The sequence below is a fragment of the Streptomyces sp. NPDC001848 genome (genome assembly GCF_042891915.1).
In the GTDB taxonomy this organism is placed as follows: domain Bacteria; phylum Actinomycetota; class Actinomycetes; order Streptomycetales; family Streptomycetaceae; genus Streptomyces.
Genome location: NZ_JBIATP010000001.1, coordinates 112,473 through 167,335, shown reverse-complemented (window position 1 = coordinate 167,335; position 54,863 = coordinate 112,473). Strand labels below are relative to the sequence as shown.

General features: G+C 72.1%; 55 protein-coding genes and 3 pseudogenes (1 of these 58 only partly in view). 34 read left to right on the top strand and 24 right to left on the bottom strand.

The features are described 5' to 3' along the window. From ACFYZJ_RS00855 to ACFYZJ_RS00825, 7 genes and pseudogenes are all read right to left on the bottom strand, one after another. The coding region (locus tag ACFYZJ_RS00855) for a sigma-70 family RNA polymerase sigma factor (protein ID WP_388561419.1) at positions 1-969 on the bottom strand (969 nt) is incomplete at its 3' end. Between the two features lie 53 nt (positions 970-1,022). Beyond that, positions 1,023-2,060, bottom strand: coding sequence for a lytic transglycosylase domain-containing protein (locus ACFYZJ_RS00850; protein ID WP_388561417.1), 1,038 nt, complete (start codon positions 2,058-2,060; stop codon positions 1,023-1,025). A 172-nt stretch (positions 2,061-2,232) separates the two neighbouring features. Beyond that, entirely contained in the window at positions 2,233-2,715 is a 483-nt protein-coding gene (locus ACFYZJ_RS00845; protein ID WP_388561415.1) for a sodium:calcium antiporter, read from the bottom strand. Between the two features lie 115 nt (positions 2,716-2,830). Next, positions 2,831-3,373: pseudogene (gene pqqC / locus ACFYZJ_RS00840) on the bottom strand (pyrroloquinoline-quinone synthase PqqC); the annotation flags it as partial. A gap of 32 nt (positions 3,374-3,405) precedes the next feature. Then, positions 3,406-3,699: a hypothetical protein gene (locus ACFYZJ_RS00835; RefSeq protein WP_388561413.1), complete on the bottom strand. Its 294-nt coding sequence runs from the start codon at positions 3,697-3,699 to the stop codon at positions 3,406-3,408. A gap of 178 nt (positions 3,700-3,877) precedes the next feature. Then, positions 3,878-4,171: pseudogene (locus ACFYZJ_RS00830) on the bottom strand (PQQ-dependent dehydrogenase, methanol/ethanol family); the annotation flags it as partial. A gap of 174 nt (positions 4,172-4,345) precedes the next feature. Then, positions 4,346-4,729, bottom strand: a complete 384-nt coding sequence (locus ACFYZJ_RS00825) for an MSMEG_3727 family PQQ-associated protein (protein ID WP_388561411.1) — start codon at positions 4,727-4,729, stop codon at positions 4,346-4,348. 331 nt (positions 4,730-5,060) lie between these two features. Between ACFYZJ_RS00825 and ACFYZJ_RS00820 the strand changes: the two genes are divergently transcribed. The 8 genes from ACFYZJ_RS00820 to ACFYZJ_RS00785 all read left to right on the top strand — a co-directional run bounded on the left by ACFYZJ_RS00820 (position 5,061) and on the right by ACFYZJ_RS00785 (position 13,696). Then, the gene (locus tag ACFYZJ_RS00820) at positions 5,061-8,018 is read left to right on the top strand and encodes a SpoIIE family protein phosphatase (protein WP_388561409.1); all 2,958 of its coding nucleotides are present in this window, start codon (positions 5,061-5,063) and stop codon (positions 8,016-8,018) included. Positions 8,019-8,135: 117 nt separating this feature from the next. Next, positions 8,136-8,384, top strand: coding sequence for a hypothetical protein (locus ACFYZJ_RS00815; RefSeq protein WP_388561407.1), 249 nt, complete (start codon positions 8,136-8,138; stop codon positions 8,382-8,384). Then, positions 8,381-8,749 carry a helix-turn-helix domain-containing protein gene (locus ACFYZJ_RS00810; RefSeq protein ID WP_388561405.1) on the top strand — a complete coding sequence of 123 codons (369 nt, stop codon included), beginning with the start codon at positions 8,381-8,383 and terminating at the stop codon, positions 8,747-8,749. Before ACFYZJ_RS00815 ends, ACFYZJ_RS00810 begins: the two co-directional genes overlap by 4 nt. A gap of 74 nt (positions 8,750-8,823) precedes the next feature. Further along, positions 8,824-9,342, top strand: a complete 519-nt coding sequence (uraD, locus tag ACFYZJ_RS00805; RefSeq protein ID WP_388561403.1) for a 2-oxo-4-hydroxy-4-carboxy-5-ureidoimidazoline decarboxylase — start codon at positions 8,824-8,826, stop codon at positions 9,340-9,342. Further along, positions 9,339-9,764: a hydroxyisourate hydrolase gene (gene uraH / locus ACFYZJ_RS00800; RefSeq protein ID WP_388561401.1), complete on the top strand. Its 426-nt coding sequence runs from the start codon at positions 9,339-9,341 to the stop codon at positions 9,762-9,764. Before uraD ends, uraH begins: the two co-directional genes overlap by 4 nt. Positions 9,765-9,771: 7 nt before the next feature. After that, positions 9,772-10,686: a factor-independent urate hydroxylase gene (gene pucL / locus ACFYZJ_RS00795; RefSeq protein ID WP_388561399.1), complete on the top strand. Its 915-nt coding sequence runs from the start codon at positions 9,772-9,774 to the stop codon at positions 10,684-10,686. A gap of 20 nt (positions 10,687-10,706) precedes the next feature. Further along, the gene (locus tag ACFYZJ_RS00790; protein WP_388561397.1) at positions 10,707-12,083 is read left to right on the top strand and encodes an 8-oxoguanine deaminase; all 1,377 of its coding nucleotides are present in this window, start codon (positions 10,707-10,709) and stop codon (positions 12,081-12,083) included. Positions 12,084-12,331: 248 nt separating this feature from the next. Beyond that, positions 12,332-13,696 carry a nucleobase:cation symporter-2 family protein gene (locus ACFYZJ_RS00785; RefSeq protein ID WP_388561395.1) on the top strand — a complete coding sequence of 455 codons (1,365 nt, stop codon included), beginning with the start codon at positions 12,332-12,334 and terminating at the stop codon, positions 13,694-13,696. 118 nt (positions 13,697-13,814) lie between these two features. Here the strand turns inward: ACFYZJ_RS00785 and ACFYZJ_RS00780 are convergent, their stop codons facing one another. Further along, the gene (locus tag ACFYZJ_RS00780) at positions 13,815-14,249 is read right to left on the bottom strand and encodes an acyl-CoA thioesterase (protein WP_388561393.1); all 435 of its coding nucleotides are present in this window, start codon (positions 14,247-14,249) and stop codon (positions 13,815-13,817) included. Positions 14,250-14,422: 173 nt separating this feature from the next. On the opposite strand from ACFYZJ_RS00780, the gene ACFYZJ_RS00775 reads away from it, so the two are divergent. Continuing rightward, positions 14,423-14,995, top strand: coding sequence for a hypothetical protein (locus ACFYZJ_RS00775; protein ID WP_388561391.1), 573 nt, complete (start codon positions 14,423-14,425; stop codon positions 14,993-14,995). A gap of 18 nt (positions 14,996-15,013) precedes the next feature. Here the strand turns inward: ACFYZJ_RS00775 and ACFYZJ_RS00770 are convergent, their stop codons facing one another. The 3 genes from ACFYZJ_RS00770 to ACFYZJ_RS00760 are packed head-to-tail and all read right to left on the bottom strand — an operon-like array spanning position 15,014 to position 17,519. Next, positions 15,014-15,643 (bottom strand): hypothetical protein, encoded by a 630-nt coding sequence (locus ACFYZJ_RS00770; protein WP_388561389.1) that lies wholly within the window; start codon positions 15,641-15,643, stop codon positions 15,014-15,016. A 32-nt stretch (positions 15,644-15,675) separates the two neighbouring features. After that, positions 15,676-16,329 (bottom strand): histidine phosphatase family protein, encoded by a 654-nt coding sequence (locus tag ACFYZJ_RS00765; RefSeq protein WP_388561387.1) that lies wholly within the window; start codon positions 16,327-16,329, stop codon positions 15,676-15,678. A gap of 35 nt (positions 16,330-16,364) precedes the next feature. Next, entirely contained in the window at positions 16,365-17,519 is a 1,155-nt protein-coding gene (locus tag ACFYZJ_RS00760) for a serine hydrolase domain-containing protein (RefSeq protein ID WP_388561385.1), read from the bottom strand. A 304-nt stretch (positions 17,520-17,823) separates the two neighbouring features. Here ACFYZJ_RS00760 and ACFYZJ_RS00755 point away from each other — a divergent pair, with 304 nt between their 5' ends. Beyond that, positions 17,824-18,918 carry an alpha/beta hydrolase gene (locus ACFYZJ_RS00755; RefSeq protein WP_388561383.1) on the top strand — a complete coding sequence of 365 codons (1,095 nt, stop codon included), beginning with the start codon at positions 17,824-17,826 and terminating at the stop codon, positions 18,916-18,918. A 120-nt stretch (positions 18,919-19,038) separates the two neighbouring features. On the opposite strand, the gene ACFYZJ_RS00750 is transcribed toward ACFYZJ_RS00755, so the two are convergent. Continuing rightward, complete coding sequence (locus ACFYZJ_RS00750; RefSeq protein WP_388561381.1) at positions 19,039-20,247, bottom strand: pyridoxal phosphate-dependent aminotransferase; 1,209 nt, start codon at positions 20,245-20,247, stop codon at positions 19,039-19,041. A gap of 86 nt (positions 20,248-20,333) precedes the next feature. Between ACFYZJ_RS00750 and ACFYZJ_RS00745 the strand changes: the two genes are divergently transcribed. Beyond that, positions 20,334-20,960, top strand: coding sequence for a winged helix-turn-helix transcriptional regulator (locus ACFYZJ_RS00745; protein WP_388561379.1), 627 nt, complete (start codon positions 20,334-20,336; stop codon positions 20,958-20,960). Positions 20,961-21,020: 60 nt separating this feature from the next. Here the strand turns inward: ACFYZJ_RS00745 and ACFYZJ_RS00740 are convergent, their stop codons facing one another. The 3 genes from ACFYZJ_RS00740 to ACFYZJ_RS00730 all read right to left on the bottom strand — a co-directional run bounded on the left by ACFYZJ_RS00740 (position 21,021) and on the right by ACFYZJ_RS00730 (position 24,789). Beyond that, entirely contained in the window at positions 21,021-21,824 is an 804-nt protein-coding gene (locus ACFYZJ_RS00740; RefSeq protein ID WP_388561377.1) for a hypothetical protein, read from the bottom strand. Beyond that, a complete protein-coding gene (locus tag ACFYZJ_RS00735; RefSeq protein ID WP_388561375.1) occupies positions 21,824-23,089 on the bottom strand; it encodes a VWA domain-containing protein in 1,266 nt (421 codons plus the stop codon). The genes ACFYZJ_RS00740 and ACFYZJ_RS00735 overlap by 1 nt, the downstream gene beginning before the upstream one ends. Positions 23,090-23,226: 137 nt before the next feature. Beyond that, on the bottom strand, positions 23,227-24,789 hold the full coding sequence (locus tag ACFYZJ_RS00730) for an IucA/IucC family protein (protein WP_388561373.1): 1,563 nt from the start codon (positions 24,787-24,789) through the stop codon (positions 23,227-23,229). A gap of 29 nt (positions 24,790-24,818) precedes the next feature. Between ACFYZJ_RS00730 and ACFYZJ_RS00725 the strand changes: the two genes are divergently transcribed. From ACFYZJ_RS00725 to ACFYZJ_RS00715, 3 genes and pseudogenes are all read left to right on the top strand, one after another. Further along, on the top strand, positions 24,819-26,318 hold the full coding sequence (locus ACFYZJ_RS00725) for an IucA/IucC family protein (RefSeq protein ID WP_388561371.1): 1,500 nt from the start codon (positions 24,819-24,821) through the stop codon (positions 26,316-26,318). A gap of 60 nt (positions 26,319-26,378) precedes the next feature. Next, positions 26,379-26,678: pseudogene (locus ACFYZJ_RS00720) on the top strand (superoxide dismutase); the annotation flags it as partial. Beyond that, positions 26,670-26,840: a sigma factor-like helix-turn-helix DNA-binding protein gene (locus ACFYZJ_RS00715; protein ID WP_388562186.1), complete on the top strand. Its 171-nt coding sequence runs from the start codon at positions 26,670-26,672 to the stop codon at positions 26,838-26,840. The pseudogene ACFYZJ_RS00720 and the gene ACFYZJ_RS00715, both read left to right, overlap by 9 nt. A gap of 99 nt (positions 26,841-26,939) precedes the next feature. Here the strand turns inward: ACFYZJ_RS00715 and ACFYZJ_RS00710 are convergent, their stop codons facing one another. Further along, positions 26,940-27,872: a ketopantoate reductase family protein gene (locus ACFYZJ_RS00710; protein ID WP_388561369.1), complete on the bottom strand. Its 933-nt coding sequence runs from the start codon at positions 27,870-27,872 to the stop codon at positions 26,940-26,942. Positions 27,873-27,991: 119 nt separating this feature from the next. Here ACFYZJ_RS00710 and ACFYZJ_RS00705 point away from each other — a divergent pair, with 119 nt between their 5' ends. From ACFYZJ_RS00705 to ACFYZJ_RS00685, 5 genes are all read left to right on the top strand, one after another. After that, positions 27,992-28,627: a CGNR zinc finger domain-containing protein gene (locus ACFYZJ_RS00705; protein WP_388561367.1), complete on the top strand. Its 636-nt coding sequence runs from the start codon at positions 27,992-27,994 to the stop codon at positions 28,625-28,627. Between the two features lie 113 nt (positions 28,628-28,740). Continuing rightward, on the top strand, positions 28,741-29,220 hold the full coding sequence (locus ACFYZJ_RS00700) for a MarR family winged helix-turn-helix transcriptional regulator (RefSeq protein ID WP_388561365.1): 480 nt from the start codon (positions 28,741-28,743) through the stop codon (positions 29,218-29,220). A 16-nt stretch (positions 29,221-29,236) separates the two neighbouring features. Next, the gene (locus ACFYZJ_RS00695; RefSeq protein ID WP_388561363.1) at positions 29,237-29,692 is read left to right on the top strand and encodes a MarR family transcriptional regulator; all 456 of its coding nucleotides are present in this window, start codon (positions 29,237-29,239) and stop codon (positions 29,690-29,692) included. 265 nt (positions 29,693-29,957) lie between these two features. Continuing rightward, entirely contained in the window at positions 29,958-30,872 is a 915-nt protein-coding gene (locus ACFYZJ_RS00690; protein WP_388561361.1) for a HipA family kinase, read from the top strand. Continuing rightward, positions 30,869-31,147 carry a SelT/SelW/SelH family protein gene (locus ACFYZJ_RS00685; protein ID WP_388561359.1) on the top strand — a complete coding sequence of 93 codons (279 nt, stop codon included), beginning with the start codon at positions 30,869-30,871 and terminating at the stop codon, positions 31,145-31,147. Before ACFYZJ_RS00690 ends, ACFYZJ_RS00685 begins: the two co-directional genes overlap by 4 nt. Position 31,148: 1 nt before the next feature. On the opposite strand, the gene aceB is transcribed toward ACFYZJ_RS00685, so the two are convergent. Next, entirely contained in the window at positions 31,149-32,771 is a 1,623-nt protein-coding gene (gene aceB, locus ACFYZJ_RS00680) for a malate synthase A (RefSeq protein ID WP_388561357.1), read from the bottom strand. Between the two features lie 204 nt (positions 32,772-32,975). After that, on the bottom strand, positions 32,976-33,575 hold the full coding sequence (locus ACFYZJ_RS00675) for an NTP transferase domain-containing protein (protein WP_388561355.1): 600 nt from the start codon (positions 33,573-33,575) through the stop codon (positions 32,976-32,978). 175 nt (positions 33,576-33,750) lie between these two features. Between ACFYZJ_RS00675 and ACFYZJ_RS00670 the strand changes: the two genes are divergently transcribed. Next, the gene (locus ACFYZJ_RS00670; protein WP_388561353.1) at positions 33,751-34,068 is read left to right on the top strand and encodes a DUF5955 family protein; all 318 of its coding nucleotides are present in this window, start codon (positions 33,751-33,753) and stop codon (positions 34,066-34,068) included. A gap of 9 nt (positions 34,069-34,077) precedes the next feature. Here the strand turns inward: ACFYZJ_RS00670 and ACFYZJ_RS00665 are convergent, their stop codons facing one another. After that, positions 34,078-34,872: an IclR family transcriptional regulator gene (locus ACFYZJ_RS00665; protein WP_388561351.1), complete on the bottom strand. Its 795-nt coding sequence runs from the start codon at positions 34,870-34,872 to the stop codon at positions 34,078-34,080. Between the two features lie 232 nt (positions 34,873-35,104). Here ACFYZJ_RS00665 and allB point away from each other — a divergent pair, with 232 nt between their 5' ends. The 4 genes from allB to ACFYZJ_RS00645 all read left to right on the top strand — a co-directional run bounded on the left by allB (position 35,105) and on the right by ACFYZJ_RS00645 (position 39,097). Continuing rightward, complete coding sequence (gene allB / locus ACFYZJ_RS00660) at positions 35,105-36,442, top strand: allantoinase AllB (RefSeq protein ID WP_388561349.1); 1,338 nt, start codon at positions 35,105-35,107, stop codon at positions 36,440-36,442. A gap of 55 nt (positions 36,443-36,497) precedes the next feature. Next, positions 36,498-37,628, top strand: a complete 1,131-nt coding sequence (gene alc / locus ACFYZJ_RS00655) for an allantoicase (RefSeq protein ID WP_388561347.1) — start codon at positions 36,498-36,500, stop codon at positions 37,626-37,628. 88 nt (positions 37,629-37,716) lie between these two features. Continuing rightward, positions 37,717-38,535 (top strand): AIM24 family protein, encoded by an 819-nt coding sequence (locus ACFYZJ_RS00650; RefSeq protein WP_388561345.1) that lies wholly within the window; start codon positions 37,717-37,719, stop codon positions 38,533-38,535. A 166-nt stretch (positions 38,536-38,701) separates the two neighbouring features. Then, positions 38,702-39,097, top strand: coding sequence for a ribonuclease domain-containing protein (locus ACFYZJ_RS00645; RefSeq protein ID WP_388561343.1), 396 nt, complete (start codon positions 38,702-38,704; stop codon positions 39,095-39,097). A gap of 221 nt (positions 39,098-39,318) precedes the next feature. Here the strand turns inward: ACFYZJ_RS00645 and ACFYZJ_RS00640 are convergent, their stop codons facing one another. Continuing rightward, positions 39,319-40,329: a Gfo/Idh/MocA family oxidoreductase gene (locus tag ACFYZJ_RS00640; protein WP_388561341.1), complete on the bottom strand. Its 1,011-nt coding sequence runs from the start codon at positions 40,327-40,329 to the stop codon at positions 39,319-39,321. Positions 40,330-40,445: 116 nt separating this feature from the next. Here ACFYZJ_RS00640 and ACFYZJ_RS00635 point away from each other — a divergent pair, with 116 nt between their 5' ends. The 10 genes from ACFYZJ_RS00635 (at position 40,446) to ACFYZJ_RS00590 (ending at position 51,718) form a co-directional block, all read left to right on the top strand. Then, positions 40,446-41,195 carry a GntR family transcriptional regulator gene (locus ACFYZJ_RS00635; protein WP_388562185.1) on the top strand — a complete coding sequence of 250 codons (750 nt, stop codon included), beginning with the start codon at positions 40,446-40,448 and terminating at the stop codon, positions 41,193-41,195. 167 nt (positions 41,196-41,362) lie between these two features. Continuing rightward, a complete protein-coding gene (locus ACFYZJ_RS00630) occupies positions 41,363-42,364 on the top strand; it encodes a sugar ABC transporter substrate-binding protein (protein ID WP_388561339.1) in 1,002 nt (333 codons plus the stop codon). Continuing rightward, complete coding sequence (locus ACFYZJ_RS00625; RefSeq protein ID WP_388561337.1) at positions 42,361-43,440, top strand: ABC transporter permease; 1,080 nt, start codon at positions 42,361-42,363, stop codon at positions 43,438-43,440. Before ACFYZJ_RS00630 ends, ACFYZJ_RS00625 begins: the two co-directional genes overlap by 4 nt. Then, a complete protein-coding gene (locus tag ACFYZJ_RS00620; RefSeq protein ID WP_388561335.1) occupies positions 43,437-44,234 on the top strand; it encodes an ATP-binding cassette domain-containing protein in 798 nt (265 codons plus the stop codon). Before ACFYZJ_RS00625 ends, ACFYZJ_RS00620 begins: the two co-directional genes overlap by 4 nt. A gap of 131 nt (positions 44,235-44,365) precedes the next feature. Beyond that, positions 44,366-45,511, top strand: a complete 1,146-nt coding sequence (locus tag ACFYZJ_RS00615) for an ROK family glucokinase (RefSeq protein ID WP_388561333.1) — start codon at positions 44,366-44,368, stop codon at positions 45,509-45,511. Beyond that, complete coding sequence (locus ACFYZJ_RS00610) at positions 45,508-46,095, top strand: sugar kinase (protein ID WP_388561331.1); 588 nt, start codon at positions 45,508-45,510, stop codon at positions 46,093-46,095. Before ACFYZJ_RS00615 ends, ACFYZJ_RS00610 begins: the two co-directional genes overlap by 4 nt. A gap of 109 nt (positions 46,096-46,204) precedes the next feature. Continuing rightward, positions 46,205-49,027: a DEAD/DEAH box helicase gene (locus ACFYZJ_RS00605; protein WP_388561329.1), complete on the top strand. Its 2,823-nt coding sequence runs from the start codon at positions 46,205-46,207 to the stop codon at positions 49,025-49,027. Next, a complete protein-coding gene (locus ACFYZJ_RS00600; RefSeq protein ID WP_388561327.1) occupies positions 49,024-50,964 on the top strand; it encodes an SWIM zinc finger family protein in 1,941 nt (646 codons plus the stop codon). The genes ACFYZJ_RS00605 and ACFYZJ_RS00600 overlap by 4 nt, the downstream gene beginning before the upstream one ends. A 167-nt stretch (positions 50,965-51,131) precedes the next feature. Next, positions 51,132-51,308 carry a hypothetical protein gene (locus tag ACFYZJ_RS00595; RefSeq protein WP_388561325.1) on the top strand — a complete coding sequence of 59 codons (177 nt, stop codon included), beginning with the start codon at positions 51,132-51,134 and terminating at the stop codon, positions 51,306-51,308. 110 nt (positions 51,309-51,418) lie between these two features. Then, positions 51,419-51,718: a DUF3147 family protein gene (locus ACFYZJ_RS00590; RefSeq protein WP_388562183.1), complete on the top strand. Its 300-nt coding sequence runs from the start codon at positions 51,419-51,421 to the stop codon at positions 51,716-51,718. 46 nt (positions 51,719-51,764) lie between these two features. Here ACFYZJ_RS00590 and ACFYZJ_RS00585 read toward each other — a convergent pair whose 3' ends face one another. From ACFYZJ_RS00585 to ACFYZJ_RS00570, 4 genes are all read right to left on the bottom strand, one after another. Continuing rightward, positions 51,765-52,415, bottom strand: a complete 651-nt coding sequence (locus ACFYZJ_RS00585; protein WP_388561323.1) for a KUP/HAK/KT family potassium transporter — start codon at positions 52,413-52,415, stop codon at positions 51,765-51,767. After that, the gene (locus tag ACFYZJ_RS00580) at positions 52,301-52,630 is read right to left on the bottom strand and encodes a KUP/HAK/KT family potassium transporter (RefSeq protein WP_388561321.1); all 330 of its coding nucleotides are present in this window, start codon (positions 52,628-52,630) and stop codon (positions 52,301-52,303) included. Before ACFYZJ_RS00580 ends, ACFYZJ_RS00585 begins: the two co-directional genes overlap by 115 nt. Positions 52,631-52,813: 183 nt before the next feature. Further along, positions 52,814-53,332, bottom strand: coding sequence for a hypothetical protein (locus ACFYZJ_RS00575; RefSeq protein WP_388561319.1), 519 nt, complete (start codon positions 53,330-53,332; stop codon positions 52,814-52,816). Positions 53,333-53,446: 114 nt separating this feature from the next. Further along, a protein-coding gene (locus ACFYZJ_RS00570) for an amino acid transporter (RefSeq protein ID WP_388561317.1) crosses the window boundary here: on the bottom strand, positions 53,447-54,863 show its 3' portion. The gene runs 542 nt beyond the window's last position; 1,417 of the gene's 1,959 nt are visible here — the last part of the coding sequence; the start codon falls outside the window, past its right edge; the stop codon is at positions 53,447-53,449.

Here is a 54,863-nt window from a genome sequence, read left to right as displayed (position 1 = left end):
GGACGGGACCGGCAGGTTCGGCACGGTGGGTACCGCGCTCACGCCGGGGACGCCGGGCGCCGACAACCCCGGAAGTGGGGCCGAGGAGACCTCCGGCAGGGACGGCACGGCCAGGGGCAGCGGTGAGTCGGTGCCCGGTGTGCGGGTCTCCCGGCCGGCCGGTGTCCGCGTCGTGTGCGAGGCCGTGCGCGTCCGCGGCGTACCGAACCGGTCCGTGCTGTCGGTGCCGCCCGGGCGGAGCGCCTCGGCGCTCTGCGACACCGCCGGCCGCGGGACCGGCGCTTCCGTGGCACCCTCGCCCCCGCCCAGCGTCCGCGGCAGCACGAACCCCGCCACCACCAGCGTCGCCGCCGTCGAGGTGACCGCCACCGCCTGCGCCTTGCCGACCCCGCGCGGCCGCCCGCGCCCGAGCAGGAACAGCACGATCCCGAGCGTTCCGGCCAGCGAGGCGCGCAGCGTCCGCCGGGCCCGGGCCAGCAGCGACTCGACGGTCCGGTAGCTCAGGCCCATCCGCACGGCCACCTGACCCACGTCCAGGTCCTCCGACTTCAGCCGCAGGGCCTCCGCCTGGCGGGCCGGCAGCTCCCCGCTGCGCACCGCCAGCCACCGCGCCTCGGCCCGGTCGCACACCGCCTCGTCGACGGGCACCGGGCCCGGCGTGAGGAGCGTGGGACTGGTGTGCACCTCGGCCTCCCGGTTGACCTGCCGGTACCGGTCCACGCACAGCCGCATGGTCACCGTGGTCAGCCAGGCGCCGAGGCGCTCGTCGTCGAGGTCCGGTCGCTCCGCGGCACGCAGCATCGCCTCGTGCACCGCGTCCTCGGCGTCCTCAAGGCTCATCGACCGGCGCCGGGCCACCTTCAACAGGTGCTCCCGATGGCTCCACATGCGCTTCCAGCGGTCGTCGTGGGCCGCCTGTGTCTCCGCGTCCCTGGCCGCCCCTGTCTCAGCAGGCATGTCCGTCGCCATGAGGGCCCCTTCGCGCTCACCCGCCGGTCCTGTGCACCCGGCGGGTGGCGACATTACCGCCCAGTATCCGCGGTTGGGGAGGGGGCGGAGCCCATCGTGTCCGCACCGTTGCTGGTCAGCGGGCCCCCACTGGGCAGCACCCCCGGGCCGGGCAGCCCGATGCTCGGGGTGGGTACGGGCAGCGGCGGCGCGTCCGTCCGCTGCGGGGCGCCTGCCGTGCGGGACGGGGACGGGGTGGGGGAGGGCCCGGAGCCCGGGGCCGACGGGGTCGGGGACGGCGCCGCGCCCGGGCGGTGGTCCGACGGCTTCGGCGAGGGATGCGCCGCGCCGCCCTTCCGGGACGGTTTCGGTCCCTGCGGCACGGCGCCGCCGGGCAGGTCCGGCACCACGCGGTGCCCCTGCAGGAAGTACGCGTACCACGCTCTGACCGTCCGCAGATACTCCTGCGAGTCGTTGTAGCCCAGGATCGCCCGGTCCAGTTGCGCGGGATCCGACAGGTCCCGGCCGCCCGCGCACAGGTAGCGGCCCGCGGCGAGCGCCGCGTCGAAGACGTTGTTCGGGTCGTTCCGTCCGTCACCGTTGCCGTCCGCGCCCCAGCGGGCCCAGGTGGACGGGATGAACTGCATCGGCCCGACCGCGCGGTCGTACACCGGGTCCCCGTCGTAGGCGCCCCCGTCGGTGTCCCGTACGACGGCGTAGGGGCCGCCGGTCAGCCGCGGTCCGAGGATCGGTGTCACCGTCGTGCCGTCCGCCCGCACCCGGCCGCCCCACGCCTGCCCCGACTCCACCTGCCCGATCGCGGCCAGCAGCTGCCAGCGCAGATGGCATCCGGGCGCCGTGCGCGCCAGCTCCGCCTCGGCGTGCCGGTAGGCGGCGAACACCGTCGCGGGCAGTGCTCCGCCCGACGCCCCGCCCGCCACCGACCGGCCACCCCGGTCCGGCTTCCCGGTGCGCAGCGGTGGCAGCTGGGTGCGGTAGGGGGTGTCGCCGGACACGCTCGGCCCGTGCTCGACCGGGACGTCCGGCCGCGCGGGCTCGGAGGCCCGTGCCACCGGCGCGCCCGGCGCCTGCGAAGCGGTGAGCGCCGCCATGGCCGCCGCAGCGACCGCCGTCCCCCTGACCCCCCTGAACGCGCTTCCGAACGCATGCCTGAACACTCGCCCTGCCACAGAGCACTCCCCTCCCGGTACGGATCCCTTCCTCTGCTCTACGCGGCAGGGAGGTGCGTCCGTCGCGGGAGGCGGGTTCGGCACCCGGCACCCGTCAGGATGTGTCGGCAGGAATCATCCCGAACCCGGTGAAACTCACGATCCAGTACACGACGTACAGCGCGAGCAGCACGAAACCGTGCCGGCGTCTTAGCCGCCCGGTGGAGACGGCGTACGCCCCGAAGCCGTTCACCACCAGCAGCGCGGGCAGGTGCCAGGTCAGCACGCTGCGGTCGATGACCACGCTGCCCGCCAGCAGCACGATGCCCAGCTTGCCCGTGACCGAGAAGACGACGCTTCCGATGACGTTGCCGATCCCGATCTCCGGTGCCCCCTTCCGGGCCGGTTCCACGGTCAGGAAGGGGTCCTCGACCGCCAGCACCACCGTCACGATGGTCGCGCCGAAGACGGTTCCCTGAAGCCCGTACGTCCCCAGGATGCCCTTGGTGCCGATGCCGGTGACCGCGGAGCCGACGACGAGGCCGGCCAGGGCGAGCACGGCGAGGCCGAGCCCCCTCCAGCCCGACCGTTCGCGCACCTGGGCGAGCAACCCCTCGCCCGGCCGTGCTCCCGTACCGGTCCGCCGCGCCGCGATCGCGCAGGCGTCCGCCTCGCTCGGGGCCGGTGTGACGCCCGCAGTACGCCGTCACCACCTCCAGGGCGTGCTCGGCGTCGCGGGGGGCCTGGGTGAGGCGGGAGCGGAAGTAGGCGAGCCCCGTGCGGTCGATCCACGGATAGTGGCGTTCGAACGCGGCGAGCCGTTCGGCCATCAGGTCCGGCGCGAACAGCTCGGTCGGCGAGGACGCCACCGCCTCGGTCCACGGCCGGGTACGGGCGAAGGTGACGTAGACGTCGACGGCGAACCGCACCCCGGGGACGACGTGCCGCTCGTCCAGCAACTCCTGCCGGCTCAGGCCCAGCGCCTCGCCCAGCCGCAGCCAGGCCTCGATACCGCCTACTGCGTCCGCGGTGCCGTCCTGGTCGAGGATGCGCAGGATCCACCGGCGGCGCACGTCGCGATGGGGGCAGTTGGCGAGGATCGCGGCGTCCTTGCGGGGCAGGTTCTCCTGGTAGTAGAAGCGGTTGGCCGCCCACACCTGGAGCTGCCCGCGGGTCAGCGCGCCCTCGTTCATCGCCGGGTGGAAGGGGTGCCGGTCGAGGTAGCGGCGGGACTGCCCGCGCAGCGCCGCCACGAATTCGTCGGTTTCCGTCGCCGTCGCCATGGCCCTCAGATCCACAGGTCGAGCCCGTCCACGGCGACCTCCACGCCGTGTCGCTCGACGGCGCGCCGCTCGGGCGAGTCCTCGAGCAGGACGGGGTTGGTGTTGTTCAGATGGGTGTAGATCGTGCGCTCGACGGGGAGCGGGGACAGCTGCTGGAGGCTGCCGCCGGGGCCGGCGATGGGCAGGTGGCCCATCTGGCGCGCGGTCCGGCGCCCCCTGCCGAGGCGGATCACCTCGTCGTCGTCCCAGCAGGTGCCGTCGACCAACAGACAGGCGCAGCCCGCGAGCCGGTCGCGCACCTCCGGGGTGAGGCTCCTGCAGGCACGGCAGGTACACCAGCACCCGGCCGCTGCGCTCGTCGGTCAGGCGGTAGCCGACGACCCGCCCCTGCCCGGCCCCGTCGTCGGTGCCGAAGCGTGCCCGCTTGGTGGGGATCGCGTGCTTGTACTGCCACAGTTGCCGCCCCGTCCGGGCGTCGACGGCCCAGACCCAACCGTCCCAGCCGGAGAGGTACATGACCCCGTCCACGACGATGGGGGCGGCTTCGAAGGCGTAGGTCGACTGGCCCGCGTGGAAACCGGACGAGCCGAACTGGAACACCCAGGCGGGAGTGAGGCGCTGGACGTTCTCGGTGTTGATCTGGTCCAGCGGACTGTACCGCTGCCCGTCGTAGGCACCGTAGTAGGTGAGCCAGTTCTGCGGCTCGGAACGCGCCCGGAGAATGCGTTCGTACCTCACGTCCTGTGCCACCGGCGGCGCGGTGCCGACCATGGTGCTCAATGCGGCGAAATTGACGGCAGGTGGCGCGTCAATGTACTCCACCATGGGGTCCTCCTTGCCGGCCCGGCGGTCACCGGACGGCCTTTTTCAACGGCGGTTTCTATGGCCGTGGCTGTTCCGGACGGTCGAGGCGGGCGGCCTGCGGAACATCCCCCATGACGGCGATCACTCCGACGAGACCGCGCCCCTCGTCTTGCCGACGTTGGAACCGAACCAGTAATAGCCGGGTCCGTCCAGGTTGAGCACGGTCTTCCCCCGTGAGTACACCGGAAGCCACATCCATTTGCTGTCGCCGTTGCTCGGCAGGAGCGCGCGGTGTGTGTTCGTGTCGTCGTTGTGGAGTTCGATCTCCAGGTCGCCCCCATGGGGCATGACGACGATGGACGGCTCCCATATCACCTCGTCGGGCGGAATGCGCACTTGGGCATGGAGCCGGCCGTCGGGGCCCTCCTCGGCCCGCCCGAGGCCTCCGTGCGCGAGGAGCCGACCCAGTGTCGCCTTGTTCTGCCCGTACAGCTCCGGCAGTTCCTGCTCGGCTCTGGTCGTCATCGGCCCGGCCTCCTGTTTGTGTCGGATTCGAGCACCACGTTCGGGTAACCGGCGGTGCAATGGCGCAAAACGCGCACAGCATATTTCGCGAAAATTCCGGCAGTTATTGCGAATTCCCGCTCGGGGGCGCACCACATGCACGGTGAATTCCGGGTCGGGTGGCGCCGCCACGGGTGCCTGTCGCCCGTCCGGACGGTTGATCATGTTCTCCCGGGAGTGGGCCTCCCACCCGGCGTCGGCCCCGATATCTCCTTGCGCATCGCCCTTGCCGCTCATGCTTTTGATGTTGTGATTCGCGGCATAATGGGGCTACGGTGAAGGGCTGGGAGGGATGCCCTCCGTGAGGGAAGTGAGCGCGGTGTCCGTCGCCTGGGACGACATCGGCGGTCTCGTCGATGCCCATGAGCGTTTTCTGGCCGGCGCACGAGTCGACGCAGACGTCCGTGTCTCGGTGCTCGAATCCTGGAAGCGATGCAGGTCCGATGGTGTGCAGCCGCACCGCCTCCTGGTGCCCTACACCGCCGCCCCGGCGCTGGACGAGCGGCTGCTGCGCGCGGCGGACCCCGTCCTGAAGGAACTGACCGCGTCACTCGCCAATGTGAGCATGGCGATCGCGTTCTGCGACGCGCGGGCCCACATGGTTCAGCGGCACGGCGGCGACCGAAAGCTGCGCGAGCGTCTCGACGCGGTGAACTTCGCCCCCGGTTTCGACGCCTCGGAGCGGGCCGCGGGCACCAACGGCGTCGGCACCGCGCTGGCCGGTCGCAGCCCGATCTACGTCGTCGGCCGTGAGCACTTCGCCGACTGCCTGCAGCCGTTCGCCTGCGCAGGGTCGCCCATCCGCGACCCGCTCAGCGGGCGGATCGAGGCCGTCCTCGACCTCACCTGCCTGCGCGAGGACGGCGACCCCGCCATGCTGCGGCTGGTGCGGCAGGCCGCCCGCGACATCGAGGGCCGGCTGCTGGAACAGGCCACCGAGCGGGAGCGGGCGCTGCTCGCCGCGTACCGGCGAGCCTGCCGGGAAACGGACGGCGCCCCCGACTGGCCGCGGCAGCCCCAGCACGTGGGCGACGGGCTCGGCTCCGCAGGCGACTCCCTCACCCCTGTCGACCTGGCCGTGCTGCGGGAGAAGGCGGAGGAACTGATCGCCTCGCCGCAGCGCACCCTCGACGAAGTGGCCCTGTCCGGCGGGCGCGTCGCCACGCTGCTGCGCCGCCAGGTCAGGGGAGCGGCCGGTGAGACCGGCGTGGTCGTGGAGGCCCGTGTCGCCGGGGGCCCGCACCTGCGCCATGTGGAACTCGCTCCACCGGCGGAGTCGCTGGCGCCGCTGCAGGCCGCCGTGCCCACGCTCATCGCCCCGCCGGCACCGTCGATCACCCCGTCGGCACCGCCCCGCGCGCCCGTGGAACCGGACGGAACCCCGCCGGTCGTCCTGCGCGCGGTCGCACCGCCGCCCCCGGCCCCCGCCACCGCGCCGCCGACGCCATCCGAGGCCGCCACCCAGCCCTGCACCCCGCCGGAGGCGAACGGGGACGACGGCGGTATGGGCGCCGAGGGCTGGCTGCTCCTCGTCGGTGAGCCCGGCGTCGGCCGACTGGCGGTCCTGGCCCGCAAGCGCCTGGAGCTGCTGCACGACGCCAGCGTGCGCATCGGCACCACCCTGGACGTCACCCGCACCGCGGAGGAGCTGGCGGAGGTGACCGTCCCCCGCTTCGCCGACCTGGTGGTCGTCGACCTGCCCGACTCGGTGCTGCTCGGCGAGGAGCCGGGTCCGCTCGGCAGTCAGTCCCCGCTGCGCCGGGTCGCGCTCGGCAGCGTGCGCGAGGAGCTGCACGTGTACGGCATCGGCGACCTCGTCCAGTACGTGCCCTCCACCCCCCAGGTCCGTTGCCTGGAGACCGGGCAGTCCGTGCTCGAACCCGTCCTGTCCGAGGCCGACGGCTGGATCGCCCAGGACCCGGCGCGGTTCGGGCGGGCACTGACGAAGGGCATCCACTCCCTGATCACGGTGCCCCTGCGGGCCCGCGGGACGATCCTCGGTGTGGTGAGCTTCTACCGTTCCGAGAAGCCCACCCCATTCGAGGACGACGACCTGTCCCTCGCCCAGGAGCTGGCCGCCCGCGCGGCGATCGCCATCGACAACGCCCGCCGCTACACGCGCGAGCACAACACCGCCCTCGCCCTGCAGCGCAGCCTGCTGCCCCGGGGCCGGCCGGAGCAGGACGCCGTCGAGGTCGCCTACCGCTACCTGCCCGCGCAGGCCGGGGTCGGCGGCGACTGGTTCGACGTCATCCCGCTCTCCGGCGCCCGGGTGGCCCTGGTGGTCGGCGACGTCGTCGGGCACGGACTGCACGCCGCGGCCACCATGGGCCGGCTGCGCACCGCCGTGCACAACTTCTGCTCGCTGGACCTGTCGCCCGACGAACTCCTCACCCACCTGGACGACCTGGTGGGGCGCCTCGACCGGGGCGAGGGCTGGGCCGTGGAGCCCACCTACCCGGACGCCGGGATCGTCGGTGCGACCTGTCTGTACGCCGTCTACGACCCGGTGTCCCGGCGGTGCACCCTCACCCGGGCCGGCCACCCGGCCCCCGCGGTCGTCGGCCCCGACGGCAGCGTGGACTTCGTCGACCTGCCGTCGGGACCGCCGCTCGGGCTCGGCGGGACGCCGTTCGAGACGGTGGAGCTGGAGCTGGCCGAGGGCACTCAACTGGTGCTGTACACCGACGGTCTGATCGAGGACCGGATCCGGGACATCGACACCGGCCTGGACAAGCTCCGCGCCGTCCTCGCCTGCCCGGGCCGGGCGCCGGAGGACACCTGCGAGGCCGTCCTCGACGCCCTGCTCCCGTCCCGGCCGAGCGACGACGTGGCCCTGCTCGTGGCCCGGACGCACGCGCTCGGGCCGGAGCGGGTCGCCGAGTGGGAGCTGCCCAGCGATCCGGCGGTCGTCTCCCGGGCGCGGGAGGCGGTCACCGCCCAGATGTCCGCCTGGGGTCTGGACGAACTCGGCTACACCACCGAGCTGGTCGCCAGCGAACTGGTCACCAACGCCATCCGGCACGCCGCCGGCCCCGTCCAGCTGCGCCTGCTGCGGGACCGCGCGCTGATCTGCGAGGTCTCCGACAGCAGCAGCACCTCGCCCCGGCTGCGGCGTGCCCGCACGGAGGACGAGGGCGGGCGCGGACTGTTCCTCGTCGCACAGCTCACCGAGCGCTGGGGAACCCGCTACACCACCGACGGCAAGATCATCTGGACCGAGCAGCCCCTGGAACAGCCCGCGTCGTGACCGCCCTCCGCGACCGTCGTCACGGCGGCCCCGGTTCCGTTAGAGTCGCTGCCCGGGCGTGCCCCCGCAGTGGGCGGTCTGGTGAAGGCGCAGGTCACGTCGGTGTCTGGGGGCAGTATGCGTTTGAGAGTGGAGTTCACGACCGAGCCCTTCGACCTCGACGAGGCGCCGGCGCACGCGCTGGTGGCCCGCGACGTCATCGGGGCCGCCGATCTGGACGCCGTGGACGTCGGCCCGTTCGGCAACACCGCGGAGGGCAGCGCCGACGCCGTGCTCACCGCCGTCGACGCGCTGCTGCGCAGGACCCTCCAGGCCGGCGCCACCCGGATCTCCCTGCAGGTCAATGTGATCGGGGAGGGCAAGTGACCGGCACCGGGGACGAGCCGTTCATCACCGCGGTGAAACCGCTGGTCGACGCGATAGGGGGCGAGATGCTGCCCCCGGACCAGGCCGGCCCCGACGACGTGGTGCTCGTCTGGGAGGGCGCGGGCGTCGTCGCCGTACGCCTGCCGCAGCTCGCCGACTCGCTGGATCACATCCTGGCCGCCATGGAGCGCAAGCGCGGCAAACCCCTGTCCGAACTGGACCGCAAGGCCAAGCAGGAGGTCGTACGGACCCTGGAGGCGCGCGGCGCCTTCTCCGTGCGCCATGGAGTGGAAACCGTGGCGAGCGCGCTCGGCGTCAGCCGGTTCACCGTCTACAACTACCTCAACCGGGAGAAGGAGTCCTGAACCCCGGTTCCCCGTAACCTCGATTTTTCAACAAACTGTTGACGAGCTGAGCGGGGAAGGCGTTAGCTGTCGGCATGACGCCGACTTCCGCGCCGCCCGGGCTTCTCCGCCTCAACGCTCTGCACGAGCGGGCGGCCGACGCCGCGCTGCACGAGGTGTGCGCCTCCACCGCGTGGGTGACACGGCTGCTCGCCGCCCGCCCCTTCGCCACCCCCGAAGACCTCTACGCCGCGAGCGACGCCGCCATGGCCGGGCTGAGCGCCGCGGACCTCCGGGAGGCGATGGCCGGGCACCCGCCGATCGGCCGCCCCGAGCCGGGCGATCCCACCTCGGCACGGGAGCAACGGGGCATGGCCGGTGCCTCCGACGAGCTCAGGGCGCGGATGCTGGAGCTGAACCTGGCGTACCAGGAGAAGTTCGGCCATGTCTTCCTGATCTGCGCCACGGGGAGGACCGGCGAGGAGATGCGCGAGGCGATCGAGCAGCGGATCGGCAACGCGCCGGAACAGGAACGGGAGATCGTCCGCACCGAGTTGGGCAAGATCAACCGTATCCGTCTGGCACGACTCGTCGAAGAGGACGAAACCGTATGAGCACCCGCACCACCGCCTCCGTGTCCACGCACATCCTGGACACCAGCGTCGGCCGCCCCGCCGCGGGCGTCGCCGTCCGCCTCTCCGCGCGCCCGGGCCGGTCCGCCCACGCCGGGCAAGGAGGGGACTGGCAGGCGCTCGGCGGCTCCGCGACCGACGCGGACGGCCGGTGCAAGGACCTCCCGGCGCTGCCGGAAGGGACGACCCACGTACGGCTCGACTTCGCCGTGGAGCCGTACTTCGAGAGGTTCGACAAGAAGCAAGCCGATGCGCAGCAGGACGCCCCCGCGAATCGGGACAGCGGTGCCCGAGGTGCGTTCTTCCCGGAGGTGACGGTCACGTTCGCCGTCGTGCCGGGCGAGCACTACCACGTACCGCTGCTGCTCAACCCGTTCGGCTACTCCGTTTACCGAGGGAGCTAGCAGGCACATGGCAGACAATCGCCCGGCCCGCCCCGTGCTGGGACAGAACCAGTACGGCAAGGCCGAGAACCGAGTCGTCAGGATCACGCGGGACGGCGCCACCCACCACATCAAGGACCTCAACGTCTCGGTGTCGCTGAGCGGCGACATGGACGAGGTCCACTACTCCGGCTCCAACGCCAACGTGCTGCCGACCGACACCACCAAGAACACGGTGTACGCGTTCGCCAAGGAGCACGGCATCGACTCCGCCGAGCAGTTCGGCATCCACCTCGCCCGCCACTTCGTGACGAGTCAGGCGCCGATCCACCGGGCCCGTATCCGGATCGAGGAGTACACCTGGGACCGGATCGAGCACTCCGGGAAGGGCGCGCACTCCTTCGTCCGCGCCGGCCGGGAGACCCGCCTGACGCAGATCACCTACGACGGCTCGTCCTGGGAGGTCGTCTCCGGTCTGAAGGACCTGACGGTGATGAACTCGACCGACTCCGAGTTCTGGGGCTACGTCAGGGACAGGTACACGACGCTCCCGGAGGCCCACGACCGCATCCTGGCCACCGAGGTCTCCGGCCGCTGGCGGTTCAACTGGACCGGTGACGCCCAGGAGATGCCCGACTGGGAGACGTCGTACGAGGAGACGAGGAAGCACCTGCTCCAGGCCTTCGCCGAGACCTACTCCCTGTCCCTGCAGCAGACGCTGTACCAGATGGGCGCCCGCGTCATCGACCACCGCGCCGAGATCGACGAGGTCCGCTTCTCGCTGCCGAACAAGCACCACTTCCTGGTGGACCTGGAGCCGTTCGGGCTGAAGAACGACAACGAGGTGTACTTCGCCGCCGACCGCCCCTACGGCCTGATCGAGGCCACCGTCCTGCGGGACGGGTGCGAGGCGCGGATCCCGGTGGACCTCACCAACCTGTGACGGAAGCGAGAACACCAACCATGACAGCCCAGCGCACCGTCATCGAGAACGCCGCCATCGCGACCGTCGACGCGCATGACACCGAGTACGCGAACGGGTACGTGGTCCTCGCCGGCAACCGCATCGAGGCGGTCGGCGGGGGCAAGGCCCCCGAGGGCCTGGAGAACGTGGTACGCCGCATCGACGCCACCGGCCACCTCGTCACCCCGGGCCTGGTCAACACCCACCACCACTTCTACCAGTGGATCACCCGTGGCCTGGCCACCGACCACAACCTGTTCGACTGGCTCGTCGCGCTGTACCCGACGTGGGCGCGCATCGACGAACCGATGGTGCACGCGGCGGCCCAGGGCTCGCTCGCGATGATGGCCCGCGGCGGCGTCACCACCGCCATGGACCACCACTACGTCTTCCCGAGGGGCTGCGGAGACCTGTCCGGCGCCATCATCCGCGCCGCCCGCGAGATGGGCGTCCGCTTCACCCTCGCGCGTGGCTCCATGGACCGCGGCGAGTCCGACGGCGGCCTGCCGCCGGACTTCGCCGTCGAGACCCTCGACGGCGCGTTGGCCGCCACCGAGGCGACCGTCGACGAGCATCACGACGCCTCCTTCGACGCCATGACGCAGGTGGCGGTGGCCCCCTGCTCGCCCTTCTCGGTCTCGACCGAACTGCTCAGGCAGGGCGCGGAGTTGGCCCGCCGGAAGGGCGTACGGCTGCACACCCACGGCTCGGAGACGGTGGAGGAGGAGAAGTTCTGCCACGAGTTGTTCGGCATGGGCCCGACCGACTACTTCGAGTCCACCGGCTGGCTTGGCGAGGACGTGTGGATGGCGCACTGCGTCCACATGAACGACTCCGACATCGCCGCCTTCGCCCGTACGAGGACGGGCGTCGCCCACTGCCCGTCCTCCAACGCCCGCCTGGCCGCCGGCATCGCCCGCGTACCGGACATGCTCGCCGCCGGCGTCCCGGTCGGCCTCGGCGTGGACGGCACCGCCTCCAACGAGTCCGGCGAACTCCACACCGAACTGCGCAACGCCCTCCTCATCAACCGCCTGGGCGCCCACCGGGAAGCCGCCCTGAACGCCCGCCAGGCGCTGCGCCTCGGCACCTACGGTGGCGCGCGGGTGCTGGGCCGCGCCGCGGAGATCGGCTCCCTGGAACCGGGCAAACTGGCCGACCTGGTGCTGTGGCGGATGGACACCCTCGCCCACTCCTCCATCGCCGACCCGGTGACGGCACTGGTCCTCGGGGCCGCGGCACCGGTTACCGCCTCCTTCGTGAATGGCCGTCAGATCGTGGCGGACGGCAGGCTGCTGACCGCCGACGAGGACGTCATCGCCCGCTCCACCCGGGACCAGGCCCGGCGCCTGGCGCGGATCGCCGGACAGGACTGACCGGCCCGTGAAGACCCCGGCCGGGAGGGACGGCTCCCGGCCGGTGGCCGTGGACCCGAGCGGGGCCCATGGCGACCGTCTCCGGGGCGCGCAGGGACGTGCGCGCCCCGGACGGTCCCCGTCCGGGTGAACCCCCTGGTCCCTCCCCGCTCTCGACCGCGGTCGGGCGGGAGGCGCCCCGTACCCACTCGCACCACCTCCTTGAAACCCACGTCAGAGCCGACGTGCAACCGACCGGAGGAGCCGCCGTGGCCGCCCATCCCGTTGACGAGAAACTCCCCGCCCTGAAGATGGCGACCACCGGCCTGCAGCACGTGGCCGCCATGTACGCGGGAGTCGTCGCCCCGCCCCTGATCGTCGGCGCGGCCGTAGGCCTGTCCGGCACGGACCTGACCTTCCTCACCGGCGCCTGCCTGTTCACCGCGGGCCTCGCCACCTTCCTGCAGACCCTCGGCATCTGGAAGATCGGCGCCCGGCTGCCCTTCGTCAACGGCGTCACCTTCGCCGGCGTCGCCCCCATGACCGCGATCGTCGCCTCCACGCATGACAGGTCCGACGCCCTGCCGGTCATCTTCGGCGCGGTGATGGTCGCAGGCATCCTGGGCTTCCTCGCAGCCCCGGTCTTCTGCAAGGCGATCCGCTTCTTCCCCCCGGTCGTCACCGGCACGGTGATCACCCTCATCGGTGTGTCCCTGCTCCCGGTCGCCTTCGGCTGGGCCCAGGGCCCCGACCCCGCGGCGCCCGACTACGGATCGGCGACGCACCTCACCCTGGCGGGCATCACTCTCGCCCTCGTCCTCCTCCTGCGCCGCTTCACCCGGGGCTTCGTCAAACAGATCGCCGTCCTGCTCGGCCTCGTCGCCGGCACGATCGTCGCGATCCCCTTCGGCGCGACGGACTTCGGCCCGGTCGCGGGCGCGGACGTGATCGGCTTCCCGACACCGTTCCACTTCGGCGTCCCCCGGTTCCAGCCGGCCGCGATCCTGTCGATGTGCGTGGTGATGGTGGTCTCGATGACGGAGTCCACCGCGGACATGCTGGCGCTGGGCGAGATCGTCGAACGCCCCGCCGACGAGCGGACGATCGCGGCGGGCCTGCGCGCCGACACCCTCGGCTCGGCCCTCAGCCCCCTGTTCAACGGGTTCATGTGCAGCGCCTTCGCCCAGAACATCGGCCTGGTCGCGATGACCCGCATCCGCAGCCGGTACGTCGTCGCCACGGGCGGCGGCTTCCTCGTCCTGATGGGGCTGTGCCCGATGGCCGCCTCCCTCATCGCCGTCGTACCGCGCCCGGTGCTCGGCGGAGCCGGCGTGGTCCTGTTCGGCTCGGTGGCCGCGAGCGGCATCCAGACCCTGGTCCGGGCCGGCCTGGAGAAGGACAGCAACGCTCTGATCGTGGCCGTCTCCCTGGCCGTCGGCATCATCCCGATCACGGCCCCGGACTTCTACCACGCGTTCCCGCAGACGGCCCGGATCGTCCTGGACTCGGGCATCTCCACGGGCTGTATGGCGGCGGTCCTGCTGAACCTGGTCTTCCACCACCTCGGCAGGGTGCGTCCCGACGGCGCCGCCGTCAGTCAGGCGCCGGCGCCCCGGAACCCGGCCACGACATGAGGTCGGCGGACGCAGCCGGTGAGGTCGCCGCCTCACACGGCGCGGTCCGGGCCGTACCAGAGCTCGGGACGTTCGTCGGCGGACATGGGAAGGTGCTGCAGTTTCACTGCCCCTGGCGCTACAGCCCGAACAGCTCCGGCCTGACCGCCAGTGCCCGGAAGCAGCCCTGCGGGTCGGTGACCAGCCTGCGTTCCTTGAGGTCCAGCAGGCCGCCGACCGAGGCTGTCTCGGCGGAGACCGTGCCGTCCGTCTTCCGTATCGTCTGCACCACCCGGAACGTCTTGCCCTCGCCCCACTCGAAGGCGCACGTCACGTCCACCTCGTCGCCCGCGCGCAGTTCCCGCAGGTAGCGGATGGTCGTCTCCAGGACGACGGGACCGACACCCTTGGACAGCAACTCGGACTGGCCCACCCCGGCCTCCTGGAGCACGCACCACCGGGCGTGTTCCGCGTACTGCAGGTAGACGCTCTGGTTGAGGTGCCCCAGGGCGTCGGTCTCGTAGCCCCGGACGGTGACGCGGACGGAGAACGGTTCGGTGACGTGGTCGGCCACGGTGTTTCCTCCACAGCGACGACAGGTGACGGCATCGACGGCATCGGACGACATACAGGTGTACGAATGTACGGCAGTGGGCGGGGAGCGATCGTCAACTCCCCTCCGAGGGCGGGACGGTGTGAGTGGAACCACTCATGACGCCTGCCGTGACGTCGGGCGATGATCGGGGCATGACGATGATCAGAACGTCCGGGGGCAGACTCGGGATGCTGTCGATGGCGGTCCTCGCCCTGCTGGTGGCGGGATGCGGAACCGAGCGGCCCGGGGACGACGTCGCCGCGGGCAGGCCCTCCCGGTCCGCGGCGGCGACGCCGAGCGCGCCGGTGGACTTACCGTGCCCGGGTGAGAGTCCCACGTCGGCGCCCCCGAAGACCGCCCACACCGCGAGCCCGACGGCGCCGCCGACCGACCACTACGCCGAGAACCACGGTTTCAGGGTTCCCATACCGCTGCACGGCCGCAACCGTTGCCAAGGGCTCGCCGCCGTCGCGCGCGTCGAGCACGCGCTCGAACCGCTGCGCAGGCGCGGTGATTTCCACCCGGAGAGCACCCGCAGAGCGCTCATCGGTCTCGGCTACCGGAACGTGCAGTCCTACGGGGACGGCGCCACCGGCGCGGGCTTTCTCATCGACGCCGACCCGCTGTGCGTGGAGGGCACGATCACCCGCGACGCCACCCGGGCGGACGCCTTCGGCGGCTACCCCGACGGCACCGACTGCCAGCCCCCGAGCGGCGGCCACTGAGGGAAGACCCGGCCGTCGTCATACGCGTCTCGGCGAGGCCAGCGCATACCGCTCCCGCGTCCGCGGCTCGGTGTGCTCGCTCACCTGCCATCCCGCCTCCTCCAGGGTGGCCGCGCAGGCGCGCAGTGCCGTGAGGTCCGGCTCGTGCACGGCGACCGCCTCGGGCTGCGGGGTCGCCCGCACCCGGTAGCCGGTGCCCTCATCGCCGGTCGCGGGCCGGTGCCCGGCCGCCTCCAGGGCGAGCGCGGCGGCCCGCACCAGATGCGTCCGCTCCCATGCGCAGGGGCGATCCGTGGCGCCGCCCGGATTGGTCATCCGGCGCAGCTCCAGCAGCCCCTGCCAGGCGCTGTGCACTTCGCGCATCCGGGCGGGCCCTGCATCCTGGGCCTCCTCACCACCGACCCGCGCCGCGAACACGCCCGAGTCCGCGGCGGCCGGGGCGGCCCGGACCGCTCCCTCGGCGGGCGTCTCCCGTATGCGGTGCCCCGCCGGGGTCAGGAAGTGGTCGTGCGGCGGACGCGGATGCCGGAAGGCCAGCCCCCGCTTCACCAGCGCCGCCAGCTGAGCCTCCGTCCCCCGCAGCCGCCCCGTCACCGGATCGGCGGCCTCGATCAGGCGCCGCTGCGCGGCGGTCGGCGGTCGGATCACGGCCTCCTCCCCTCACAGCTCCGAGGGAGCGCTCAGTGCTCCCGGGACAGCCCCGACTCCCCCTCCGAGAGGGACCCATGGGAACAGTACGCGTCGGGTCTGACATTCCACCCGGCGACGACATGGCGGCGGTGCTCCGTGCTCAGCCGGCTCATCGTCCCCGTGGAGAGCTGGAACAACGCCCCCGCCGAGGCCGGCAGCCCGAGCCGCCGCGCGGTCAGCACCCGCAGGAAGTGCCCGTGCGAGACGACGACCACGCTGCCCTCCGACTCCGCGAGCGCCGCGTCGATCTTGGCGAGCATCCGCTCCGCCCGCGCCCCGACCTCCTCCGGGCTCTCCCCGGGACGCTCCGGCGGGCCGGGTGCGACCCCGTCCGTGAACAGGAACCAGTCCGGCCGCGTCCGGTGGATCTCGACGGTCGTGACCCCCTCGTACCCGCCGTAGTCCCACTCCGCCAGGTCCGCGTCGACCCGCGCCCCACCGATCCCGGCCAGCCGTGCCGTCTCCCGGGCCCGCCGCAGCGGGCTGACGAACGCGGCGGCCACATGATGCCGCGCGATCAGCGGAGCCAGCCGGCGCGCCTGCTCCCGGCCGCGCTCGGTCAGCGGGACATCGGTCCGCCCGGTGTGCCGGCCGGACAGGGACCACTCGGTCTCGCCGTGCCGGACCAGAAGGAGGTCGCCCACGCCGTGTCCTTCCTGTTCCGCTCACCGGCACCGTGTCACACGGTGGCGGCGGCGCGCAGCACGGAGTGGGCCAGACGGCCGTTCTCCGGGGAGGCGCCCTCGCCCGAGGGGAAGGCGAACCGACGGCGCGTGTACGCGTAGGCCACCCCGCTCGCCGGATCCGCGAAGCCGAGCGAGCCGGTCGCGCCGCTGTGCCCGAACGCGTCGGGCCCCAGGAACGGGTAGCGCCCGGCGAGGTACTCGAAGCCGAGGCCGAAGTGGTCGGTCTGCCCGGTGACCAGGTCCGTACCCGGCGTGCGCAGCCCGCTGAACGCGGCCACGGTGTCCGGCGTCAGCAGCGGCGGCCTGCCGTCCAGCGTGCTGATCGTGGCGGCGTACATCCCGGCCACCCCTCGGGCGTTGCCCACCCCGCCGGAGGAGGTGGCGCCGAGGGCGCGCACCGAACGGGTGTTGGCGAAGGCCACCATGTCGACCGGTTCGGGCGCGTTCTGGTTGAAGGCGACGCCGCGGATGCTGTCCGGCTCCGCCGCCCGCGCCGCCAGCGCCTCGGCCTGCTCAGGGGTGGGCACCAGCGGCTGCACCTCACGCCACCGCGGTTCCAGCTCCTCGGGCAGACCGAGGTGGAAGTCGAGGCCGTGGGGAGCCCGTACGCGTTCCTCGTACAGCTCCTGGATCGACCTGCCCGTGACCCGGCGGACCACCTCGCCGGTCAGCGCCCCGACGACCCAGCCGTGGTAGCCGTACGCGGTCCCCGGCTCCCACAGCGGCTTCTGGCCGGCGACGCGCGCGGCGATGAGCCGGTCGTCGGCCAGTTCCCCGGCGGTGAAGCCACCGTCCACGCCCACGACACCGGCCTTGTGCTCCAGCAGCTCCCGCAGCGTCAGCCGGTCCTTGCCCTCGGCCGCGAACTCCGGCCAGTAAGAGGCCACCGTGCGGTCGAGGTCGAGCACTCCGTCCTGCACCAGCAGCGCGACCACCAGGTGCGCGGCCCCCTTCGATATCGAGAACAGGGTGGTCAGGGAGCTCCCCTCCACGCCCTCCCCGGCCCACAGGTCCACCACCCGGCGCCCGTGCACATAGGCGGCGAGCTGGGCACCCGGTGCGTAGGTCTCCTCGGCGAGGAAGGCGGCGAACACCTCCCGCACGCCCTCGAAACCCTCGGCCACCGTCCCGTGCACGTCCTGCGCCATGTGATTCCCCCAAGTCCCTGACCAGCTCTCGGTGATCGGCTACGGAAGATACCAATGGGGGCTGACAGCAAGGGCACTCCCGCACCTGCGCCGAGGTCGTGCCCGCCCGACGCCCCGGCTCCGCGCGCGGACCGCACCGCTGCGCCAGTACACCGCGCGGCTCCGCTCCGCCCGCAAACCGCACCGCTGCGCCGGTCACCCGGGCGGCCGTACGGTGCCACCCCATCGGCCTGCCCCGGCGGGCCGAACGGCGGGGAGCACAGGAAGGCTCACTGGGGAAGTGACCCTCGGAAGGAGGACGCCCATGAGCGCCATCCGACGCTCCCGGTCCCTGCTGAAGCCCCTGTCCGGCCTCACCGCGCTGCTCACCACCGCCGCTCTCGCGGTCGTCCCGGCCCTGGCCGGCCCGGCCGCCGCCGCCACCCCCAAGGCGCCGTGCGGCGACCCCAAGGTGACCCTCGAACCCGGCGCCCAGGCGTTTCTCGACAGGCTCGCCGCCGCGGACGGCCCGCCGATCCAGAACCTGACCCCCGCCGCCGCCCGCCAGGCCCTGTTGAAGCTGCAGGCCGCCTACCCGGTGGCCAAGCTGCCCGCCGACATCACCACGCGGACCATACCCGGCGGCCCCACCGGCTCGGTGTCGATCCGCATCGTCCGGCCGCGCGGCATGACCGGCACGCTGCCCGCGGTCATGTACTTCCACGGCGGAGGATGGGTCCTCGGCGACGCCTCCACCCACGACCGGCTGGTACGGCAGATCGCCAACGGCGCCAAGGCCGCGGTGATCTTCGTCAACTACACCCGATCCCCCGAGGCCAAGTACTCCGTCGCCGACGAGCAGGCCTACGCCGCCACCCAGTGGGTCGCCCGGCACGGCAGGGACATCGGCGTCGACGGCTCCCGGCTCGCCGTGGCCGGCGACAGCGTCGGGGGCAACATGACCGCCGCCGTCACCCTGATGGCCAAGCAGCGCGGGGGCCCCAAGCTGGCCCAGCAGGTGCTGTTCTACCCGGTCACCAACGCCGACTTCACCACCGCCTCCTACCGGCGCTTCGCCACCGGCTGCTGGCTGACCGCCGCGGGCATGAAGTGGTTCTGGAACCAGTACGCCCCCGACACCTCGGTCCGCAGCCGGCCCACCGCCTCCCCGCTGCGTGCCACCGTCGACGAGCTGCGCGGCCTTCCCAAGGCGCTGGTCATCACCGACAGCGACGTACTGGCCGACGAGGGCCGGCAGTACGCCGCCAAGCTCAGCGCGGCCGGCGTCCCCGTCACCGCCACCCACTACCCGCGGATGATCCACGACTTCGTGATGCTCAACGGCCTCGCGAACACGCAGGCCGCCAAGTCGGCCGTCGCGCAGGCCACCACGGCTCTGCGCCGGGCCCTGGGCAGCTGAGACGCCGCCGGTCGAGACCCATGCCCCCGCGTCCTGCACGGAACGGGACGCGGGGCGCGGGGCGTACTTCGGGGGAGGCGGCGGATCAGGTGCTCGGGGCGGTCCGTGGGCCTCGCCCCGTCACTGCCGGTACCCGCTGAGGAACCGCCCGATCCTGCTGATCGCCGTGTCCAGGACATCGGCGTGCGGCAGCGTCAGGATGCGGAAGTGGTCCGGGGTGGGCCAGTTGAAGCCCGTGCCCTGGACCACCTGGATCTTCTCGCGCAGCAGCAGGTCCAGGACGAACCTCTCGTCGTCGTGGATCTTGTGCACCTTGGGGTCGAGGCGCGGGAACGCGTACAGCGCGCCCTTCGGCTTCACGCACGTGACGCCGGGGATCTCGTTGAGCTTCTCCCAGGCCCGGTCGCGCTGTTCGTGCAGGCGCCCGCCCGGGGCGGTGAGTTCGTCGATGGACTGGCGGCCGCCGAGGGCGGCCTGGATGGCGTACTGCGCGGGCGCGTTGGCGCACAGGCGCATGGAGGCCAGCATCGTCAGCCCCTCCAGGTAGTCCTTCGCGTGCTGCTTGGGGCCCGTCACGACCAGCCAGCCGGAGCGGAAGCCCGCCACCCGGTAGGTCTTCGACAGGCCGCAGAAGGTGAGGACCACCAGGTCGGGGGCGAGCGCGGCGGTCGAGTGGTGGACCGCGTCGTCGTACAGGATCTGGTCGTAGATCTCGTCCGCGAAGACCATCAGGCCGTGTCGGCGGGCGAGGTCGAGGATGCCCTCGAGGATCTCCTTCGGGTAGACCGCGCCGGTCGGGTTGTTGGGGTTGATGATGACCACGGCCTTCGTGCGGTCCGTGATCTTCGACGCCATGTCGTCCAGGTCCGGGTACCAGTCGGACTGTTCGTCGCACAGGTAGTGGACCGCCTTGCCGCCCGCGAGCGTGGTCACGGCGGTCCAGAGCGGGAAGTCCGGTGCGGGGATGAGGATTTCGTCACCGTCCTCGACCAGCGCCTGCACGGCCATCGAGACCAGCTCGGACACGCCGTTGCCGAGGAAGACGTCGTCGACGCCGACCTCCAGGCCCCGCTCCTGGTAGCGCTGCGCCACCGCGCGGCGGGCGGAGAGGATGCCGCGCGAGTCCGTGTAGCCGTGCGCCCGGGGCAGCATCCGGATCATGTCCTGGAGGATCTCCTCCGGCGCCTCGAAACCGAACAGCGCGGGGTTGCCGGTGTTCAGGCGCAGCACGCTGTGGCCGGCCTCCTCCAGCGCGTTGGCGTGCTCGATCACCGGGCCGCGGATCTCGTAACAGACCTCGCTGAGCTTGCTCGACTGCCGGAACTCCATGGACGCTTCCCCTCCGGTGACTTGTCTTGCTTGGTTTTACCAAGTGACAGCTTGGAAAGTCCAACAACCCGTCTAGACTGCGTCGCATGTCACCTCGCCGAAGCTACGACCAGTACTGCTCCACGGCCCGCGCGCTCGATGTCGTGGGCGACCGCTGGACCCTCCTGATCGTCCGCGAGCTGCTCGCCGGTCCCCGCCGCTACACCGATCTGCACGCGGACCTGCCGGGCGTGAGCACGGACGTGCTGGCCTCCCGGCTGAGGGACATGGAGCGCGACGGGCTCACCACGCGGCGCCGCCTGCCACCGCCCGGGGCTGCGTTCGTGTACGAACTCACGCCTCGCGGAGGTGAGTTGCTGCCGGTGCTCCAGGCGCTCGGCACCTGGGGCGCGCCCGCGCTGGGGGAGCGCCGACCGACGGACGCGGTACGCGCGCACTGGTTCGCACTGCCGCTGCTGAGCTGCCTGGAAGGGGAGGGCCTGGTCGAAGTCCGGCTGGACGAGGGGGCGTTCCACCTGTGGCTGGGCGCCGAGGGCGGCCCGGTGTACGGCGACGGGAACGCCCCGGAGGAGCCCGACGCCCGGCTGACCCTGGACGCGGAGACGTGCGGCGCCCTTGCACGTGGCTCCTTGACGCTCCATCAGGCTGTGACGGGGGGGCGCGTCGAGGTGTCGGGGGACAGCACGCTCGCCAAGGTGTTGCGGGGGGATTAATCGCAGGGAAGCCCCCGCGTCGTCGGGGACGCGGGGGCCTCGGCGGTACCGGTGACGGCTTCAGACTCCTGGGGGCACCCGGGACGGTCGCCCCGAGCCGCGGGTCAGCGCGTAGCCGCCGATGCCCGCGAGGGCGGCGAGGATGCCGCCGATTCCGGTCCACACCCAGCGGTCGGACCACCAGCCGGAGGTGTCGGGCCTCAGCTTCGAGAGGGCGGCCGTGTCCGAGCCCGCCGAGCCGGAGGACGTTTCGGACCGCGTCGCTATGCCCGGCACCAGCGGCTGCGCCAGCGAGCCGTCCACCGCCGCCGAGCCGCCGATGTCCTTGGAATCGACCCGGACCTCGGCGTTCACCGGCTGCCCGAGGTCGGCGGGGCCGACCCCCACGACGGTGAGCCGGATGTAGTACGTGCCCGGCAGCGGGTCGTTGGCCCACGGCTCCGACCAGGCGCGCACCGTGCGCAGCGTGCAGGACAGGTTCACGGACGTCGCGTCCGGGGCGGCGCTGCGGGTCTGCGCCCCGTACTGGCACGCCTGGCGGCGCCGCAGCCCGTCGTACACGTCCAGTTGCCAGGTCTGCGCCGAGCTCCGCGCCGACGACGGCAGCTTGACCGCCGCCTTCACGGTGGGCCGCTGCTGCGCCTCCGCCGGGAACTGCCAGTACAGGTAGTCGCCCGTGGAGGCGCTCGCCGTCGCCTGCCGGCCCTGCTGGATCTCCGTCGCCGTACGGAACGACGTGCCGGCCGAGGTGGGCGCGGCGCTGTCGCCGGACGGGCTTGCGGAGGGCGAGGAGTCGGCCACGGCCGGGGAGGCGGCGGCACCCAGCAGCAGGGCCGCCATGGTCAGCACTCGTGCGATACGCATCAGTTGGTCCTCCACACCGCGATCCGCCAGCGCGACAGCCAGCCCCACACCAGACCCGCGAGGAAGCCGGTCAGGACGAGCGCGCCGAGCAGCCACCAGCCGCGTCCGAGGCCGAAGGCGGCCACGTCGCGCGCCTTGCCGGGACCGTCGACCACGTCGACCGTCAGCTCCAGCGGCAGCCCGGGCGTGGTCTTCACACCGGCCGCCGGGGAGAAGGAATTGGCGACCTGGAGGCACACCGTCTCGGCGGGCGCTTCCTTCTCGTCGCTCTCGGCCTTCGGATAGCGCAGTCCGGTCGACAGGACATCCGTGCGGCCCGTACCGGTGGCCTCGCCGCGCACGATCTCACGCCCGTGCACGGTGACGGCGCGCAGCGTCACCCCGTAGTCGGGGTTCACCTGACGGTCGTCGGAGACGCTCACCGAGGCGCGCAGCTCCTGGCCCGGCTTCACGTCCACGCGGTAGAAGCGGTGCTGTCCGAACTCCTCACGATCGGTGTAGAGGCCGGACTTCAGCGAGGGCGCCGTGGTGCACCGGTCGGTGCCGTCCACGGCGACCGGGGTGACCGTCCTGTTGGCCGTGCGGTCCACCAACTGGTTGACCTTGTCGGACAGTTGCTCCTTGTGCTGCACCGACGTGTACGTACCGCCGGTCGCCGCCGCGATACAGCTGAGCTGCTTGTTCAGTTTGGCGTCCGGCACGAGCCCCAGAGTGTCGATGGTCAGCCCGATGCCCTTGGCGGCGATCTCCCGAGCCACCTCGCACGGGTCCAGCGGGGCGCAGGTGTCCTCGCCGTCGCTGATCAGGACGATGCGCTTGGAACCCTTGCCGCCGCCCAGGTCGTCCGCCGCCTTCAGCAGCGCGGGGCCGATCGGCGTCCAGCCGGTGGGCTGCAGCGTCGCCACGGCCGTCTTGGCCTCGGTCCGGTTCAGCGGGCCGACCGGGTAGAGCTGCGCGGTGTCCTTGCAGCCCGTCCTGCGGTCGTTGCCCGGGTAGTTGGCGCCCAGCGTCCGGATGCCGAGCTGCACCTCCTCCGGCGTCGCGTCCAGGACCTCGTTGAAGGCCTGCTTCGCCGCGGCCATCCGCGAACCGCCGTCGATGTCCCGCGCCCGCATGGAACCGCTGACGTCGAGGACGAGATCGACCTTGGGCGCGTCCTGGGCTGTCGTCTCGTCGGCGACGGCATCGGCCGGGACCGCGATCCCGGCCGCCAGGGCGGCGAGCAGGGCGCAGACTCCCGCCGCCAGCCGTTGTCTTGTGATCATCGGCGGATCTTATTGATCAATGGGGCTGCGCTTCAAAACGATCAAGGACCGATCAAAGGACCGATCAAAGGGCAAGGGACCACCAAGGACCAATCAAGGACGATCAAGGGATCGATCAAGGGACCCAGCGGATCCCGTCACTGCAGAAGCGGGTTCGGCAGCCGTGTCCACAGGTCCCCGGGCTCGGGGGACAGTCGCATCAGCGTCAACGCCTTGGTGGGCAGCGGCGCTTCGCACAGGACCGCCAGGTCGGGGGTGTCCGGCAGATCCCGTACGACGGCCTCCAGTGCCGCCCGCAGTGCGGGCGCCGAACCCGCCGTGGAGGCCAGCGCGCCCGCCACGAGCGAGCCGAACAGCTTGCGACGCAGGGCCGTCTCGTCGTCCGTGACGATCCGGTCGGCCACCTCCGGGGCCTTGACGCCGTGCCGGGCCAGTCGGGCCGGGCTCACCCGGATGTCGGCCAGGTCCCGGTAGACCAGCCGCAGCGGCTCACCCGTGGGCGAGAGCACCACCAGCAGGTTCTGCCCGTGCGCCTCCAGGGCCACGCCCACGTCCAGCATCCGCAGGCAGACGGTGAGGGCCAGCCGTGTGAAGGCGGCGAGCCAGGCGGGGGAGGCGGGCAGGCCGGTGAGCGGCAGGGCCGCCACCGGGACGATCCGCTCGCCGGCCGCCGGGTCCGCGTAGGTCTCCGGCGGTTCCCGCAGCATCGCCGCGAGATCGGGGGAGTGGGCGCTCGCCGCGCCCAGGGTGCGGGTGACGTGCAGCAGGCCGTCCGTACGCGCGGCCGTCGACTCCAGGAAGCCGGACAGCGCGAGGGCCGTCTCGACGGAGGCGACCGAGATGTCCCGCACGGAGGACGTCAGCCGCGCGCTGACCGCGGTCTTCACATGCGGGCCGCCGTCGAGCAGCGCCAAGGTCCGCAGGGACATCAGCGGACGTGCGACCGGACCGTCCCCGGCCGCCACGCCGAGCACATGCGCCGTCTGCCAGGGGTGGACCGGGACCAGCGCGCGCTCGCCGTCCCGCAGCCACGCGGGCCACTCGCCCCGGACGAGGGCGTCGTCCACGGGGACCAGCCCGAGCCGTACCAGCGGCCGGTGCTCGGGCCCGTACGCCAGCTGCTCGGCCACCGAGAAGCCAGGACGCGAACGGCAGTTCGGGTGATACGGGTGCCCGTCGACCACCCGCTGCTCCCACGCCCAGCTCGTCACCGGTTCGGACGCCTCACACGGCCGGCCGGCCCGCGACAGCGCCAGCGAAGCCGTGCTGTGGCCGAGTTCGGTGGCGAAGGCGTCCCCGTGCGGCACGCCGAGTGCCGCGACCAGCTCCGCCGCGCGGTCGTACGCCCGCCCGTCGAGCCGTACCTCGGTCACATACGCGGCGGTCGCGTACGGGTCCGCGGCCGGCCCGTGCAGCCGCCGCCCGTCCGCCAGACGCAGGGTCAGCCCCTCGGCCGTTCGGTCCCGGCCTTCGATCCACGGCAGCGGCTCATGGGCCAGTGCCCGCCACAGACGCGTGAGGACGGCGGCCCGGGCGCCGGGGAGCGCCGCCGCGTAGGAGGCCGACAGATCGGGCCGCACGGCGTCCAGCTCGGCGGCGAACGCGGCCTCGGCGGAAACCTCGGCGGGAGAGGAAGGGGGCACGGTCGGGGCTCCTCGGTGACGGGGCGATGCATCGTGGCACGGGTCCACGACAGACATACTGATCGTCACTGCACCGTACGGAACGAATGGATCGCATGGACCCCATGCTCCTTGGGGACGACGTCCCCGCGCGCGCCGACGCCCACGCTGCGGCGCCGCTGTTGAACTGCCTGCTCCGGGAGGCGGCCGAGCCCGCCGGCGAGCGGGGCGTCCACCGCCTGCGGGCGGGTGGTCGGCTGCTGCGCGTGCGCGGCACCCGCCGCCCCAGCGATCCCGAGGTGTACGCGGGTGGGGCCTGGCACCCGCTCACCCACGCCGAGCTGGTCAAACTCACCGCCGACGAGCTGCGCCGGGCCACCGGCCTGTCCAACTCCGAACTGCCCGGCGAGATGCTCGACAGCCGGGACGCGGTGGCCGCCATCCTGGCCGCACGCGCCCGCGCGACGGCCCCGGACGACCCGTACGTCCGCTCCGAACAGTCCCTGGTCACCGGACACCCCCACCACCCGGCCCCGAAGGCGCGCGGCGGCGGACCCGTCGCGAGCTGGCTGCCGTACGCCCCCGAGGCGTACGCCCGCTACCCGCTCACCCTTTTGGGTGTACGCGAGGACACGGTCGTCGAGGAGGGCGACACCACGGCGCTGGACGCGCTCGGCACCGCCCCGCGCGGCTACCGGCTGCTGCCCGCCCACCCCTGGCAGCTCGCCCTGGTCGGCGCCCGCCCGGAGATCCGCGAGGCGTTCGAGGACGGGCGCCTGATCCGGCTCGGCGAGACCGCGCGGCCCGTGTGGCCGACGGCGGCCATCCGCACCGTGTACGCCCCCGAGCACGATCTCTTCGTCAAGTTCAGCCTGGACGTGCGGATCACCAACGACATCCGTCGGCTGTGGCGCCACGACCTGCTCAAGCTGCGCCGCACGGACGCGGCGGTGGCGTCCGCGTTCGCCGCGCACCAGGGTCCGGCGGCCTGGCTGAGCGACCGCGGCTGGCGCACGGCCGCCTTCGCCTTCGAGGAACTGGCGGTCCTGGTCCGCGACGGGCTGCGCCCGCACCTGCTGCCCGGCACCACCCCGCTGCTCGCCGCGGCCCTGGTGGAGGGTTTCGACGGCAGCCCGCTCGACGGGCTCACCGACCCCGCCGCCTGGTGGACGGCGTATCTGCGCCAGGTCGTGCCCCCGGCCCTCGAGGCGTTCGAGCGGCACGGTGTCGTCCTCGAGGCGCACCTGCAGAACACCCTGGTCGCGGTGGACGCCACGGGAGCGCCCGTACAGGCCCTGTTCCGGGACGCGGAAGGCGTGAAGCTGCTGACCGACGTGTCCCGCGAGGCGGGCTGGGAGCGGCTGGTGTACTGCCTGGTCGTCAACAACCTCATCGAAGTGGCCGCCCTGCTCTGCGAACGCCACCCCGGCTGGAACCCCTGGCCCCCCGTCCGCGCCGAACTGTCCCGCCACCCCGTCCCCGAGATCCCCGCTCTGCTCGCCTCGCCCACCCTGCCCGGCAAGACCAACCTCCTGCTGCGCTGGACGGGCGCGGACGGCGCGGACGCGCGCTATCTCCCGCTGCCGAATCCGCTGGCCCGCCGCTGACCGCCTGCCTTGGGGTGAGCGGGGCGGGCCGGGATCGGCGGGTGCCGGGTGAGACGACGATCCGGGCACGTCCTGCACTCGTTCTTCTGGCAGAACCTCTCGCCGGACGGCGGTGACCGCCCCGACGGAGCCCTCCCCGACGCCATCGACGAACACCTCGGCGGCTTCGAGCAGTTCAGGAAGCAGCTCACCGTGGCCACCACCTCCGTGCAGGGCTCCGGCTGGGGCGTGCCGGCCTGGGAGCCGCTGGGCCGCCGCCTGATCGTGGAGCAGGTCTACGACCACCACGGGAACGTCGGCCAGGGCACCACCCCGCTGCTGGTCGTCGACGCCTGGGAGCACGCCTATCACCTGCAGTACCATCTGCTGGCTTCGCTGCCCGCCGCCCGTCGGGAGGCGTTCATCCTCACGCAGTTGCTCGGCCTGCCCTACGCGGAGGCGGCCGAGGTCAGCGACTGCCCGATCGGCACGGTCCGCTCCCGAGCGCGCGCGACCCTCATGGACCTGCTGGACGAGGAGTAGAGCGCCGCCGCTCCCGATCCACGGCGGGCGCGGCGCTCGACGGTCGACCCCGCTACGAACAACGACCGGCCCGCCGAGTCGGATGCGTGGACCCGGAGTTCAGACCGCGGCGGTGGGTGTTCCCGACTCGTAGGCGGCAAGCGCGTCGGCCACCGTCCGGTTACGGGGGGTGCTCACGCCGAAGCGCTCGCCGAGTTCGGCCACGCCCCCGCTGAGCCAGGGGAGTTCGAGCCTGTTGCCCTGCGTCAGGTCGTGGTGCATGGAGGATGTCATGGCCGCGGGCAGGGTGTCGCAGAAGGCGAGCCGGTCCTCGGCGTACCCGGCGTCCAGCTGCACCCCCGCGGCCCGGCCGACCGCCACGGCCTCCGCCATCAGGTCGTGGAGGAGCGCCCGGGAGCGGGGGTTGCCGCGGATCACGCCGATGGGCCGCCGCACGACGGAGGTCGCCCCGGACAACCCGACCAGGAAGACGAACTTCTCCCAGATCAGCCGCTCGATGTCGTCGCTGATCTCGGCGTCGATCCCGGCCTCCAGACAGCGGCGCAGAAACTCCTGCAGCACCTCGGAGGCTTGGCCGTCGTACGCGCCGAACACGAGCTTCTGCATGGTCCCGTTGTGCACGACGACCCCCGGCTCCTGGATTGCCGCGGAGATGTAGCAGGCGCCGCCGACGACCGACTCCCTCGGCAGGACCTTGCGCAGGGTCTCGTCCTTGTGGACGCCGTTCTGCAGGGAGATGACCCGGGTGTCGGGGCCGACGACGTGGGTCAGTTGCGCGGCGACGTCTTCGGTGTCCCACAACTTGACGGTTATGAGGACCAGGTCGACCGGACCCAGGTCGGCGATGGTCGGCACCACCGCGTCCGAGGGGACCTGAAGGTCTCCCAAAGGGCTGCGTACGAGCAGGCCGCGTTCGCGGATCGCCGCCAGGTGCCGCCCCCGTGCCACGAATGTGACGTCGTCACCCGCCGCTGCGAGACGGGCGCCGAAATAGCCGCCCACGCCTCCCGCGCCCACGACCGCGATGCGCATGATGCCTGCCTTTCCCCACCGGGTGGCCCGAGTGGTGGTGTGCCGCGGACGGCTCGGCGGAGAGGTCCTCCCCGACACCCCGCGCTTGGTAACCGTCTCATAGGTTACTATGGGGCACCATGGAGGACAGCGCCGGTCACGCACTCGGCACGCGGGTGACCGTCCGACTTCGTGAACTCCGGTTCGATGCAGGCTCGTTGTCACTCAACCTCATCGCGACCCTCGGCCGTCGACCGGTCTCACCGGTCGAGCGCCTCCACGGCGTGGAGCGGTTGCGCAGCTGGTGTGCCGGGGTCGGACTGCTGCTGCGCGACGAGGACGCCACGCCCCGGACCGTCGAGTCCCTGCATGCGCTCCGGGCCGCCGCGTACGACATCACCACGGCAGTCCTGCACGGCCGACGACCGAACCCGGACTCGGTGGAACTCGTCAACCGGCGAGCGCAGGTGGAACCCCCGGCGCCTCGGCTGAGCCTGAGCGCGTCCGGACTCCATGTGGACGAGCGACGTGCGCACCTGTCTGCCGACGCCCTCCAGAGCCTGATCGCCCGGGACCTGGTCGCCCTGCTCGGTGACCCCGCTCGCCGCTCGCGCCTACGCGAGTGTGACTCGGAGACCTGCCGGATGATCTACCTGGACACCGGCCGCGGGAGGCCGCGGCGCTGGTGCTCGATGCAACGATGCGGCAACAGCGCCAAAGCGGCTCGCCACCGGCGCCGTGCGGCCGGCGTGCCGGGCAACTCCGACGGGACTTGATCGGCGCGCGTACCTCCCCCGATCGCCATGGTTTGCGGGACGGCGTCGATGGGCTGGAATTCCCGGCGCCAGAAATAGTAGCCATGGATATAGTAGCCATGTAATCTATCGGCATGAGCAAGGGTTCACCGGGCCCCACGCCCGGTTTCCTGGTGTGGCGGCTCGCCAACAAGTGGCGCGTCGCGGTCGACCGCGCGGTGGCTCCGCTGGGCCTCACCCACGCGCAGTACTCACTGGTCGCGTCGCTGCTCGGCATGCAGCGCGCCGGGGAGCGGCCCAGCCAGCGCAGACTCGCCGACCACACCGGCCTGGAGGCGCTGTACGTCTCGAAGCTGGCGCGCGCCCTGGAGGCGGCCGGTCTGATCCTCCGCACCCGCGATCCCCGCGACCCGCGCGCTGTGCAGCTCTCCCTCACCGAGCAGGGCCAGGCCGTCACGCGGCAGGCCGTCGCGGTGGTCCAGGAACTGCTTCAGCAGTTGCTGGAGCCGCTCGGCGGTCTCGACGCCCCGCGGACGCGTGCGTTCACCGACGAGCTGACGACGCTGCTCGACGCACCTCTCGCTCCATCCCTACCGAACGACGAGAGTTCCTGACTTGGGGGACACCACCATGACCACCGCTGCATCCACCACCGCACCCGTCGCCGACTCCCGCGCTCTCGGCCTGGCCCACTACGCCGCCCGCGGCGTCCTGGAGCAGGTCCTGGCCCGGCACGGGATCACGTTCCAGCAGCAGATCGCCTTGCGGGCCGCCATCACCGCCGACGCCCCGCAGACGCCGGACGATCTCATCACCCAGGTCCGGGGTGCCCTCAAGGCCGATCCGGCCGACCTCCGCGCCACCCTCGACGAGCTGCTGGCCAAGCAGCTGCTCGTCGCGGACGGCGCGCACCTTCGCCCCACGGAGGCGGGGCGCGAGCTGATCGCCGCCGTCGGCGCGGAGACCGCCCCCATCACCGCCCGTATCTGGGGCGGGATACCCGTCGAGGACCTGGCCGCCGCCGGCCGCGTCCTCACCTTGGTCGCCGAGCGGGCCAACGCGGAGCTTGCCGCGCTGAACGCCTGACTGCCCGACCGAGCCGATCATCGATCAGCAGAGCATTCGGCGTCCGTACGACGGGCGGACGCCGGCCCGGCCCCCTGCGCAGCCGGGCCGGCGTTGCACGGGCGCGGTGGCTCGGACACTCCCCGCCGGATGTCACTCTCGGTTACTATGCTCACTTCATGCCGGAGGCCGGAAACAAGGGGCGCAGCGCAGGCGGTTGCCTGAGCTGCACCCGTTTGGGGTTTGCCATGGATTGCAAGGCGAACGAGTTGTGGAGCCTTGGAGAATGCTGAGGGAGGTTACTGCAACCCGCTACGTCGCACCCCTGCGCTCCGGCGGCTCCGTGCCCGGAGTCGTGGAGGCCGACGACCTGGGCACCTACGTGGTGAAGTTCACCGGCTCCGCACAGGGCACGAAGGCCCTGGTCGCCGAGGTGATCGTGGGCGAGCTGGGGCGCCGCCTCGGGCTGCGCGTCCCGGAGCTTGTCCTCGCCCACTTCGACCCCGCGATCGGCGCGCACGAACCGCACCAGGAGGTGCGCGACCTGCTGAACGCGAGCCCCGGCCTCAACCTCGGCATGGACCACCTGCCCGGGGCCCGGGACTTCACCCCCGAGGTCGCCGAGGTCTTCCCCGTCGACCCGGTGGAGGCCGGCCGGATCATCTGGCTCGACGCGCTGACCGTGAACGTGGACCGCACGGTGCACAGTTCCAACCTCATGGTCTGGCCGACCCTGGGCGTCGCGCCCCCGCGGCTGTGGCTGATCGACCACGGTGCCGCGCTGGTCTTCCACCACCGCTGGGACGCCTCCGCACCCGAGAAGGCCTACGACTTCCGCCACCACGCCCTCGGCCACTTCGCCCCGGACATGCGGGCCGCGGAGGACGCCCTCGCGCCGCTCGTGACCGAGGAACTGCTGCGCGAGGTCACCGAGGAGGTACCGGACGCCTGGCTGACGGGCGAGCCGGGCTTCGCCGCGCCCGGCGACGTCCGTGACGCCTACGTGGACTACCTCTCGGCCCGGGTCAAGGCGTCCGCGGCATGGCTGCCCACCGACTTCCCCTCGCCGCAGGAGCGCGCCGCCGAGGAGGCCCGGCGTGCGGCGCGGACACAGCAAGGCCGGCCCAACTGGCTGAAGCGGGTCCCGGACCTGCACGGCAAACCGGCCGCGGAACAGGATTGGTCGGTGCACCTGGGATGACACACCGCGTCCAGATCGAGTACTGCACCCGGTGCCGCTGGCTGCCACGGGCGGCCTGGCTGGCGCAGGAACTGCTGACCACGTTCGAGGCGGAGCTGAGCGAGCTGTCGCTCAAGCCCGGTACGGGTGGCGTGTTCGTCGTGCGGGTGAACGACGAGGTGGTGTGGGACCGGCGCGAGCAGGGCTTCCCGGAGCCGACGGCCGTGAAGCAGCTCGTACGCGACCGGGTGGCCCCGGGCAAGCCCCTGGGCCACTCGGAACGTTCCGCCGAGTGAGTCAGCCGGCGAGCTGCTCGTAGGCCGGAATCGTGAGGAAGTCCGCGTAGTCCTCGTCCAGGGCGACCTTCAGCAGCAGGTCGTGGGCCTGCTGCCAGTTGCCCGCCGCGAAGGCCTCCTCGCCGAGCTGCGCCCTGATGTTCCGCAGTTCCTCCGCGGCGACCTCGCGGGCCAGGTCGGCGGTGACGCGCTCGCCGTTGTCGAGGACGACCCCCGCGTTGATCCACTGCCAGATCTGCGAGCGGGAGATCTCGGCGGTGGCCGCGTCCTCCATCAGATTGAAGATGGCGACCGCGCCGAGGCCGCGCAGCCAGGCCTCGATGTAACGGATGCCGACCTGGACGGCGTTGACGAGCCCCGCGTACGTCGGCCTGGCGTCGAGGGAGTCGATGGCGATCAGGTCGGCCGCCTTGACGTCGACGTCCTCGCGCAGCCGGTCCTTCTGGTTCGGCCTGTCACCGAGGACCTTGTCGAAGGACTCCATCGCGATCGGCACCAGGTCCGGGTGGGCGACCCAGGAGCCGTCGAAGCCGTCGTTCGCCTCGCGGTCCTTGTCGGCGCGGACCTTCTCGAAGGCGACCTTGTTCACCTCCGGGTCCTTGCGGGAGGGGATGAAGGCCGCCATGCCGCCGATCGCGTGGGCGCCGCGCTTGTGGCAGGTGCGGACCAGGAGTTCGGTGTACGCGCGCATGAACGGGGCCGTCATCGTCACCGCGTTGCGGTCCGGGAGGACGAACTTCGGCCCACCGTCACGGAAGTTCTTCACGATGGAGAACAGGTAGTCCCAGCGGCCCGCGTTCAACCCGGAGGCGTGGTCGCGCAGTTCGTAGAGGATCTCCTCCATCTCGTACGCCGCCGTGATCGTCTCGATCAGGACCGTGGCGCGGATGGTGCCCTGCGGGATGCCGACGTGGTCCTGGGCGAAGACGAACACGTCGTTCCAGAGGCGCGCCTCCAGGTGCGATTCGGTCTTGGGCAGGTAGAAGTACGGGCCCTTGCCGAGGTCGAGCAGGCGCTGCGCGTTGTGGAAGAAGTACAGGCCGAAGTCGACGAAGGCGCCCGGGACCTGCTCCCCGTCGACCTGGAGGTGACGCTCGTTCAGGTGCCAGCCGCGCGGGCGCATGACGACCGTCGCCAGTTCCTCGTTCGGGCGCAGGGCGTACGACTTGCCGGTCGCCGGATCGGTGAAGTCGATGTTCCGGCTGTAGGCGTCGATCAGGTTGAGCTGGCCGAGGACCACGTTCTCCCAGGTGGGCGCGGAGGCGTCCTCGAAGTCCGCGAGCCACACCCTGGCGCCCGAGTTGAGGGCGTTGATGGTCATCTTGCGGTCGGTCGGACCGGTGATCTCGACGCGGCGGTCGTTCAGTGCGTCCGGTGTGGGGGCCACCCTCCAGCTCTCGTCCGCGCGGATCGCGGCGGTCTCGGGCAGGAAGTCCAGCGTGGAGGTGCGGGCGATCTCGGCGCGGCGCTCCGCGCGGCGGGCCAGCAGCTCGTCGCGGCGCGGCGTGAACCGCCGGTGCAGCTCGGCCACGAAGGCGAGCGCCGCATCGGTGAGGACCTCCTCCTGCCGGGGCAGGGGCTCGGCGTCGACGACGGCCGCCGGGGACGGCGCTGGTGCGGACATGAGGCTGTCACTTCCTTCGGCGAGCTGGCATGAGGGCGTCGCGGCACCGCGTGCCAGGGGCCCCGTACGCGGTCGGCGGCGCCTGGGGGAGCGGTCGAGCGCTTCTGATCAGTGGATACTAGTTTCCTCATAGTGGAAGTTCAATGGTTTGTTGATGTCGAGATTCTCCGGGTCGAGGCAAGGTGGCGCTCGGTGCCATTGCGCTCACTCAAGGTGCACCAGGTCCGCCGCCGTGTCGATGTCGTACGCCTGTGCCACATCCCCGCACTCGACGAGTGTGATCACGTCGTCGTGCGCCTTCAGATAGGCGCGTGCCCCACGGTCGCCGGTCGCGGCCTGTGCGACACCGGCCCAGTGGGCCGAGCCGAGCAGGACCGGATGCCCGCGCACCCCCTCGTACGCGGCCGACGCCAGCGACTCCTCGTCGTGGAACGCGGAGAGCACGCGAGCCACCGCCTCCGGCCCGATACCGGGCTGGTCGACGAGCAGGACCAGGGCCGCCCGCACGCCCGTCCCGGCGAGCGACGCCAGCCCGGCGCGCAGCGAGGAGCCCATGCCCTGCTCCCAGTCAGGGTTGTCCACCGGCACGCAGCCGGTGAGGTCCGCGCGCTCCCGTACGAGGATGGCCGCCGCCCCCAGCACCACATGGACGCGGCCGCACCCTGCCGCGCGCAGGACCCCCACCGTGTGCTCCACCAGCGGCCGCCCCCGGTGTTCGAGCAGCGCCTTCGGCTGCCCGCCGAGCCGCCGTCCGCCCCCTGCCGCAAGCACCAGTCCGGCGATCCGCCCTTCGTTTCCCGTCATACCTCCTCCATACCTGACCCGGCGTCGACCGCGCGGTTTCCGGGGGCTGAATTTCGGTCCACACGGTGGCGCCCGGCGCGCCCGGTGGCGTTTACTGGCCCGCGTCCCCGGCGCCCGACCAAGCCCGGGGCACCGGGGGGCGTACGAGCACAGCGGCGTTTCGAGGGGGATGGCTGTGGTGCGGAGCTTGGGGCAGAGGCCGGTGACCAGCAGCGAAGAGGATCCGAGGGTGGCGGAACTGCGGACCGCCGTGTCCCGGCTGCGCCGTGAACTCGCCGCACACCCCGCGGAGTTCCCCGACCGGACGGTAGCCGAGGACGAGCTGGCCGCGCTCGCCGCGATGGCCGCGGGCGGCGTTCCCGAGATCCCCCGCCTGCGTCGCTCCCTGCTGCTGATCGCGGGAGCGATCGGCTCCGTCAGCGCCTTGACGGGCGGTTTCACGGAGGTCCGCAAGGCGGTGGAACTGTTCGGTGACTCGCCGCGCGGCTCGTGATCGATACGCTCAGGACGCGGCCGTCAGCGCCCGGGACAGTTCCGCCGCCACCTGCTGGAGCACCGGCACGATCCGTTCCGTCGCCGCCTCGGTGACCCGGCCCGCCGGTCCCGAGATGGAGATCGCCGCCGCCGTCGGGGCCTGAGGCACGGACACCGCGAGGCACCGGACCCCTATCTCCTGCTCGTTGTCGTCGACCGCGTACCCGAGCCTGCGCACCTCCTCCAGTGCGGCGAGGAAAGCCTCCGGCGTGGTGATCGTCTTCTCGGTCGCGGCCGGCATGCCCGTACGGGCCAGCAGGGCGCGTACCTCGTCGTCCGGCGTGTTCGCGAGCAGCGCCTTGCCCACGCCGGTGGAGTGCGGCAGCACCCTCCGGCCCACCTCGGTGAACATCCGCATCGAGTGCTTGGAGGGCACCTGTGCCACGTACACGATCTCGTCCCCGTCGAGCAGCGCCATGTTCGCGGTCTCGCCGGTCTCCTCCACCAGGCGCGCCAGATGCGGCCGGGCCCAGGTGCCGAGCAGCCGGGACGCCGACTCGCCGAGCCGGATCAGCCGGGGGCCGAGCGCATAGCGGCGGTTGGGCTGCTGGCGTACGTACCCGCAGGCCACCAGGGTGCGCATCAGGCGGTGGATGGTGGGCAGCGGCAGCCCGCTGCTGGCGGACAGCTCGCTCAGGCCCACCTCGCCGCCTGCGTCCGCCATCCGCTCCAGCAGGTCGAAGGCGCGCTCGAGGGACTGGACACCACCGCTCGCGGCGGACTTGGCGGGGGTGTCGCTGGCGCTGGACGTCGACCTCGGCACGGCGCGTTCCTTTCGACTGTCTTCTGCTCTTCGGAATTTTAATTCCGCTACATGGAAACGTCCAGGGTTGGCCGGAACCGGTGCGCCGAGGAGTCAGGAGGCATTGTGCCCTTGACGGCGCGGGGGCGGGAGGGAAGACTCCTTCAACAGAACGTTGAATTCCGTTACGCGGATGTAAATCCCGCCATCCGGAAGGCAGTCGCGAACAGGACGACGACAGAGAGGGGCCCGGGTGTCCGACGCTGAACTGGTGCTGCGCTCCACGCGCGTCATCACCCCCGACGGCACACGCGCGGCGTCGGTCGTGGTCGCCGGGGGCACGATCACCGACGTCCTGCCCCATGACGCCCCCGTACCGGCCGGGGCCCGCCTGGAGGACCTGGGCGACGACGTCCTGCTGCCCGGCCTCGTCGACACCCACGTGCACGTCAACGACCCGGGCCGCACCGAGTGGGAGGGCTTCTGGACCGCGACCCGCGCGGCGGCGGCCGGCGGCATCACCACCCTGATCGACATGCCGCTCAACTCCGTCCCGCCGACCACGACGGTCGACCACCTGCGCACCAAGCAGAAGGTCGCGGCCGACAAGGCCCACATCGACATCGGTTTCTGGGGCGGCGCGCTGCCCGACAACACCGAGGACCTCAGGCCGCTGCACGACGCGGGCGTCTTCGGCTTCAAGGCGTTCCTGTCGCCCTCGGGCGTCGACGAGTTCCCGCACCTCCACCAGGAGCAACTGACCCGTTCCCTGGCCGAGATCGCCGGTTTCGACGGGCTGCTGATCGTGCACGCGGAAGACCCGCGCCACCTCGCCACCGCCCCGCAACAGGGCGGCCCCCGGTACGCGGACTTCCTCGCCTCCCGTCCCCGGCGCGCGGAGGACACCGCCATCGCGCACCTCATCGCCCAGGCGAAACGGTTCCACGCGCGCGTGCACGTGCTGCACCTCTCCTCCGGCGACGCGCTGCCGCTGATCGCCGCCGCCAAGGCGGAGGGCGTACGGGTCACGGTGGAGACCTGCCCGCACTACCTCACCCTGACGGCCGAGGAAGTCCCCGACGGGGCCAGCGAGTTCAAGTGCTGCCCGCCCATCCGCGAGGCAGCCAACCAGGACCTGCTGTGGCAGGCACTGGCGGACGGGACGATCGACTGCGTCGTCACCGACCACTCCCCGTCGACGGCCGACCTGAAGACCGACGACTTCGCCACCGCCTGGGGCGGCATCTCGGGCCTGCAACTGAGCCTGGCGGCGGTGTGGACCGAGGCGCGCAAGCGGGGGCACGGCCTCGAGGACGTGGTCCGCTGGATGTCCGAGCGCACGGCGGCCCTCGTGGGCCTGGACCGCAAGGGCGCCATCGAGCCCGGCCGTGACGCCGACTTCGCCGTGCTCGCGCCCGAGCGGACGTTCACCGTGGACCCGGAGGCCCTCCAGCACCGCAACCCGGTCACCGCGTACGCGGGCAGGACCCTGTACGGCGTCGTCAGGTCCACCTGGCTGCGCGGCGAACGCATCGTCTCGGACGGCGAGTTCACCGAACCCAAGGGACGACTGCTCCGCCGAGCCGACTGAACCGCATCGACTCCCGCGCCCGCAGCGGCGGCACCGAAAGGAAGAACTGATCATCGTGACGGCGCAGCATCAACCAGGTCGGTCGACCTTCACCGGCGACGCGGAGCCCTACCGGGGCGGCGACCCGTACGCGGACTACCGCACCGCCGACTTCCCCTTCACCCGGTACGCCGACCTCGCCGACCGCCGCCTCGGGGCCGGGGTCATCGCCGCCAACGACGAGTTCTTCGCCGAGCGCGAGAACCTTCTGGTGCCCGAGCGCGCCGCGTTCGACCCCGAGCACTTCGGGCACAAGGGCAAGATCATGGACGGCTGGGAGACGCGCCGCCGCCGCGGCGCCTCGGCCGGGCACCCGTGGCCCACGGAGGACGACCACGACTGGGCGCTGGTACGCCTCGGCGCGCCCGGCGTCGTACGGGGCATCGTCGTCGACACCGCCCACTTCCGGGGCAACTACCCGCAGGCGGTCTCCGTCGAGGGAACGTCGGTCGCCGGCTCCCCGTCACCGGAGGAACTGCTCGGTGGCGACGTGAAGTGGACGACGCTGGTGCCGCGCAACCCGGTCGGCGGCCACGCGGCCAACGGCTTCCCGGTGGACGTGGAGCAGCGCTTCACCCACCTGAGGCTCAAACAGCACCCCGACGGGGGCATCGCGCGCCTGCGTGTGTACGGCGAGGTGGTGCCGGACCCGGCGTGGCTGGAGGCGCTCGGCACCTTCGACGTGGTGGCCCTGGAGAACGGGGGCCAGGTGGAGGACGCCTCCGACCTCTTCTACTCGCCCGCCACCAACACCATCCGGCCGGGCCGCTCCCGGAAGATGGACGACGGCTGGGAGACACGGCGCCGTCGCGACCGGGGCCACGACTGGATCCGCTACCGACTGGCGGCGCAGGCACGGATCCGGGCGATCGAGATCGACACGGCGTATCTGAAGGGCAACGCGGCGGGCTGGGCGTCGGTCTCCGTCAAGGACGGCGAGGACGGCGACTGGCACGAGATCCTCCCGCGCACCCGCCTCCAGCCCGACACCAACCACCGCTTCGCCCTCCCGGCCCCGGCGATCGGCACGCACGCGCGCGTGGACATCTATCCGGACGGCGGCATCTCCCGCCTGCGCCTGCACGGCTCCCTGACCGAGGAGGGAGCGAACCGGCTGGCGGCACGCCACCAGGAGCTGGGCGGCTGACACCCACGCCACGCGCGGGAGAGGCGGCGAAAGGGCACCGTCCTTGCCCGGTCGGAACTCTTCGGCCGCTCCGTCGCGTTCTCCTCGCGTGACTCTTCAGCAAGAAATCGTCGGCAACGCCATGCAGATGGCGGTCGTCAACCTGCACCCGGGCCAGACCGTGTACTGCGAGGCGGGCAAGTTCCTCTTCAAGACCGCGAACGTCACCATGGAGACCCGCCTGTCCGGCCCGTCGAACGGCGCCGGCCAGCCGCAGGGCGGAGCCGGTGGCGGTGGCATGGGCGGCTTCCTGCGCCAGGCCATGGGCACCGCCATGCAGGTCGGCCAGCGCGCCCTCGCGGGCGAGTCGCTGGCGTTCCAGTACTTCACGGCGCAGGGCGGCGAGGGCACGGTCGGCTTCGCGGGCGTGCTGCCCGGCGAGATGCGGGCGCTGGAACTCGACGGCACGCGCGCCTGGTTCGCCGAGAAGGACGCCTTCGTGGCCGCCGAGTCGACCGTCGACTTCGGTATCGCCTTCGCCGGCGGGCGCACCGGCATGAGTGGCGGCGAGGGCTTCATCCTGGAGAAGTTCACGGGGCACGGCACCGTGATCATCGCCGGGGCGGGCAACTTCATCGACCTCAACCCGGCCGACTTCGGCGGCCGCATCGAGGTCGACACCGGCTGCGTCGTCGCCTTCGAGGAGGGCATCCAGTACGGCGTCCAGCGCGTCGGCGGCCTCAACCGCCAGGGGATCATGAACATGGTCTTCGGTGGCGAGGGCCTGTCCCTGGCCACCCTGGAGGGCAACGGCCGTGTGATCCTGCAGTCCCTCACCATCGAGAGCCTCGCCAACGCCCTGAAGAAGGCGCAGGGAGGCGACAAGCAGGGACCGACCGGCGGACTGTTCTCGACGCACGCGGGGTGAGCGCTCCGGGCGGACGACCGGCCGATCGCGCCCCGCAACCGCCCGGTGCCGGGCCGCCCGCACCGGGCGCGGCAGGTTAACTCGCCGAAAACAAATGGCACTTGAGCGGGAAAATCTGGCTTGTTGTCATTGACATGCCATGGTCTACGCGCGTCATCATGCCGCCATGAGAACCCCCACACGCGCCACCCGAATCGGCGCCGCAGCCGCGCTCCTGTCCGCCCTCCTCCTGGGCGGCACCGTCTCCGCCACCACGGCGGACGCCGCCGCCACCTCGGTCGGCAGCATCTGCTACAGCAACCTGCCGTCCCAGGCCTACGACACCCTGGACCTGATCGACCAGGGCGGCCCCTTCCCGTACTCGCAGGACGGCAGCGTCTTCTCCAACCGCGAAGGCGTGCTCCCCAGCCAGTCCTACGGCTACTACCACGAGTACACCGTCAAGACGCCCGGCTCCTCGACGCGCGGTGCCCGCCGCATCGTCACGGGCGAGGAGTACCAGGAGGACTACTACACCTCGGACCACTACGCCACGTTCGACCTGATCGACTTCGGCTGCTGACCGAACGCTCGCCCTCCCTCGCCCCGCGGACCCGCCCTCCCCAGCGGCCGCGGGGCGAGCCGCATCGCGCGGGCCGCCCCGACGCGCCGTGCGCGACCAGGTGGCTGCCGGGGATCCTGACGCGAGGAGTGGGAAGCCTGCCCGCTGCGGTGGCGGCGCACGGCGGCGGCGGACGTACGCCAGCCGGTGCCGCGACCGAGCCCCTGGCCCTCGGACCTTGGTCAGCCGCGGGCGCCGGGGATCTCGCCGAGATGCACCGGCCGGCGCTCCCGGCGGGACAGTTCGCAGGCCTCCGCGATGCGCAGGGCCTGCAGTGCCTCGCCGCCGTCGCAGGGGTTGGCGCGCTCGCCACGCACCACCTCGACGAACGCGGCGACCTCGGCCTCGTACGCGGGCGCGAACCGATCCAGGAACCCCGTCCACGGCTTGTCCGCGGGCGGCGGACCGGCGGGTTCGGTGGACGCGATCGGCGTACGGTCGTCCAGGCCCACCGCGACCGTGTCCAACTCCCCCGCCAGCTCCATGCGCACGTCGTAGCCGGCACCGTTCGTACGCGTCGCCGTGACCGTGGCGAGTGTGCCGTCCTCCAGTGTGAGCACGGCCGCCGCCGTGTCGGCGTCGTTCGCCTCCCGGTACATCGCCCCGCCCGCGTCGGACCCGGTCGCGTACACCTCGACCACCTCGCGGCCGGTCACCCAGCGCAGGATGTCGAAGTCGTGGATGAGGCAGTCCCGGAAGATGCCACCGGAGACCGGCAGATACGCGGCCGGCGGCGGTGCCTGGTCGGCCGTCAGCGCGCGGACCGTGTGCAGCCGTCCCAGCCGGCCCGAGCGTACGACCTCCCGCGCGGCCGTGTATCCCGCGTCGAACCGACGCTGGAAGCCCATCTGCAGCACCGTCCCGGCGGCGTCGACCTCGGCGAGCGCGGCCAGTGTGCCCGGCAGGTCCACCGCGATCGGCTTCTCGCAGAACACGGGCAGCCCGGAACGCGCCGCCCGGCCGATCAGCTCGGCGTGCGCCGCGGTCGCCGCGGTGATCACCACGGCGTCCACGCCCCAGGTGAAGATCTCGTCCACGCCGGGCGCCGCCGTCTCGCTCAGCCGGTCCGCCAGCTGACGGGCCCGGGCCGTGTCGACGTCGGTGATGATGAGCGAACCCACGTCACGGTGACGGCTCAGCGAGGTCGCATGGTATGTCCCGATACGACCCGCTCCGATGAGTCCGATGCGCATGCGACCAACGTGGGGGTGTACCCCCCGCCATGTCAATGCTTTGTCCGGACAACCGGACTACACAACTTCCCGTCAACAAGCGCCGGAGCTACGCTCGCCCCGTGCCGAAACCAGATGTGGACCCCACCGTCCCGCTCCAGCTCAGCGTCGACCGGAGCAGTCCGGTGCCGCTCTATTTCCAGCTGGCCCAGCAGCTGGAGGCCGCGATCGAGCACGGCGAGCTGACGCCGGGCAGCCTGCTGGGAAACGAGATCGAGCTGGCCGGGCGGCTCGGCCTGTCCCGGCCCACGGTCCGGCAGGCCATACAGTCCCTCGTCGACAAGGGCCTGCTCGTGCGCCGTCGCGGCGTCGGCACCCAGGTCGTGCACAGCCAGGTCAAACGCGGCCTGGAGCTGAGCAGCCTCTACGACGACCTGGAGGCGGCCGGGCAGCGCCCCGCGACCCGGGTCCTCGTCAACACCTTCGCGCCCGCCTCCGCCCAGGTCGCCGCCGCGCTCGGCGTCCCCGAGGGCATGGAGGTGCACCAGGTCGAACGGCTGCGCCTCGCGCACGGCGAGCCGATGGCCCATCTGTGCAACTACCTGCCGACCGGCCTGCTCGACCTGAACAGCGACCAGCTGGAGGCCACCGGCCTCTACCGGCTGATGCGCGCCGCCGGCATCACCCTGCACAGCGCCCGGCAGTCCATCGGGGCCCGCGCCGCAGGGCGGGTCGAGGGCGAACGTCTCGAAGAGCCCGAGGGCGCCCCCCTGCTCACGATGCAGCGCACCACGTTCGACGACACGGGCCGCGCCGTGGAGTTCGGCACACACACCTACCGCGCCTCCCGCTACTCGTTCGAGTTCCAGTTGCTCGTACGCTCCTGAACCGCCGGGCGCGCGGTGCCCCGCCTCCCCGCCCACACTCGTGCCCCTCCCTCTTCCGGGCCCCGTCCCTGCCCGTACCAGGCCCTGACCTGCGGCGTCGATCAGCGGTCGGCGATACTTGGTCGATCCAAGCAACTGCAGGAACCATGCAAGAAGGGCACGGCCACGTGGCACGGACCAGAACCTGGGCAACCATCGCGCTCGCAGGAGCGCTCGGCCTCTCGCTAGCGGGGTGCAGCAGCCACGGCGGCAAGCGTGCCGAGGACGCCCGCGAGGCCGCGGCCCAGGGCAGGGCAGCGGTGAGCACACCCCGCTGGACCTTCGCGATGATCACTCACTCGGGTGATGGCGACACCTTCTGGGACATCGTGCAGAGCGGCGCCAAGCAGGCCGCCGCCAAGGACAACATCGACTTCCTCTACTCGCACAGCGCCGAGGCGCAGCAGCAGGCGCAGCTCGTCGACGCCGCCGTCGACCAGAAAGTGGACGGCATCATCGTCACCCTGGCCAAGCCCGACGCGCTGAAGTCCGCCGTCACCCGGGCGGAGAAGGCCGGTATCCCGGTCGTCACCGTCAACTCCGGGTCCGCCGAGTCCAAGGCGTTCGGCGCGATCGCCCACATCGGCCAGGACGAGACCGTCGCGGGCGAGGCCGTCGGCGACGAGCTCAACAGGCGCGGCAGGAAGAAGGTCCTGTGCGTACTGCACGAGCAGGGCAACGTCGGCCACGAACAGCGCTGCGCGGGCGTGCGGAAGACCTTCCACGGCACCGTGGAGAACCTCTACGTCAACGGCACGAACATGCCCGACGTGCAGTCCGCCGTCGGGGCCCGGCTCCAGGCGGACCCCTCCGTCGACGCGGTCGTCACCCTTGGCGCCCCCTACGCCGACACCGCGGTGAAGGCCAAGGCCGATGCCGGCAGCCGGGCGGAGATCGACACCTTCGACCTCGACGCGAAGGTGGCGGGCGAGCTGAAGGACGGAACCCTGGGCTTCGCCGTCGACCAGCAGCCCTACCTCCAGGGCTACGAGGCGGTCGACCAGCTCTGGCTCCACAGGTACAACGCGAACGCCCTCGGCGGTGGCAAGCCGGTCCTGACCGGGCCGCAGATCGTCACCAAGGACGAGGCCGCCACCCTTGAGCAGTACACGAAGCGGGGAACCCGATGACCGCCGGCGCACCGGCCTCCGCGCCGCAGCACGACGCAGAACCGCGCCCCGACCGCCGGCGGGACGAACGGCTGCTGACGACCTCGCCGCTGAAGAAACTCCTCGGCCGGCCCGAGCTGGGCTCGGTGGTCGGCGCTCTCGCCGTCTTCCTCTTCTTCTCCATCGCGGCCGACGGTTTCCTGCGCGCCTCCAGCCTCAGCACGGTCCTGTACGCGGCCTCGACGATCGGCATCATGGCTGTCCCGGTCGCGCTGCTGATGATCGGCGGCGAGTTCGACCTGTCCGCGGGCGTCCTGGTGACGTTCTCCGCGCTGGTCTCGTCGATGTTCAGCTACCGGATGACCGCGAACGTCTGGGTCGGCGTCGGGGTGTCCCTGCTGGTCACCCTGGCGGTCGGCGCCTTCAACGGCATCATGCTGAGCCGGACGGGACTGCCGAGCTTCATCGTCACGCTCGGTACGTTCCTGATGCTCACCGGCATGAACCTCGGCTTCACCAAGCTGATCAGCGGCACGGTCTCCACCAGGTCGATCTCCGACATGGACGGCTTCACCTCGGCGCGGGCCGTGTTCGCCTCCACGCTCACCCTCGGCGGCGTCGACTTCAAGGTCACCATCCTGTGGTGGTTCGCCCTGGTCGCGCTGGCCTCCTGGATCCTGCTGCGCACCCGCGCCGGCAACTGGATCTTCGCGGTCGGCGGCAACAAGGACGCGGCCCGCGCGGTCGGTGTCCCGGTCACGAGGACGAAGACCGGCCTGTACATGGGTGTGGCGCTCGGCGCCTGGATCTCCGGGCAGCACCTGCTGTTCTCGTACGACGTCGTGCAGTCCGGGGAGGGTGTCGGCAACGAGCTGATCTACATCATCGCCGCCGTCATCGGCGGCTGCCTGATCACCGGCGGCCACGGGTCCGCGGTCGGCTCGGCGGTCGGTGCCCTCATCTTCGGCATGACCAGCAAGGGCATCGTCTTCGCCGAGTGGAACCCCGACTGGTTCAAGTTCTTCCTCGGAGCGATGCTGCTCCTCGCGACCCTGCTCAACGCCTGGGTCCGCAAGCGTGCGGAGGCCACCAAGTGACGACAAGGACCGCAACGCGTACGGCACTCGTGGAACTGTCCGGCGTCGGCAAGCGCTACGGCAACGTCCGCGCCCTCGAAGGCGTGTCCCTGGAGGTCCACGCGGGCGAGATCACCTGCGTCCTCGGGGACAACGGCGCGGGCAAGTCCACCCTGATCAAGATCATCGCCGGGCTGCACCGGCATGACGACGGTCTGCTGCGCATCGACGGCGAGGCGACCCGTCTGTCCTCGCCCCGCGAGGCCCTGGACCACGGCATCGCCACCGTCCACCAGGACCTGGCCGTCGTGGGCCTGATGCCGGTGTGGCGGAACTTCTTCCTCGGCTCCGAGCCCCGCAGGGGCAGGGGACCCTTCAAGCGCCTGGATGTCGACTTCATGCGGCGCACCACGCGCGAGGAACTGCTGCGGATGGGCATTGACCTGCGTGACGTCGACCAGCCCATCGGGACCCTGTCGGGCGGTGAACGCCAGTGCGTGGCGATCGCCCGCGCGGTGCACTTCGGTGCGAAGGTCCTCGTCCTGGACGAGCCGACGGCCGCACTGGGCGTCAAACAGTCGGGAGTGGTCCTCAAATATGTGGCCGCCGCACGGGACGCGGGTCTGGGTGTTGTCTTCATCACCCACAATCCCCACCACGCGTACCTGGTGGGCGACCGGTTCGCCCTCCTCAAGCGCGGCACGATGATCGCCCACCATGTGCGTGAGGAGATCACCCTGGAGGAGCTGACACGCCAGATGGCGGGTGGTGAGGAGCTGGACGACCTACGCCACGAGTTGGAGCGCACCCCGTAAGCGCGCCGCGTTGAACCCGCCGCGTTGAAGGCGCCGTAGGGGGCGCTCCTGTGGGGGAGGGGTCCCGGGCCCCAGGGCGGCGAAGGGGCCCACGGTGCAGGCCAACGCGCGCGTGCGGCAGAATCGGGCTGGTGAGCACCTACCGCGACTTCACCCACCGCGGCTCCGCCCGGGCCACCGTCCTGCGGACCGTCGGCACGCGCGAGCGCCGTTCCCATCTGACGGCGCCGCGCGTTCCCACGGTCGGCATCGACATCGGCGGCACGAAGGTGATGGCCGGCGTCGTGGACGCCGACGGCAACATCCTGGAGAGGCTCCGCACCGAGACGCCCGACAAGTCCAAGAGCCCCAAGGTCGTCGAGGACACCATCGTCGAGCTCGTCCTGGACCTCTCCGACCGGCACGACGTGCACGCCGTCGGCATCGGCGCGGCCGGCTGGGTGGACGCGGACCGCAACCGCGTCCTGTTCGCCCCGCACCTGTCCTGGCGCAACGAGCCCCTGCGCGACCGCCTCGCCGAGCGGCTCGCCGTCCCGGTCCTGGTCGACAACGACGCCAACGCCGCGGCCTGGGCCGAGTGGCGCTTCGGCGCCGGCCGGGGCGAGGACCACCTGGTGATGATCACCCTGGGCACCGGCATCGGCGGCGCCATCCTGGAGGACGGCCAGGTCAAGCGCGGCAAGTACGGGGTCGCGGGTGAGTTCGGCCATATGCAGGTGGTGCCCGGCGGCCACCGCTGCCCGTGCGGCAACCGCGGCTGCTGGGAGCAGTACAGCTCCGGCAACGCCCTGGTCCGCGAGGCCAAGGAGCTGGCCGCCGCCGACTCCCCGGTGGCGTACGGGCTCATCGAGCACGTCAAGGGCAACATCTCCGACATCACCGGCCCGATGATCACCGAGCTGGCCCGCGAGGGCGACGCGATGTGCGTGGAGCTGCTCCAGGACATCGGCCAGTGGCTCGGCGTCGGCATCGCCAACCTGGCGGCGGCCCTGGACCCGTCCTGCTTCGTGATCGGCGGCGGCGTCAGCGCGGCCGACGACCTGCTGATCGGCCCCGCCCGGGACGCCTTCAAGCGCCACCTCACCGGCCGCGGCTACCGCCCCGAGGCCCGTATCGCCCGTGCCCAGCTCGGCCCCGAGGCCGGCATGGTGGGCGCCGCGGACCTGGCCCGTCTTGTCGCCCGCCGCTTCCGGCGAGCCAACCGGCGCCGTGTGGAGCGGTACGAACGCTACGAGCGGTACGCGCAGTCCCGCCGCACCACCAAGGGGCTGCTGTGACGGCCGCAGCCTCACTGCCGCGCCAGTCGTCACCCCCGGGGGAGCCACCGCGCCCGCCCGAGGACCGTCGGCACACGATCCGCCGCCGGGCCCTGACCCTGCTGATCATCGTGCTGCTCATCGGCGTGCCTGCCGGATACCTGATCATCTCCGCCAACCAGTCCCGCAACAGCGGCAAGGACAAGGAGGCGAAGTACTCGGCGACCGGCCTCGTCCCCGGCTGGCCCTCGCGGGTGCAGCGCCGCCTCTACCAGGTGTGGATCCCGTGGGACGCGACGAACGTCGCCTCGTACGAGACGAACAACTGGAAGACCAGCCGGTTGTACGTGCAGTTCACCACCAGCGACGACGGACTGAACCGGTTCCTGTGGACCCTGAAGGCAGACCGGTCCTCGCTGAAGAAGGACGACATCGCCATCGGCACGCGCGACCAGCACGTCGTCGGCTGGACCTTCGCGGGACAGGGCCCCTGGTACGGCCTGACCCGCGCGCAGAAGAACCCGGCGCCCACACTGGACGTCGTCGTGAACACGTCCCGTCCCCGGTACCCGACGGTGTACGTGGTGTCGCGGACGGTCCCCTGACCGGTCCCGCCCCCGGCAGGCCCGGCCGGCGGCCGGAGCCGATTGTCAGACCCCGCCCGTAGAGTCGGAGACGACTGACACGACCGAGCGGCGGGAGGTGACCGGACGTATGGCGGAGCAGGTGGCCGAGGCGGCCGCGCCCGGGCGGGCGCCCGCATGGGAGAGCCTGGCCGCGGTCTTCCTGCCCGCGCCGCTGCCCCGCCGGGGACGGGTGGCGTTCTGGGACCCGGAGGGCGGCTCGCTGCCGTCGGACGGCACCGAGGACCTGACGGTCGTACGGCCACACGGATCCGGAGCGCGCAGGAGCACCGTGCCCGCCGTGACCCTGCCCCTCACCGAGGCGCTGCCGCTACTCGCGCGCGCCCGCCGCGCCCCCGCCGCCCACCCCGCCACCGCCTGCTGGGGCGCGGCCGCCCTGCACGCCCTGCGGCTCGTCGCGCGCGGCCGGCTGCTGCCCGGGCTCACCCCGGACGGACACGACGCCTGGCGGGCGGGACCCCTGGAGCCGGAAGACATCACCCACCTCAGGGCCGTCGCCGCCGCCCTGCCGTACGAAGGCCATGCCGTCCCGCTCCCCGGCAAGGGCCCGCTGCTGCTGCCCGAGCCCGAGGCCCTCGTCCGGTCCTTCCTGGACGCGGTCGCGGACACCCTGCCGCGCACCCCGGCCGCCGCCCACACCGCCGGCAGGCCGTTCGCCGCCCGGGAGCCGCAGCGGCTGCCCGAGGCCCACGAGTGGGCCGCCGAGGTCGCCGCGGGCATGGACGCGGGCGTGCGGATCTCGCTGCGCCTGGACCTGTCGGCGTACGACCTGTTCGACGGCGGCGAGGGAGCGGGCCGCGCCGGTGCGGCCATCGTGCAGGTGCACAGCCTCGCCGACCCGACGCTGGTCGTGGACGCGGCGGCACTGTGGGCCGGAGAGGCGGACGCGGCGTTCGGCCCCCGCGCGCGGGTGGACGCGGCTCTCGCGGTCCGCCGCGCGGCCCGGGTCTGGCCCCCGCTGGACCGCCTCGCCGAGCAGGAGGTGCCGGACGTCCTGGCGCTCTCCGAGGAGGAGTTGAGCGACCTGCTGGGCGTCGCCGCCACCCGGCTGGGCGCGGCCGGCGTCGCGGTGCACTGGCCCCGGGACCTGGCACACGACCTGACCGCGACGGCGGTCGTACGGCCCGCACCCGGCTCGGCGACCGATGGCACCGGTTTCATGGAGAGCGAGGAACTGCTGCGGTTCCGCTGGCAGTTGGCGCTCGGCGGTGATCCGCTCACCGAGGCGGAGATGGACGCCCTCGCGGAGGCCCACCGCCCGATCGTCCGGCTGCGCGACCGGTGGGTGCTGGTCGACCCGGCGCTCGTCCGCAAGGCCCGTAAGCGGGAGTTGGGCCTGCTCGACCCGGTGGACGCGCTCGCCGTCGCCCTCACCGGGACGGCGGAGGTCGACGGCGAGACCGTGGCGGCCGTGCCGGCCGGCGCGCTGGCCGCACTCCGGGACCGGCTGACGGCCGGCATCGGCCCGGTGGATCCGCCCCCGGGCCTCTCCGCCCGGCTGCGCGACTACCAACTGCGCGGACTGGCCTGGCTGGACCTCATGACCTCCCTCGGCCTCGGCGGCTGCCTCGCCGACGACATGGGGCTCGGCAAGACGGTCACCCTCATCGCCCTGCATCTGCGCCGGGCGCGCCGCGAGCCCACGCTGGTGGTCTGCCCGGCGTCCCTGCTCGGCAACTGGCAGCGGGAGATCACCCGGTTCGCGCCCGGCGTCCCGGTGCGCCGCTTCCACGGCCCGGAACGCACCCTGGACGACACGGACGGCGGATTCGTCCTGACCACCTACGGCACGATGCGGACGGCGGCAGCCCGACTGGCCGAGCAGGGCTGGGGCCTGGTCGTCGCCGACGAGGCACAGCACGTCAAGAACCCCTACTCCGCGACGGCGAAGGCGCTGCGCACCATCCCGTCCCCGGCCCGCGTCGCCCTCACCGGCACACCCGTGGAGAACAACCTCTCCGAACTGTGGGCCCTGCTGGACTGGACGACCCCCGGGCTGCTCGGGCCCCTGAAGTCCTTCCGCGCCCGGCACGCGCGGGCGGTGGAGACCGGCGAGGACCCTCAGGCGGTGGAGCGGCTGGCCCGCCTGGTCCGTCCCTTCCTGCTGCGGCGCAAGAAGTCCGACCCGGGCATCGTTCCCGAACTCCCGCCGAAGACCGAGACGGACCACCCGGTCCCGCTCACCCGCGAGCAGGCCGCGCTCTACGAGGCGGTCGTGCGGGAGTCGATGCTGGCGATCGAGACCGCGGAGGGCATCGCACGGCGAGGCCTGGTCCTGAAGCTCCTGAGCGCCCTGAAACAGATCTGCGACCACCCTGCCCTCTACTTGAAGGAGGACGCGGGGACCACAGCGGGCCTCACCGCCCGGTCCGGCAAACTCGCCCTGCTGGACGAGCTGGTGGACACCCTGCTGTCCGAGGACGGCTCGGCGCTGGTCTTCACGCAGTACGTCGGCATGGCCCGCCTGATCACCACGCACCTGGCCTCCCGCGCGGTGCCCGTCGACCTGTTGCACGGAGGGACGCCGGTGCCCGACCGCGAGCGGATGGTGGACCGCTTCCAGAGCGGCGCGACCCCGGTCCTGGTCCTGTCCCTCAAGGCGGCGGGCACCGGCCTGAACCTCACCCGCGCGGGCCATGTCATCCACTTCGACCGCTGGTGGAACCCGGCGGTGGAGGAGCAGGCCACGGACCGGGCCTACCGCATCGGCCAGACCCAGCCCGTCCAGGTCCACCGTCTGATCACGGAGGGCACGGTCGAGGACCGGATCGCGGAGATGCTCCAGGCCAAGCGCGCCCTGGCGGACGCCATCCTGGGCTCGGGCGAGTCGGCCCTCACGGAACTGACGGACCGTGAGCTGGCGGACCTGGTGTCGCTGAGGAGCACGGCATGAACGGGGCGAGGGAGGAACGCCCCGGGACGGGTGCCGAGTCGCGTCCCGCCGACGAGGTGCGCCGAGCGTTGCGGGCCGCGCGGGAGAGGGGGCGGCCCGAGGCCGGGGTCCCGGACGAGGCGCCGTCCACCACGGACCCGGACGTCGCCGCCCCCGTGGAGGACGGGCGGTCGGCGGCCCGCCCGGGGGACGCGGCGCGCGCCGCCCTGCGGCGGGCGAACGCGGAACGCAGCAGCGCCCGGCGGGTGGAGGAATCGGGGCGGGACCGGCCGGAGCCGACGGGAGCGGGGGAGCCCGAAGTGGGAGAGGCCGAAGCGGGGATGCCCGAAGCGGCCCCCCTCCCCGCGCGGCGGACCGCGCCCTCGACGCGGCCCGGCGACGCGGCCCGCGAGGCATTGAGGACCGCGCGGCAGGCCCCTCCCCAGGAGGGACCGCACCCCGGTTCCCGGACCGCCGGACCGACGCGCCGCTCCGGCACCACGGAGGCGTCCCGCAACCGGGGGCGCCGCACCGCCCGTCCCCGTACGTCCCAGGGCGGCGCCCCGGGCAGGGACGTACGGGAACTCCTCACCGGTGCCTTCGAGATGCCGCCGCCCGAGGCACCACCGACCAGGACCGCCTCCCCACCGCCGCCCGCCCCGCCCGCGGCGTCTCCCCGGTATCCGGCCTCCATGGCCGCCCCCGGTCGTGACGGCGAGCTGCGGCGCACCTTCGCCGCGCTCCCCGCGCGTCCGGTGCGTGACCGTGAGAGGTTCGCCGAGACCTGGTGGGGCAACGCCTGGGTGTCCGCGCTGGAGGAAGGGGCCCTCGACGCGGCGCGGCTGGCGCGGGGAAGGGCGTACGCGGGGCGGGGGAACGTGGACGCCATCACCGTCACCCCGGGTCTCGTGCTGGCGTACGTCCAGGGCAGCCGACCCCGGCCCTACCGCGTTCAGGTGCGGCTCAGGACGTTCTCCGACGACGAGTGGGACCGCTTCCTGGACGCCGCCGCCGAGCGGCCCGCGCACATCGCCGCCCTGCTGGACAAGCAGATGCCGCAGTCCCTCGCCGAGTGCGGAGTCCGCCTGCTCCCCGGCGCCGGCGACCTCGAACCCCACTGCAGCTGCCCCGACTTCGGCCATCCCTGCAAGCACGCGGCCGCCGTCTGCTACCAGACCGCCCGCCTGCTCGACCGCGACCCCTTCGTCCTGCTCCTGCTGCGCGGCCGCGGCGAGCGCGACCTGCTCGACGCCCTGTCCCGGCGCAACGCGGCCCGCGCGGCCCGCGCCGACCGGGAGCGCAAGCCGGCCCCTGCGCCCGGCATACGCGCCCGGGAGGCCGTGGCCCGCCGCACCCGGCCGCCGCTCCCCGCGCCCCTGCCCCCGCCCGCCCACCCGGAGCAGCCCCCGGTCTACCCGGACACCCCGGGCGGCCCCGACTCGTTCACGCTGGACCAGCTCGCCACGGACGCCGCCGCCCGCGCGCACACCCTGCTGACCACCGGCCACGACCCGGTCGCGGAACTGACGCTGTGGCAGGACGCGGTACGGCTCGCCGCCGCCCGCCCCGGCTCGGGCCTCACCGCCGCAAGCCGGGCGCTGTACGCGTCGCTGGCCGCCGCCACCGGGCGGACACCGGCCGACCTGGCGCGGGCCGTCGCCGCCTGGCGGCAGGGCGGACGGGAGGCCCTCGCCGTACTGGAGGAGCCCTGGGACCCGCCGGCCGGCCGCTTCGACCGCGCCCGCCCCCTGCTCCTGGCCGCGGACCTGCCCGCCTTCCGCCCGTGGCGCAACCGACTCACCCACCCCGACGGCCGTGTCCAGCTCCGTCTCGGCCAGGACGGCCTGTGGTACGCCTACGAGTCGGAACCGGGCCGCGACGACTGGTGGCCCCGGGGCACCCCAGACCCCGACCCGGTCGGCGCCCTGACCGGACTGGGGGCGCCGGGGGAGAAGTGATCCCGCGACCGTCGCGTCACCGGGGCAGCGGGTCTTCTGGTCCTCAGCCTCGGCAGCCGCACGGACGCGAGCATGTCGGCCCGGACCACGCCGACACGCCGCTCCGGTCTGGCGCCCGGCAGGCCGGGAAACCCGGTGCCGAGGATGCAGCCGACACGGGAGTGCCCATGCCCTCGCGCCGCGACGAACCACACGGCCGCTCCCTGCTGAGCGACGCGCTGCGGAACAAGGGCGTCGCCTTCACCCAGGAGGAACGGCAGCGCCAGGGCCTGGTGGGAAGGCTGCCGTCGGGCGTGCTCTCCCTCGACCAGCAGGCCCACCGGGCCACGACCGGTACCAGGTGAGCAACTGCGCCTTCTTCTTCGTCACCCAGACCGTGGCCAGAGCGCCGTCGTCTTCCTCGTCGGCTGTCCCGTCCTTGCTTTGACCGGCCTGCTCCCCGCCATCGCGGCGACTGCCAGTAGGCGGGGTCTTCCTCGCCTTTCCCGCCATCCTGCCGGCCAGTCTGACCCTGGTGGCCAAGGAGGAGGGCCTGCGCGGCGCCCGCGACGACGCCCGCGGCGCCGCCCTGGGAACCATCGGCCTTCTGGCGTTCGCACCGACCACCGCCGTCCTTCTGCGCCATCACTCGGCATGGCTCGCCCTGGCGGTGGCGACGGCAGCCTGGACCGTGGTGTCGCTCGGTGGGTATGCCGTCGTCCGCGCGGCAGGAGCGGGAAGTGACGAGACCGGACCCGAAGAACCTGGTGCGTAGTGCATCCCGGGCCCGCTCCGCCGGACGATCAGCGGCCGGAGCGCGTCTACACCTCGATGTGTGAGCCCATGATGACCGTGCGGTCGCGGGGGAGGCCGAAGTACTCGGCGGCGTCGGCGGTGATGTAGGAGGTGGCGGTGAACAGCCGCTTGCGCCAGGGCGCCATCGTCGGCGACCTGCCGCGCCGAAGGCGGTGCCGAAATGGCCGAAGAGAAAGCCCAGGGCGTACGTCGGTGACAAGTGCCCTGAGGATGGCCGGGTGGTCGGCGATGCCGGCGACACCGCAGGCGCCGATGGCGACGAACCAGACGATCATGACGGGGCCGAACACCTGGCCCACTGCCGCTGTTCCCCTGCGCTGGACGAGGAACAGCAGCACGATGATGACTGCGGTGATGGGCACGACCGCGCTCTCCAAAGAGGGCTGGACGACCTTCAGTCCCTCGACCGCGGACAGGACCGAGATCGCCGGGGTGATCATGCTGTCGCCGAAGAACAGCGACGCGCCGAAGATGCCCAGCGCGGCCAGTACGGCAGCGGTCCGTCCGGCCGGCCGCGAGGTGTATCGCCGTACGAGGGTGATCAGCGCCATGATGCCGCCCTCGCCGTCGTGGTCGGCGCGCATCGCCAGCAGCACATAGGTGACCAGGACGATGACCACCACCGAGCAGAACACCAGCGACACCACCCCGTACACGTTCTGTGTGGTGGCCGGGACGGGGTGGGGTCGCTCGGGTTGAACACGGTCTGGAGGGTGTAGATCGGGCTGGTCCCGATGTCGCCGAAGACCACCCCCAGGGCGCCGATCACCAGTGCGAGACGTGCCGTGTTGTGAGCGCTCGCGCGACGAGCCTCCGGTGCCCGCGATGGGAACCCGTCGTCCGGTGCGACACCCTGCCGGTGATCGGCCATCTCGACCCCCTCCTTGCGAGCCGCTGTGCGGAAGGCCCGGCGCGTCGGACGATACCGATCATCAGCGCGAATACTGGTAGATCGGGCCGGGACGCTTCGACTCAAGAGTGTCTGCGCGCTGTGGGCCTCCACGGCGGCTCGAGGTCTGGCGGTCGCATGATCGGGCCGTGCTCTCGCCTGAGGTCAGGAAAGCCCCGACGCCCGCAGCACGGCCTGCGCCGTCTCCTCGTCGATGTCGTGGCCGAGCCGTTTGAGGACCTCCGCTCCCTGGCGCAGCGTGCCACGCTCCAGCGAGCGTTGGACGCCCGTGTCGAGTTCGTGCCACAGCAGGGGGTTGGCCGTGAGGATCCGTGGGTCGAGTTGCAGACGATGGCCGTAGACGTCGCGCAGGACAAGGTGTGAGGAGGGGCCTTCGTACTGACGTACGGCTGCCAGTGCGTCCGTGCGGACCATGTGCCTACGCCAAGGTGTGTGTACCGCGAGCCAGCCGGGCCCCGCGGTCACCCGGTGGGGGAGCAGGACGGTGCCCACCGCGGACGAGAGGGTTGCCCAGAGGAGGGCGCGCAGGGGGGTCAGGCTTCCCGCGTCCCAGTCGACCAGAAGGCTCAGGACGCAGAACAGCAGAGCGCAGCTCAGTGCGAACCGGGCGCCACCACGCCAGTGGCGGTCGCCGGCCGAGCCTGCCGGTCCGCTCCGTCGCATGACGCCGACGCTAGGCGGCCGTGCGGGGCGCGACGACCGCTGCTTACGGACTCCTAGCGCCGAAGGGGTGAATCCTGACGGATTCCTGACGCGGGCGGCAGACGGGCCTGGTCCTCAGCCGGTGTGTACGCGAGGGCGTCGGGCGCGGTTCGGTTCCGCCTCGCGCAGGACCTCACGGGTGACCGGGGCGACCTCGCCCTGGCCGAACAGGAAGAAGCGCAGGAAGTTGGCGAACGGGCCGCCCTCCGTCCATTCGAAGTAGATGTGCGGGGTGCAGCCCGTCATGTCCCGGACATGCAGGAGCAGCGCGGCCAGGGCGTTCGGGATGGACGCGGACTCCAGGGTCAGTACCCGGTAACGGTTGTGCAGCACCTCGCCGCGCACGGTCAGGCCGGCCTCGAACTCGGAGGGGTCGGTGACCGTGACCTCGACGAAGACGAAGTCCTCCTGCTCGGGCATGTCGTTGTCGGCGCGGATCTGCTCGATCTTGTCGCGGTACTCCGCCTTGTCCCGGTGGCCGGGCTCGTTGGCGATGAACCGTATCTTCCGACTGGCCATGTCCCGGATGAATCGTTCCGCCATCGGGTCCAGCGTCACGCTGGTCACGCGCAGCTCGAAGGCGCGGGCCAGCCGGGACAGCAGCGACACCAGGATGATGCCGACGATGAAGCAGGCACCGATCTTCACACCGTCCGGCCGCTCGATGACGTTCACGATCGTCGTGTAGAGGAACACCGCGGCGATCACGGCGAACCCGATGGTCCACTTGCGCTGCCCGGCCTTGCGCGCCGCGATCGTCACCGCGAACGCGGCCGAACTGATCAGCACCAGCACACCGGTGGCGTAGGCCCCGCCCTGCGCGTCCACATCGGCGTCGAAGATCCAGGTCACCAGGAAAGCGATCAGCGTGAAGACGATGACCATCGGGCGTACGGCGCGGGCCCAGTGCGGGGCCATGCCGTAGCGGGGCAGGTAGCGCGGCATGAGGTTGAGCAGGCCGGCCATGGCGGAGGCGCCGGCGAACCACAGGATGGCGATGGTCGAGATGTCGTAGACCGTGCCGAAGGCGCCGCCGAGGTACTGGTGCGCCAGGTAGGCGAGGGCGCGTCCGTTGGCCTGGCCGCCGGGCTTGAACTCGTTCTCCGGAATCAGCAGCGTGGTGATGAAGCTGGACGTGATCAGGAAGGCGCTCATGATGAGCGCGGCCGTGGTGAGCAGCTTCCTCGCGTCCCGGATCCGGCCGGTCGGCTTCTCCTCCGTGTCGTCCGGGTCGCCCTGGACGTGCGGCATGACGGCGACGCCGGTCTCGAAGCCGGACAGGCCGAGCGCCAGTTTGGGGAAGACGATCAGCGCCAGGCCGATCATGACGAAGATGTTGCCGTGCTGGGCGGTCAGCGCGCCGGCCCAGTCGGTGATCACATGTCCGGCGGTGATCACGTGATAGAGGCCGACGAACACCACGACGACGTTGAGGGCCAGATAGACGCCCACCAGCGCCGTCGCGACGCCGATGGCCTCCAGGAAGCCCTTG

Coding starts and splice junctions, on each gene's coding strand:
- ACFYZJ_RS00850 (WP_388561417.1), bottom strand. CDS start 2,060: ATGGCGGCGCTCACCGCTTCGCAGGCGCCGGGCGCGCCGGTGGCACGG.
- ACFYZJ_RS00825 (WP_388561411.1), bottom strand. CDS start 4,729: ATGACGACCAGAGCCGAGCAGGAACTGCCGGAGCTGTACGGGCAGAAC.
- ACFYZJ_RS00820 (WP_388561409.1), top strand. CDS start 5,061: ATGCCCTCCGTGAGGGAAGTGAGCGCGGTGTCCGTCGCCTGGGACGAC.
- ACFYZJ_RS00815 (WP_388561407.1), top strand. CDS start 8,136: ATGCGTTTGAGAGTGGAGTTCACGACCGAGCCCTTCGACCTCGACGAG.
- uraD (WP_388561403.1), top strand. CDS start 8,824: ATGACGCCGACTTCCGCGCCGCCCGGGCTTCTCCGCCTCAACGCTCTG.
- uraH (WP_388561401.1), top strand. CDS start 9,339: ATGAGCACCCGCACCACCGCCTCCGTGTCCACGCACATCCTGGACACC.
- pucL (WP_388561399.1), top strand. CDS start 9,772: ATGGCAGACAATCGCCCGGCCCGCCCCGTGCTGGGACAGAACCAGTAC.
- ACFYZJ_RS00790 (WP_388561397.1), top strand. CDS start 10,707: ATGACAGCCCAGCGCACCGTCATCGAGAACGCCGCCATCGCGACCGTC.
- ACFYZJ_RS00775 (WP_388561391.1), top strand. CDS start 14,423: ATGACGATGATCAGAACGTCCGGGGGCAGACTCGGGATGCTGTCGATG.
- ACFYZJ_RS00760 (WP_388561385.1), bottom strand. CDS start 17,519: ATGGCGCAGGACGTGCACGGGACGGTGGCCGAGGGTTTCGAGGGCGTG.
- ACFYZJ_RS00755 (WP_388561383.1), top strand. CDS start 17,824: ATGAGCGCCATCCGACGCTCCCGGTCCCTGCTGAAGCCCCTGTCCGGC.
- ACFYZJ_RS00750 (WP_388561381.1), bottom strand. CDS start 20,247: ATGGAGTTCCGGCAGTCGAGCAAGCTCAGCGAGGTCTGTTACGAGATC.
- ACFYZJ_RS00745 (WP_388561379.1), top strand. CDS start 20,334: ATGTCACCTCGCCGAAGCTACGACCAGTACTGCTCCACGGCCCGCGCG.
- ACFYZJ_RS00740 (WP_388561377.1), bottom strand. CDS start 21,824: ATGCGTATCGCACGAGTGCTGACCATGGCGGCCCTGCTGCTGGGTGCC.
- ACFYZJ_RS00735 (WP_388561375.1), bottom strand. CDS start 23,089: ATGATCACAAGACAACGGCTGGCGGCGGGAGTCTGCGCCCTGCTCGCC.
- ACFYZJ_RS00730 (WP_388561373.1), bottom strand. CDS start 24,789: ATGTCTGTCGTGGACCCGTGCCACGATGCATCGCCCCGTCACCGAGGA.
- ACFYZJ_RS00725 (WP_388561371.1), top strand. CDS start 24,819: ATGGATCGCATGGACCCCATGCTCCTTGGGGACGACGTCCCCGCGCGC.
- ACFYZJ_RS00710 (WP_388561369.1), bottom strand. CDS start 27,872: ATGCGCATCGCGGTCGTGGGCGCGGGAGGCGTGGGCGGCTATTTCGGC.
- ACFYZJ_RS00705 (WP_388561367.1), top strand. CDS start 27,992: ATGGAGGACAGCGCCGGTCACGCACTCGGCACGCGGGTGACCGTCCGA.
- ACFYZJ_RS00700 (WP_388561365.1), top strand. CDS start 28,741: ATGAGCAAGGGTTCACCGGGCCCCACGCCCGGTTTCCTGGTGTGGCGG.
- ACFYZJ_RS00695 (WP_388561363.1), top strand. CDS start 29,237: ATGACCACCGCTGCATCCACCACCGCACCCGTCGCCGACTCCCGCGCT.
- ACFYZJ_RS00690 (WP_388561361.1), top strand. CDS start 29,958: ATGCTGAGGGAGGTTACTGCAACCCGCTACGTCGCACCCCTGCGCTCC.
- ACFYZJ_RS00685 (WP_388561359.1), top strand. CDS start 30,869: ATGACACACCGCGTCCAGATCGAGTACTGCACCCGGTGCCGCTGGCTG.
- aceB (WP_388561357.1), bottom strand. CDS start 32,771: ATGTCCGCACCAGCGCCGTCCCCGGCGGCCGTCGTCGACGCCGAGCCC.
- ACFYZJ_RS00675 (WP_388561355.1), bottom strand. CDS start 33,575: ATGACGGGAAACGAAGGGCGGATCGCCGGACTGGTGCTTGCGGCAGGG.
- ACFYZJ_RS00645 (WP_388561343.1), top strand. CDS start 38,702: ATGAGAACCCCCACACGCGCCACCCGAATCGGCGCCGCAGCCGCGCTC.
- ACFYZJ_RS00640 (WP_388561341.1), bottom strand. CDS start 40,329: ATGCGCATCGGACTCATCGGAGCGGGTCGTATCGGGACATACCATGCG.
- ACFYZJ_RS00625 (WP_388561337.1), top strand. CDS start 42,361: ATGACCGCCGGCGCACCGGCCTCCGCGCCGCAGCACGACGCAGAACCG.
- ACFYZJ_RS00605 (WP_388561329.1), top strand. CDS start 46,205: ATGGCGGAGCAGGTGGCCGAGGCGGCCGCGCCCGGGCGGGCGCCCGCA.
- ACFYZJ_RS00600 (WP_388561327.1), top strand. CDS start 49,024: ATGAACGGGGCGAGGGAGGAACGCCCCGGGACGGGTGCCGAGTCGCGT.
- ACFYZJ_RS00595 (WP_388561325.1), top strand. CDS start 51,132: ATGCCCTCGCGCCGCGACGAACCACACGGCCGCTCCCTGCTGAGCGAC.
- ACFYZJ_RS00580 (WP_388561321.1), bottom strand. CDS start 52,630: ATGGCCGATCACCGGCAGGGTGTCGCACCGGACGACGGGTTCCCATCG.
- ACFYZJ_RS00575 (WP_388561319.1), bottom strand. CDS start 53,332: ATGCGACGGAGCGGACCGGCAGGCTCGGCCGGCGACCGCCACTGGCGT.